53 protein-coding genes and 1 pseudogene (2 of these 54 running past the window's edge) are annotated in these 55,808 nt (G+C 57.8%); 35 read left to right on the plus strand and 19 right to left on the minus strand.

What is annotated here, in order from left to right; genetic code table 11:
• Window positions 1-934, minus strand: the 5' end (the start) of a protein-coding gene (locus tag AAXE93_RS06880; RefSeq protein WP_390129397.1) for a hypothetical protein. Its footprint begins 1,232 nt before the window's first position; only the first 934 of its 2,166 coding nucleotides appear in the window; its start codon is at window positions 932-934; the stop codon falls past the left edge of the window.
• A 172-nt stretch (window positions 935-1,106) separates the two neighbouring features.
• Here AAXE93_RS06880 and AAXE93_RS06885 point away from each other — a divergent pair, with 172 nt between their 5' ends.
• From AAXE93_RS06885 to AAXE93_RS06900, 4 genes are all read left to right on the plus strand, one after another.
• Window positions 1,107-2,693, plus strand: a complete 1,587-nt coding sequence (locus AAXE93_RS06885) for a hypothetical protein (protein ID WP_390129399.1) — start codon at window positions 1,107-1,109, stop codon at window positions 2,691-2,693.
• Window positions 2,693-3,430 carry a peptidylprolyl isomerase gene (locus AAXE93_RS06890; RefSeq protein ID WP_390129402.1) on the plus strand — a complete coding sequence of 246 codons (738 nt, stop codon included), beginning with the start codon at window positions 2,693-2,695 and terminating at the stop codon, window positions 3,428-3,430. The genes AAXE93_RS06885 and AAXE93_RS06890 overlap by 1 nt, the downstream gene beginning before the upstream one ends.
• A 146-nt stretch (window positions 3,431-3,576) precedes the next feature.
• Window positions 3,577-6,411 carry a peptidase domain-containing ABC transporter gene (locus AAXE93_RS06895; RefSeq protein ID WP_390129404.1) on the plus strand — a complete coding sequence of 945 codons (2,835 nt, stop codon included), beginning with the start codon at window positions 3,577-3,579 and terminating at the stop codon, window positions 6,409-6,411.
• Entirely contained in the window at window positions 6,404-7,666 is a 1,263-nt protein-coding gene (locus AAXE93_RS06900) for an HlyD family secretion protein (RefSeq protein ID WP_390129407.1), read from the plus strand. The genes AAXE93_RS06895 and AAXE93_RS06900 overlap by 8 nt, the downstream gene beginning before the upstream one ends.
• On the opposite strand, the gene AAXE93_RS06905 is transcribed toward AAXE93_RS06900, so the two are convergent.
• Entirely contained in the window at window positions 7,663-8,418 is a 756-nt protein-coding gene (locus AAXE93_RS06905; RefSeq protein ID WP_390129410.1) for a glycosyltransferase family 25 protein, read from the minus strand. The two genes, AAXE93_RS06900 and AAXE93_RS06905, sit on opposite strands and share 4 nt — an antisense overlap.
• A 9-nt stretch (window positions 8,419-8,427) precedes the next feature.
• Complete coding sequence (locus AAXE93_RS06910) at window positions 8,428-9,576, minus strand: glycosyltransferase family 4 protein (protein ID WP_390129412.1); 1,149 nt, start codon at window positions 9,574-9,576, stop codon at window positions 8,428-8,430.
• A 34-nt stretch (window positions 9,577-9,610) separates the two neighbouring features.
• On the opposite strand from AAXE93_RS06910, the gene AAXE93_RS06915 reads away from it, so the two are divergent.
• Window positions 9,611-11,203, plus strand: a complete 1,593-nt coding sequence (locus AAXE93_RS06915; RefSeq protein WP_390129414.1) for a hypothetical protein — start codon at window positions 9,611-9,613, stop codon at window positions 11,201-11,203.
• A 41-nt stretch (window positions 11,204-11,244) separates the two neighbouring features.
• The gene (locus AAXE93_RS06920; protein ID WP_390129417.1) at window positions 11,245-12,366 is read left to right on the plus strand and encodes a glycosyltransferase family 9 protein; all 1,122 of its coding nucleotides are present in this window, start codon (window positions 11,245-11,247) and stop codon (window positions 12,364-12,366) included.
• Here the strand turns inward: AAXE93_RS06920 and AAXE93_RS06925 are convergent.
• The 3 genes from AAXE93_RS06925 to AAXE93_RS06935 are packed head-to-tail and all read right to left on the minus strand — an operon-like array spanning window position 12,363 to window position 14,906.
• Window positions 12,363-13,280 (minus strand): DUF5672 family protein, encoded by a 918-nt coding sequence (locus tag AAXE93_RS06925; protein ID WP_390129419.1) that lies wholly within the window; start codon window positions 13,278-13,280, stop codon window positions 12,363-12,365. The two genes, AAXE93_RS06920 and AAXE93_RS06925, sit on opposite strands and share 4 nt — an antisense overlap.
• Window positions 13,280-14,158 carry a hypothetical protein gene (locus AAXE93_RS06930; protein WP_390129422.1) on the minus strand — a complete coding sequence of 293 codons (879 nt, stop codon included), beginning with the start codon at window positions 14,156-14,158 and terminating at the stop codon, window positions 13,280-13,282. The genes AAXE93_RS06925 and AAXE93_RS06930 overlap by 1 nt, the downstream gene beginning before the upstream one ends.
• A gap of 4 nt (window positions 14,159-14,162) precedes the next feature.
• Entirely contained in the window at window positions 14,163-14,906 is a 744-nt protein-coding gene (locus AAXE93_RS06935; RefSeq protein WP_390129424.1) for a sulfotransferase domain-containing protein, read from the minus strand.
• Window positions 14,907-15,025: 119 nt separating this feature from the next.
• Here AAXE93_RS06935 and AAXE93_RS06940 point away from each other — a divergent pair, with 119 nt between their 5' ends.
• The 6 genes from AAXE93_RS06940 to AAXE93_RS06965 all read left to right on the plus strand — a co-directional run bounded on the left by AAXE93_RS06940 (window position 15,026) and on the right by AAXE93_RS06965 (window position 21,559).
• Complete coding sequence (locus AAXE93_RS06940) at window positions 15,026-16,024, plus strand: hypothetical protein (protein ID WP_390129427.1); 999 nt, start codon at window positions 15,026-15,028, stop codon at window positions 16,022-16,024.
• Between the two features lie 98 nt (window positions 16,025-16,122).
• On the plus strand, window positions 16,123-17,433 hold the full coding sequence (locus tag AAXE93_RS06945) for a glycosyltransferase (protein ID WP_390129429.1): 1,311 nt from the start codon (window positions 16,123-16,125) through the stop codon (window positions 17,431-17,433).
• Between the two features lie 159 nt (window positions 17,434-17,592).
• Window positions 17,593-18,753: a glycosyltransferase family 4 protein gene (locus AAXE93_RS06950; RefSeq protein ID WP_390129431.1), complete on the plus strand. Its 1,161-nt coding sequence runs from the start codon at window positions 17,593-17,595 to the stop codon at window positions 18,751-18,753.
• A 199-nt stretch (window positions 18,754-18,952) separates the two neighbouring features.
• Window positions 18,953-19,573, plus strand: coding sequence for an ABC transporter ATP-binding protein (locus AAXE93_RS06955; protein WP_390129777.1), 621 nt, complete (start codon window positions 18,953-18,955; stop codon window positions 19,571-19,573).
• Window positions 19,570-20,391, plus strand: coding sequence for an ABC transporter permease (locus AAXE93_RS06960; RefSeq protein ID WP_390129433.1), 822 nt, complete (start codon window positions 19,570-19,572; stop codon window positions 20,389-20,391). The genes AAXE93_RS06955 and AAXE93_RS06960 overlap by 4 nt, the downstream gene beginning before the upstream one ends.
• 43 nt (window positions 20,392-20,434) lie before the next feature.
• A complete protein-coding gene (locus AAXE93_RS06965; RefSeq protein ID WP_390129435.1) occupies window positions 20,435-21,559 on the plus strand; it encodes a glycosyltransferase in 1,125 nt (374 codons plus the stop codon).
• Here the strand turns inward: AAXE93_RS06965 and AAXE93_RS06970 are convergent.
• Together AAXE93_RS06970 and AAXE93_RS06975 are read right to left on the minus strand one after the other, a co-directional pair.
• Window positions 21,516-23,054, minus strand: coding sequence for a glycosyltransferase (locus AAXE93_RS06970; protein ID WP_390129437.1), 1,539 nt, complete (start codon window positions 23,052-23,054; stop codon window positions 21,516-21,518). The two genes, AAXE93_RS06965 and AAXE93_RS06970, sit on opposite strands and share 44 nt — an antisense overlap.
• A 3-nt stretch (window positions 23,055-23,057) precedes the next feature.
• A complete protein-coding gene (locus AAXE93_RS06975) occupies window positions 23,058-23,981 on the minus strand; it encodes a hypothetical protein (protein ID WP_390129439.1) in 924 nt (307 codons plus the stop codon).
• Window positions 23,982-24,095: 114 nt separating this feature from the next.
• On the opposite strand from AAXE93_RS06975, the gene secA reads away from it, so the two are divergent.
• Window positions 24,096-26,909 (plus strand): preprotein translocase subunit SecA, encoded by a 2,814-nt coding sequence (gene secA / locus AAXE93_RS06980; RefSeq protein WP_390129441.1) that lies wholly within the window; start codon window positions 24,096-24,098, stop codon window positions 26,907-26,909.
• 10 nt (window positions 26,910-26,919) lie between these two features.
• Here secA and cysE read toward each other — a convergent pair whose 3' ends face one another.
• The gene (gene cysE / locus AAXE93_RS06985) at window positions 26,920-27,666 is read right to left on the minus strand and encodes a serine O-acetyltransferase (RefSeq protein WP_390129443.1); all 747 of its coding nucleotides are present in this window, start codon (window positions 27,664-27,666) and stop codon (window positions 26,920-26,922) included.
• Between the two features lie 10 nt (window positions 27,667-27,676).
• Entirely contained in the window at window positions 27,677-28,678 is a 1,002-nt protein-coding gene (locus tag AAXE93_RS06990; protein WP_390129446.1) for a GntR family transcriptional regulator, read from the minus strand.
• A 338-nt stretch (window positions 28,679-29,016) separates the two neighbouring features.
• Here AAXE93_RS06990 and AAXE93_RS06995 point away from each other — a divergent pair.
• Window positions 29,017-29,310 (plus strand): annotated as a pseudogene (locus AAXE93_RS06995) (dienelactone hydrolase family protein); the annotation flags it as partial.
• A 121-nt stretch (window positions 29,311-29,431) separates the two neighbouring features.
• On the opposite strand, the gene infC reads toward AAXE93_RS06995, so the two are convergent.
• Window positions 29,432-30,085, minus strand: coding sequence for a translation initiation factor IF-3 (infC, locus tag AAXE93_RS07000; protein ID WP_390129450.1), 654 nt, complete (start codon window positions 30,083-30,085; stop codon window positions 29,432-29,434).
• A 57-nt stretch (window positions 30,086-30,142) separates the two neighbouring features.
• A complete protein-coding gene (gene miaA, locus AAXE93_RS07005; RefSeq protein WP_390129452.1) occupies window positions 30,143-31,042 on the minus strand; it encodes a tRNA (adenosine(37)-N6)-dimethylallyltransferase MiaA in 900 nt (299 codons plus the stop codon).
• Between the two features lie 152 nt (window positions 31,043-31,194).
• Between miaA and gyrB the strand changes: the two genes are divergently transcribed.
• From gyrB to AAXE93_RS07030, 5 genes are read left to right on the plus strand one after another with little or no spacing between them, the layout of a single operon-like run.
• Window positions 31,195-33,162, plus strand: coding sequence for a DNA topoisomerase (ATP-hydrolyzing) subunit B (gyrB, locus tag AAXE93_RS07010; RefSeq protein ID WP_188021461.1), 1,968 nt, complete (start codon window positions 31,195-31,197; stop codon window positions 33,160-33,162).
• Window positions 33,162-33,467, plus strand: coding sequence for an SH3 domain-containing protein (locus AAXE93_RS07015; protein WP_390129455.1), 306 nt, complete (start codon window positions 33,162-33,164; stop codon window positions 33,465-33,467). Before gyrB ends, AAXE93_RS07015 begins: the two co-directional genes overlap by 1 nt.
• Window positions 33,448-33,828: a CrcB family protein gene (locus AAXE93_RS07020; RefSeq protein ID WP_390129457.1), complete on the plus strand. Its 381-nt coding sequence runs from the start codon at window positions 33,448-33,450 to the stop codon at window positions 33,826-33,828. The genes AAXE93_RS07015 and AAXE93_RS07020 overlap by 20 nt, the downstream gene beginning before the upstream one ends.
• Window positions 33,821-34,195, plus strand: a complete 375-nt coding sequence (locus AAXE93_RS07025) for a CrcB family protein (RefSeq protein ID WP_390129459.1) — start codon at window positions 33,821-33,823, stop codon at window positions 34,193-34,195. The genes AAXE93_RS07020 and AAXE93_RS07025 overlap by 8 nt, the downstream gene beginning before the upstream one ends.
• Before the next feature lie 10 nt (window positions 34,196-34,205).
• On the plus strand, window positions 34,206-35,333 hold the full coding sequence (locus AAXE93_RS07030; RefSeq protein WP_390129461.1) for a glycosyltransferase: 1,128 nt from the start codon (window positions 34,206-34,208) through the stop codon (window positions 35,331-35,333).
• Here the strand turns inward: AAXE93_RS07030 and AAXE93_RS07035 are convergent, their stop codons facing one another.
• Window positions 35,334-35,807, minus strand: coding sequence for a glutathione peroxidase (locus AAXE93_RS07035; protein ID WP_390129464.1), 474 nt, complete (start codon window positions 35,805-35,807; stop codon window positions 35,334-35,336).
• 72 nt (window positions 35,808-35,879) lie between these two features.
• Here AAXE93_RS07035 and mgtE point away from each other — a divergent pair, with 72 nt between their 5' ends.
• A complete protein-coding gene (gene mgtE / locus AAXE93_RS07040; protein ID WP_390129466.1) occupies window positions 35,880-37,340 on the plus strand; it encodes a magnesium transporter in 1,461 nt (486 codons plus the stop codon).
• Window positions 37,341-37,394: 54 nt separating this feature from the next.
• A complete protein-coding gene (locus AAXE93_RS07045) occupies window positions 37,395-38,402 on the plus strand; it encodes an RpoD/SigA family RNA polymerase sigma factor (protein WP_390129468.1) in 1,008 nt (335 codons plus the stop codon).
• Here AAXE93_RS07045 and AAXE93_RS07050 read toward each other — a convergent pair.
• Entirely contained in the window at window positions 38,387-39,250 is an 864-nt protein-coding gene (locus AAXE93_RS07050) for an alpha/beta fold hydrolase (protein ID WP_390129779.1), read from the minus strand. The genes AAXE93_RS07045 and AAXE93_RS07050 overlap by 16 nt on opposite strands.
• 149 nt (window positions 39,251-39,399) lie before the next feature.
• Between AAXE93_RS07050 and mutT the strand changes: the two genes are divergently transcribed.
• Together mutT and AAXE93_RS07060 are read left to right on the plus strand one after the other, a co-directional pair.
• Complete coding sequence (gene mutT, locus AAXE93_RS07055) at window positions 39,400-40,539, plus strand: 8-oxo-dGTP diphosphatase MutT (RefSeq protein WP_390129470.1); 1,140 nt, start codon at window positions 39,400-39,402, stop codon at window positions 40,537-40,539.
• 9 nt (window positions 40,540-40,548) lie between these two features.
• Complete coding sequence (locus AAXE93_RS07060) at window positions 40,549-41,505, plus strand: carbohydrate kinase (RefSeq protein WP_390129472.1); 957 nt, start codon at window positions 40,549-40,551, stop codon at window positions 41,503-41,505.
• On the opposite strand, the gene tsaE is transcribed toward AAXE93_RS07060, so the two are convergent.
• Window positions 41,472-41,963 carry a tRNA (adenosine(37)-N6)-threonylcarbamoyltransferase complex ATPase subunit type 1 TsaE gene (gene tsaE, locus AAXE93_RS07065; RefSeq protein WP_390129781.1) on the minus strand — a complete coding sequence of 164 codons (492 nt, stop codon included), beginning with the start codon at window positions 41,961-41,963 and terminating at the stop codon, window positions 41,472-41,474. The genes AAXE93_RS07060 and tsaE overlap by 34 nt on opposite strands.
• A gap of 30 nt (window positions 41,964-41,993) precedes the next feature.
• On the opposite strand from tsaE, the gene ahcY reads away from it, so the two are divergent.
• Window positions 41,994-43,424, plus strand: coding sequence for an adenosylhomocysteinase (ahcY, locus tag AAXE93_RS07070; RefSeq protein ID WP_390129474.1), 1,431 nt, complete (start codon window positions 41,994-41,996; stop codon window positions 43,422-43,424).
• A gap of 71 nt (window positions 43,425-43,495) precedes the next feature.
• A complete protein-coding gene (locus AAXE93_RS07075) occupies window positions 43,496-44,155 on the plus strand; it encodes a DedA family protein (RefSeq protein WP_390129476.1) in 660 nt (219 codons plus the stop codon).
• Window positions 44,156-44,188: 33 nt separating this feature from the next.
• On the opposite strand, the gene AAXE93_RS07080 is transcribed toward AAXE93_RS07075, so the two are convergent.
• Window positions 44,189-44,566: a single-stranded DNA-binding protein gene (locus AAXE93_RS07080; protein ID WP_114988041.1), complete on the minus strand. Its 378-nt coding sequence runs from the start codon at window positions 44,564-44,566 to the stop codon at window positions 44,189-44,191.
• Window positions 44,567-44,708: 142 nt separating this feature from the next.
• Here AAXE93_RS07080 and AAXE93_RS07085 point away from each other — a divergent pair, with 142 nt between their 5' ends.
• The 7 genes from AAXE93_RS07085 (at window position 44,709) to AAXE93_RS07115 (ending at window position 51,038) form a co-directional block, all read left to right on the plus strand.
• Window positions 44,709-45,761: a rod shape-determining protein gene (locus AAXE93_RS07085; RefSeq protein ID WP_115131659.1), complete on the plus strand. Its 1,053-nt coding sequence runs from the start codon at window positions 44,709-44,711 to the stop codon at window positions 45,759-45,761.
• 4 nt (window positions 45,762-45,765) lie between these two features.
• Entirely contained in the window at window positions 45,766-46,512 is a 747-nt protein-coding gene (gene mreC / locus AAXE93_RS07090; RefSeq protein ID WP_390129479.1) for a rod shape-determining protein MreC, read from the plus strand.
• Between the two features lie 14 nt (window positions 46,513-46,526).
• The gene (locus AAXE93_RS07095; protein WP_390129481.1) at window positions 46,527-47,036 is read left to right on the plus strand and encodes a rod shape-determining protein MreD; all 510 of its coding nucleotides are present in this window, start codon (window positions 46,527-46,529) and stop codon (window positions 47,034-47,036) included.
• Window positions 47,033-48,340, plus strand: a complete 1,308-nt coding sequence (locus AAXE93_RS07100; protein WP_390129483.1) for an ABC transporter substrate-binding protein — start codon at window positions 47,033-47,035, stop codon at window positions 48,338-48,340. The genes AAXE93_RS07095 and AAXE93_RS07100 overlap by 4 nt, the downstream gene beginning before the upstream one ends.
• Before the next feature lie 92 nt (window positions 48,341-48,432).
• Window positions 48,433-49,194, plus strand: coding sequence for a response regulator transcription factor RpaB (gene rpaB / locus AAXE93_RS07105; protein WP_114988045.1), 762 nt, complete (start codon window positions 48,433-48,435; stop codon window positions 49,192-49,194).
• A gap of 44 nt (window positions 49,195-49,238) precedes the next feature.
• Entirely contained in the window at window positions 49,239-50,747 is a 1,509-nt protein-coding gene (lysS, locus tag AAXE93_RS07110) for a lysine--tRNA ligase (RefSeq protein WP_390129486.1), read from the plus strand.
• Between the two features lie 27 nt (window positions 50,748-50,774).
• On the plus strand, window positions 50,775-51,038 hold the full coding sequence (locus tag AAXE93_RS07115; protein ID WP_006851112.1) for a hypothetical protein: 264 nt from the start codon (window positions 50,775-50,777) through the stop codon (window positions 51,036-51,038).
• Between the two features lies 1 nt (window position 51,039).
• Here the strand turns inward: AAXE93_RS07115 and AAXE93_RS07120 are convergent, their stop codons facing one another.
• A complete protein-coding gene (locus AAXE93_RS07120; protein ID WP_390129489.1) occupies window positions 51,040-51,519 on the minus strand; it encodes a hercynine metabolism protein in 480 nt (159 codons plus the stop codon).
• A complete protein-coding gene (locus AAXE93_RS07125; protein WP_114988048.1) occupies window positions 51,516-51,749 on the minus strand; it encodes a hercynine metabolism small protein in 234 nt (77 codons plus the stop codon). Before AAXE93_RS07125 ends, AAXE93_RS07120 begins: the two co-directional genes overlap by 4 nt.
• A 138-nt stretch (window positions 51,750-51,887) precedes the next feature.
• On the opposite strand from AAXE93_RS07125, the gene AAXE93_RS07130 reads away from it, so the two are divergent.
• Complete coding sequence (locus AAXE93_RS07130) at window positions 51,888-53,615, plus strand: serine/threonine protein kinase (protein ID WP_390129492.1); 1,728 nt, start codon at window positions 51,888-51,890, stop codon at window positions 53,613-53,615.
• On the opposite strand, the gene smpB is transcribed toward AAXE93_RS07130, so the two are convergent.
• Window positions 53,609-54,109, minus strand: a complete 501-nt coding sequence (smpB, locus tag AAXE93_RS07135) for an SsrA-binding protein SmpB (protein WP_114988049.1) — start codon at window positions 54,107-54,109, stop codon at window positions 53,609-53,611. The two genes, AAXE93_RS07130 and smpB, sit on opposite strands and share 7 nt — an antisense overlap.
• 50 nt (window positions 54,110-54,159) lie before the next feature.
• Between smpB and ruvB the strand changes: the two genes are divergently transcribed.
• The gene (ruvB, locus tag AAXE93_RS07140; protein WP_390129495.1) at window positions 54,160-55,206 is read left to right on the plus strand and encodes a Holliday junction branch migration DNA helicase RuvB; all 1,047 of its coding nucleotides are present in this window, start codon (window positions 54,160-54,162) and stop codon (window positions 55,204-55,206) included.
• Window positions 55,203-55,808 carry the 5' portion of a tetratricopeptide repeat protein gene (locus AAXE93_RS07145; protein WP_114988051.1) on the plus strand. Its footprint extends 162 nt past the window's final position, so only the first 606 of its 768 coding nucleotides appear in the window; its start codon is at window positions 55,203-55,205; its stop codon lies off the right edge, out of view. Before ruvB ends, AAXE93_RS07145 begins: the two co-directional genes overlap by 4 nt.

Genomic DNA, 55,808 nt, shown 5'->3' on the forward strand with positions numbered 1-55,808 from the left:
TACTTTTCATGGACCTGGTGTCCATTTGCAATGCAGTATTGCAACGTTCAACTGCATCATATCTTGCCATTTCTCCTAGTATTTGCAATAAAGCTTCTTGCACATTCTCGTTGTATGGGTCATAGCAAAGGGCGCGTTGGAGAATCCGGTACGGCGCAACGGTCCAGCGAAGTCCTCGCAATGCAGCAGCCCAATTCAGCCAAAAGTTTGCATTTTGTGGTTTCACCTTACATATATGCTGGTAAATCTTTGTCGCTTCGACTAGTTTATTTTGCTTCATAAGCAGACCGGCATTTGCCTGGGCAATATCGACCTGATGCCTCTGGCTATCGCTTAATTCACTGACTAGAGAATTTGCTTTGTCAAAATCTCCCTTGTCTTTTAGTATTGTTATCCTGTTTGATGTAGCTTCAAGATCGTTTGGGTCGATCTGATTGACTTTCTCAAACGCTTGTAATGATTCATCTAAATTGTTCTTTTTTGCATGTGCAAGCCCAATTCGTATCCAGATTGCTTTGTTGTCAGGCTGATTCTTTAAGCATTGATGCAAGACATTGATGCATTCCTCTAGGCGATTGAGTCGGTTTAATGTGTCTGCATAGCATATGCCTAACTGTATTCCTGCTTGTTTGCCCTTGATCAAGGGTTCTATGTGCTTGATTGATATGTGAGGCTCATTATTGTCATTCCAGCAATTACAGGCATTGACTATGAGTCGTGCATCTTCTTTGAAGTGACTTATCCATTTCTGATAATAAAGTGAGCCCTCCTGCAGTCTTCCTTGGGCGCGGAGTAGTGCTCCCAGGTTGATCGCATCGTCAATGTATGGATCCTTCTTCAGCAGGGTGCGATAATGCTGTTCAGCAACCAGCAGTTCCTGTCTGGCATGGGCTTCCAGGGCTTTTTCTCGAATGACGTCTAGATCGGTTGACACGACAGGTCTCCAGTCTCAGCCAATCTATGGTGGAGAGGCCGGTTGGTACAACATCCTGGAGAGAGTCACTACAGGCTCCCTACCTCCACCTGAAGCATTGTCGATCGCGCTTCATGCTCGACAGGAAGCCTCTGATCCTCGCTGGGCCCTTCCCGTAGCGACTGTTTATTGGATGTCGGAGCGTTACACAGAGGCTTTGGATGTTCTGCTTGAGCCCCATGTGTTTCAAGCTTGTGATTCGCTTTGGGTTTACCACAACCTTGTCGGCATGTCAGCCCGACAAATAGATGGCCAAAAAGATCGAGCTGCGTCTGCCTTCGAACGTTCAATTGCATTAGACCCCAATCGTCCTGATACGCTCTACAACTTCGCCAATTTGCTTAAGGATGATGAACCTGAGCGTGCCATTAATCTTTATCGAAGAAGTTTAGCCATTGAACCAACTGCATCATCAGCTTGGCACAATTATGGGTCAACTTTAACTAATCTATCGCATTATCATGACGCATTAAATTCTCTTCGTACTAGTATTTGCCTTGACCCGTTAGTTGCTGATGTTTGGTGTAATCTTGGGTTAGCATACTTCGGCTTGGAAGATTTTTCATGTGCTGAGAGAGCTTTTCGCTACGCAATTTCTTTAGATGCAAAACATGCGCCAAGTCATACAAATCTTGGCAATGCTTTGATTAGTGTCCTTCAGCCTGAGGAAGCGCTTCGTCATCTTGAAATGGGGGTTGAGTTGGACCAGAGTTCGACTCATTCGCTTTGGAATCTTGCTCTTGCGTATTTATTGTTGGGTAATTATTTAAAGGGTTGGGAGTATTACGAGGTCCGTTTTGAAAATGAAGACTTTGCTCAGGTGAAGATTCCGACTTCTGGGCCGCGAGTTAGGGATTTGGTTGATGTACCAAGCTCAAATGATCTTCCTTTGGTTGTTTGGTCTGAGCAGGGTCTTGGAGATGCAATTCAGTTCAGTCGATATCTTCAATACTTTGATGCTATGGGGGTACCATTTCTGTTTCTAACACGGCCGTCTCTAGTAACTCTTTTTCGAGATTGGTTCAATCTTGGTGACCGAGTTATGGAAATTGGCAGTACTGATCCAGAAAAAGATGAAAGGTCACATGTCGCACTGATGAGCCTCCCCCACCTTTTTAAAACAGAGATTCATACGATCCCAGGAGTTTGCCCATACTTCCAATCTAATAAAGTTGTAAAAGAGGAATTGACTGTCACCTCCCCTCCAGGTGGGATCTCTGTTGGCATTGTCTGGGCTTCTAACCCTGACAACAAACCTATGTACAAAAATAAAAGCCTTCCATTGCATCTATTGATGCCGTTGTTTGAGCGTCTATTGGATTTAGATTTGATTGAATTGCACAGCTTGCAATTTGGTGATGATGCTCAGCAAATTTCTCCATGGAGTGATCGACCCGATGTTTATGAATGGAAAGATAAACTCCAAGATTTTTCTGATACTGCTGTTATTTTGAACCAGTTAGATTTGGTTGTATCTGTTGATACAGCTGTTGCGCATCTTTCTGGTGCCCTTAACAAGCCTACTTGGCTTCTGTTGCCTCACAATGCAGATTTTCGTTGGATGCGCCAGCGCTCTGATTCGCCTTGGTACCCATCAATGCGTCTTTTTCGCCAAGAGATCCATGGCGACTGGCTGTCAGTTGCCGATCAACTTGCGGAAGAATTTGACAAGTTGCTTTTGCTCGATACCAAGGCACTAACTTCAGCGAGGATGTCTTGATGCTCAATATTATGGATTCTTTATTTACTGAGTTTGAGGTCTCTGCACTAGTTCGGCGGATGGAAATTTTCCCTAAGCTAGTGCGACGGCAGCAAGAAGAACTGATTCTAGAAAATGTACCTATTTCTGCTGAGTGGCTCGAGGAGCAGCGTCAAGCTTTTTTGGGAGATGAGATTTTAAGTGACCTTCTTGCAAAGCGTGGTTGGTCTGAAAGTGATCTTGACACTCATTTGCTTCTCCCAGAGGCTTTGCGCCGTTTCTCCAAGCAACGTTTTGGACCGGGCTTGGAAGATACATTTCTTGCTACACAAGGTGGCAGAGATGAGGTGATTTATTCGTTGCTTCGTGTCAGAGATGCTGGTTTAGCACGTGAACTCTGGATTCGTCTTGAGGAAGGTGAAACTACTTTTGCTGAAGCTGCTCATCAACATGGTGTTGGCGAGGAAGCCCAGCGGAAGGGCGTGATTGGGCCCATGCCTATCGGTTGGCTGCAGCCTCAGGTGCTTCAAGAGATCTTGCGCAGTTTGCGTCCCGGTCAGCTTTCTGCTCCTCGACAACTTGGTGAGTGGCATGTTTTGCTCCGCCTCGAGCAACTAAAGCCTGCACGGTTTGATGAGGCCATGCGAGAGCAAATGCAGCAAGAAGCGCTCAACGCATTTCTAGACGAACGAGTAAAACGCATTTTGGCAGGAGAGGCTGACACCCTTCAGCCGATTCATTACGATCCCGAGTTATGAGCGAACAACCTACGGCCACTTTTGAAGGGTTGCTTCGCCGCTTCCCTGCTTTCCGCGATCTGGGTGACGAACGGCTTCGATGGCTTTCGTCCCGTGCGCAACCGTTCCATTGCACGGTTGGCCAAGAGTTGCTTCGGCCTGACCGCATGCCTGAGTACTGTTTTTGCATTGTCGAAGGTCGTGGTCGCCTTCTTCATGACGATCCAGGCTTGCGTCGTCCAGTGACTTTGGCTTACTCACAGCCTGGAGATCTCGTTGGTTGGTCTGGTCTGGTTCGGCGAAGTCCCTGCGAGTGGGTAACAGCCGCAACTCCGCTCAAGTTGATTGGTTTTAAAGCAGAGGATTTCTACGAGTTAGAGAGTAAATCAGAGGCCTTTTGTCGTTGGCTTGATTCGAATAACTCACCCTCCGAGCTGATGGCTGTCTTGGCACCAGCATTGCGTGCTCGGCCTGTGGCCGAGCCAGCGGAGCGAGAAGTCTTACGTCGAATCCTTCCTGGCTTGACGCAAGTCCCAGCCCATCAGATCCGTGAACTACCGAATGATGATGCTGTTTGGCTTTGGAGTTCACAGCCGATTAGTGGCACGCCCGTGCCTATTGGTCAAACCGTTGATCCGGATCGCTTACGCGAGATTCCGTTGGGTGAGCCACTGCGTTTAGTGAGAATCAATCACGACCTTTGGATCCAAGCGCTGGAACCAGATCTTCAGGCGCCTGATGACATCCAGCTCCCTGATGATGGGATTAATGCTGACGATCGCTACGCAGACTTATTGCCCGCTCCTCAGGGTGATCTCCAACTACCTGAATCTGGAAGCAACAGGCGTGAACGCCAGCTCATTGTTGAAGTAACTGGAACCGGTCCCCTAGGTCAAACTATGGCCTGTTTGGAGATGTTGGCCCGCCACTACAACGTGCCATTCCGCCGTGATGTTATTGAGAGGGCTGCGATTGATAATCTTCGTGGTCGCTCTCAAACCAGCCTTGAGTTGATCGGTAGTCTTTCTACCGTTATGGGTTTTACTGGCACCATGGCCGATCTGCCTGAGGGGCAGTTGGGCCGTGCTCCTTTCCCAGCAATTGCTTGGGTGATGGATCAACCCTGCATCATTCACGATATCTCTTCCAAAGGAGTCAAAGCGGTTGTCCCCGAATATGGCCGCGTCATCGTCCCCCTAAGTGAAATGGTGGGCGATCAGGCAGGGGCACGATTACTGTTGCTTCAACCCGGACGCGAATCGCAACAACGCAAACTGGGATTGTCCTGGTTTCTACCGCAGATTCGTAAATATCGACGAAGTTTGATCGAAGTACTGTTGGCATCATTGGTGCTCCAGTTGCTGAATCTTGCTCAGCCGCTGGTGATGCAGCAAATCTTCGATAAAGTCATTGGTCAGCAAAACCTTGATACCCTCTACACCCTTGGATTTATCCTTTTATTGGTGAGTCTTTTTCAGGGCTTAATTGGTGCAGTGCGTACTTATCTATTTGCTGACACGACCAACCGTATTGACATCACACTAGGTGCTGAGGTGATTCAGCATTTGCTTCGGCTCCCACAGCGCTACTTTGACCGACGCCCCGTCGGGGAACTTCAGACTCGCCTGGCTGAGCTCGGCAAAATTCGCGGTTTCCTTACTGGTAGTTTGCTCACACTTGCACTCGATGCAGTATTTTCCGTTATTTATATAGCAGTTATGGTGATTTACAGCGGTGTACTTACTGCTGTCACTCTCGGTGTAATTCCCCTATTTTTGGCGCTTACCTTCTTAGCTTCTCCGGCTATTAAGGCGCAGCTTCGTAAGGCTGCAGAAAAAAATGCCACAAATCAAAGTTTGCTTGTTGAAGCGCTCAGTGGTGTGCAAACGATCAAAGCTCAAAATGCTGAAAATACTGTTCGCTGGCGTTGGCAAAGAAGTTATTCCTCCTTCATGAGCGAGAGCTTTCGAACGCTCTTGATCAGCATTTCGACAGGTACCGCTGGCCAGTTCCTTAGCCAACTCACTGGCCTCCTCACACTTTGGGTTGGAGCATATTTGGTGATTAAAGGGGAGCTCACCATTGGTCAGCTCATTGCCTTCCGCATCATCTCCGGCTATGTAGTTGGCCCGCTGATTAACCTCGCTACTAGCTGGCAAAGCTTCCAGGGTGTTGCTCTTTCCATCGAACGTCTGAGTGATGTTGTTGACGCGAAGGCGGAGGGCTCAGACAACGAGCTTGATCAGCTTCCTCTTCCCCCGGTGGCTGGTGAAGTGACCTTTCAATCTGTGGATTTTCGTTTTGCTGAAGGCTCTCCTTTGGTGGTTCAAAATGTCAGTTTTCAGGTTCCTTCAGGAGCCTTCGTTGGGATCGTTGGCCGAAGCGGAAGTGGCAAAAGCACGATTATGAAATTACTTCCACGTCTTTATGAACCTGAAAAAGGCAGAATTTTGATTGATGGATACGACCTCGCTAAGCTTCAACTTGGATCTGTCCGGCGACAGATAGGCATAGTCCCACAAGATAGTCTTCTGTTTGACGGAAGTATCCGTGACAACATTGCTCTGACAGCTCCTGATGCCACAAGTGCTGACATCGAAGCTGCAGCAAGGGTTGCATGTGCTCATGATTTCATCATGGATTTGCCTCAGGGTTATGCGAGCTATGTAGGTGAGCGCGGTAGCGGTTTGTCTGGAGGCCAGCGTCAGCGCATTGCGATCGCTCGTGCTGTGTTGCAGCGACCCAATTTGTTGATCCTCGACGAAGCCACGAGTGCCCTTGACTACCTTACGGAGCGGCAGGTTTGTTTAAATCTCAAAAAGGCTTTTGAAGGTTCTACAGTATTTTTTATAACACACCGATTGAGTACTATCCGCTCAGCAGATCGCATCTTGATGATGGACTCAGGTTCTTTGGTCGAGGAAGGTACCCACCAGGAGTTAATTCAACAACAAGGACGTTATTTTGCCCTTTACTCCCAGCAGGAGGCTGACCTTGACTAATAACAATCCTAATCAGAAAAGCACTAATCCTCTTCCACCTCAACTTCAGCTTTGGGAGGGTAGTTCTGCCTATGTGGAGCAAGGTCGTCATTGGTCTTCTGCGCTTATATGGCTTTGCTCACTGTTGTTCGGTGGTACCTTGATTTGGGCATTTACAGCTAAAATAGATCAAACAGTTACAGTGCGTGGTCGTCTTGAGCCCTCAGGATCTGTTCGAGAAGTAGATTCTCCTAGTGGTGGAGTAGTAAGGAAAGTCTTTGTCAAAGATGGTGACGTCGTCAAATTAGGTCAATCTCTTTTTGATGTTGAGGCAAAGGGTTTAGCTAGTCGTCGTCAGGCAGTCGAAGCTACCCTTAGACTTTATGAATTACAGTCTCGAGCTCTAAAAAGTATCTTAAGCAGCGACGGCGATCCGTCTCGTTTTGAGCCGTTGCCGGCTGTTCCTATTGTTGATGATCCAATTTTATATGCTCAACTAATCACAGCTCGTCAGCAAAGCCAACAGTTTCGCTCACAACTTGAGCAACTCTCATATCGATTGGCTAGTCGCAAGGAGACACTTAGGCTTAAACAGCGTATCGCCGCTGACTATAAGCCTCTGTTTGAAGGTGGCGGTATGTCTCGTACCCAATACCTAGGACAGCTCAATCAAGTGCAGGAGATTCGGGCTGAGGTTGCAACTTTGCGAGAGGAGAGCTCTCGTTTGATTGGAGCTGTGGCTGCTCAGCTGAACCAAATTGACCGCCAGAGTATACAATTACGTGCTGAGTTAGTTGGTCTAAAGGAAGCTATCAGCTACCGCACCGTGAGGGCGCCAGTCGCTGGAAAAGTATTTGATGTGAAGGTTTCGCCTCAAACTGTTGTTAACGGTGACCAGACTGTGCTCAAGTTAGTTCCTGCCAATCGTCTACAAGCAAAAGTCGAAATCAGTGATAGTGATATCGGTTTTGTGAAGGTGGGTCTGCCTGTGAATGTGTCTGTAGATTCTTTCCCTTCTGGAGAGTTTGGTTATATTAAAGGTACATTATTTAAACTTGGATCTGATGCACTGCCGCCTGATTCACGTTCTTCGCAGTATCGTTTCCCTGCAACTGTTTCCCTGGTTCAGCAGTCTGTAGAGTCTGGTAATCAAAAGCTTAATCTCCAAAGTGGCATGGGTGTTTCAGCTAATATTAAATTGCGCTCGCGTCCAGTTATATCTATAGTCAGCGATCTATTTACTAAGCAGATGGATGGTGTTAAGCGTTTTCGTTAGTGTCTTCTCTCGCTAAAATGATCGGGTGTTTTTTTTGTTAATGAAGTAAGTGGGTCGTTTAGAGCTATGGCCAATGGTGGAATTACGACTTCTGCTCCAAGTTCCCAATAGTGAAGATTGAGCAAGCCATCTATTCCGTGTGTGGTGATCTGAGGTAAGCCACGTCCTAAATTCAATGGTACGGTTTTTAGTTCTTTGATCTTGTTAAGTAATAGAAGCGCCATCTTTGGATGGATCCAGTATCCGGCAAGCCCAAAAGCATTATTTAATCTCCTTTTGTGTATTAAATCCCCACTATTTAATATATTCCGTATCTCTTCTTCGTTTGGGTATGCAGGTTCAAAAAGGCTTATCATCTCTTGCTTAGCGCTGAATTCTGCGCGAAGAACTGAGTCGAGATTCCAGCCTAAAAGTATCAACCCAGAATCCGGACTGACTAGTTTCTTTGTACGAGTTTGCCAGTCATCAGCCAGAATGACGTCGTCTTCAAGTACTACTAATGGTGATTTACTGTTGTAACATATTCTCCAACAAAAAAGATGGCTTAGTCCAATGCCAATTGCGCCTGGACTCCACAGCCTCTGGGCTGAGGACGAGATGATTCTTGGTTTGATATTGCTGTTACTCAACTCGTCTCCGTCAATACCATTTATCCGTCTCAAATCGCAGTTTACTAGTGTTCTTTCATTGCGCTCTAGAAAATTAGCCCAGCGTTCTGGTGTGCGTTTCAGGCTGATCACGGCAACGCGCATATTGCTATCTCAGCCTTTACGGTTTAAAACTTTTTGATATAAATATTCTGTTCTGTCTACTGTACGTTCCCAGTTGAAGCGTTCTAGTACTTTTCGTTTCATTGCTATTGGTCGCTGATGCTGCCGCCCTGCATTCAGTGCACTTAGTACCGCTTTTCTTAAGCTGTTTTCATCTCCAGGATCTGCGTACCAGGCATCTCCTTCCAGGTACTCAAGCTCATGACCGAATGTGCTTCCAACGACTGGTGTGCCACTCAGTGCAGCTTCTAGGCTTACTAAGCCGCAAGTTTCCATCCAACTTGGCAATGCGTGCACTCCTGCTGCGGCATATGCCGACGCAAGCAGATCTTGGGGCATATGATCAATGATCTTCAGGCGCGAGCCACTTATTGATCGGCAGAGCTCGGCGTAGGAAGGCCAATGATGTGAGCTGCCAATCAAAACGATTTGTACGTCTGTATTGCGTAATGCCCAGCAGAGCATTGCCTGATTCTTGCCAGGTTCTATACGCCCCGCCTGCATCACAAAAGGTTCGTGGATTCCTGTGTGTTTTCGAAATAAATTTGGGTCGGCCTTCAAAAACACTGAAGGGTCCACTCCGTAGTGGGCGATTTCGAAACAGTCTCCATCCCATTGAAGGTCGCTTCGCAGTGCTTGGAGTTCCAGCCAGCTGTTCGGTAGCAACCCATCCGCGTCACGGAGCAACTCGCGCAAGCGTTCACGATTCAGCGGCCAGCAGTTTTCACCGTTGCCTTCAGCGTTGACCGGCCCATGCTTCAGCTGCACCACCAGCTCCCGCTTGCGAAGCTGTTCTAGTAGTGGTTGTGCAGCTACATCACCTTGTTGGACCGCTTGGGACAGGATGCCTGTGCTGCCCCTGGAACCCCAGAGGGCGCGGGCGAGTGAGATCCAAATTGGAGACACCACAACGGGCACCCCTGCAGCCCTGCAGCTCGCCATTTGCTGATGAAAGGATCCTTCTACTCGGCAGTTGAAGAGATGCACGAGGTCGAACCCTCGGCAGTCTGGTTGATCGGCATTGACGCCCACCACGTCATGGCCTCTTTCTTGCAGACGTTTACCCGTTTCCCGGATCTGCACCCCATCGCCGCCACCCCATTCGCCCGCAGATCCGTGATTGACCAGGAGGATTCGCATGTCGCACAGTGTTTCACGGACATTTTGGACAAGCATGGCGACGCTCGTCTCACAGGCTTCGTCTCTAGAGGGGGCTGGGCATTGGCTCCAGGCCCTTCACTGCCTTCGTAATCACATTCGCTCCGGACATGTTGTTGACGCGGAGATATGGCATAGGGTCGGCCGTCTGCATCAGCGCCTGTCCAACGTCTCCCAGGCCAATCGTGCCTACATAACTGCTTTGTTGTTGGATCCTCATCGGCCCCGTACCTGCAACAACCTGGCGATTCTTGAGCTGGGTCGTCTCAATGCGGATGATGCAGAGCGCTGGCTCATGCAAGGACTGGCTTGCCAGCCTTTGCAACTCGATGAAGACGAGTTGCTCCAGGCCACTGCCTGCGATCTTCGTTTGTTTCAGCTACAGCCTGACCTTGCACTTCACCATGTCGAGCATCAACTAGGACGGCGTGAGTCCGTAATTGCGCTTGCGAATCGCGCTGTATGCCTGCACAAACTTGCTCGTTTGCCCGAGGCGGTTATTGCCCAAGAACGAGCGATTCGGTTGCATTTGGCACAGCATGCGCCCTCGCTGGTAGATCGTGCGTTTGTTGACTTGGTTGGGCAGCCGTGTGCTGATTTGACGAGCTCGATGCAGCTTCAAACACAGTTATTGAACCTTGCTCTCTATAAGCTCACCCTTGATGCTCAGGATTCTGTTGGGCTTCGTCTATCGCTGGCGGGAACATCGAATGATGAGGATTTTTGGAAGGACCAGCGCCGATGCCAGACCCGCTGGGATGGCAGTTTTTGTGATCAGTTGATCCTTTGGGATGACCAGGGTTTTGGAGATACTTTGCAAAATCTTGGCTGGATTGCCGAAGCGGCCAACCGGGTTGGCAGCTTGAGGATTTGGTTGCGGCCGGCACTGTTGCCATTGGTTAAGGAATGTCTGTTTGTGCCGGCAAATTGCAAGTTGGAGATTTTGCATCCGCAGGCGTCCCCGTGGGGGGAGGGTGCTGCACAGATTGGTTTCTTTTTCCTTCCTATCGTTCTCAGGCAATGGTTACCCCAGACTGAGCCCCGGTCTCCTTATCTGAAATTACCTACTCCCACCAAGCCTCAAGAAGTGCAAGACGAATCGATGGGGCGGCGCATTGGCATGGTCTGGAGCGCTGGGCACCACAAGGCCCCTCAGCCTGAGCGCAGTGCCCGAGTGCGTGATGTGCCAAAGGAAGCCTTTTTTGAACTGGCACAGGTGTGGAGGCAGCAACATCGGGCCACCCTCGTCAGCTTGCAGTTGGAGGGGCATGAGGACCAACCTGTGCAGAGTTTGATTCAATCCGGAGTGCTGGAGCAACCATTGCGCTCGCCGGATTGGCTGCGAACAGCTGAGGTGCTCGCATCTCTCGACTTGCTTGTGAGTGTTGACACCTCGGTGGCCCATCTGGCCGGTGCACTGGGCATTCCTACAGTGCTCCTTGTTAGTGCACCGGCTGATTGGCGCTGGGGTCAAGCTGGGAATCAAACCTTTCTCTATGACGCTGTAACCATCGTGCGTTGTGCAACTCCAGGAGATTGGTCTCAAGCTTTGCAGCAAGCGGACAAGGAGGTAACCAACTGGTTCAGCAAAGAGACTCGCAGCAGTTGATCGGTCAACATGACTTGCCTTACTGACACGTAATGAAGTGCATGCAGCGCTACAGCGGAGAGCATCTGGGATCAGCCCCTCATATTGTTGTGCTTGGCTCCTGCAAGGTGGGCAATTTTGTGGTGAGCACACCGGTGTTGCGCGGTCTGCGTGCCCGCTTCCCCGATGCGGTCATTGGTTTCATCGGCAGCGAGCTCACCGCAGATTTTGAGCGGGCTTTGCCTTCCCTTGATTGGCGCTGCAGTTGGGATGACCCCAGTGCTGGCTCTGGTCTGCGCTTGCAGCAGAGCCTCGCCGAACAGCGCCAACGTCATGGTCCTGTACAGCTCGCGCTCAACCTCGACGGTTTTAACCCCCTGACATGCAGTCTGGTGCCATGGTTGGAGCCTTTGTATGTAGCGGGTGGCAGCCTTAGCGCCAATCGACGCCGCGATCTGCCTTGGGGTAAGCATCCTCGTCAGCGCTTTCTGGGGGATCCCGATTGGGACAGTCCTGCTTTTCAGCAGCGCTATGCCGATGTGTTTAGCAGCAATTACATCGCTGAGCTGTTCTGCCAACTCGCCTGGGTTCAAGACGACGTAGACCCCACAGCTATAGAACTGCCATCCGCCGAGCCGCCATTTGTAGTTCCTGATGTGTTGATTCACTGCACCACTGCACGGGCGGCCAAGGTTTGGCCGTTTAACTACTGGCGTCAGGTGCTGGATGTGGCCGACGCCCATGGTTGGTCGGTAGGGTTGGTTGGAAGTCCGCCGGCGGCACAAAAAGAGGCCTACAACGCCGGAGAGGGCGAAGACAGCCTGCTGAAAAGTACTGAATTAATTGATTTGCGCGGTCAGACCAGTCTGATGCAACTTGCTGGGGCATGTCGTCAGGCCAAGGCGGTGATCAGTGTTGATGCAGGACCTCTCCATATTGCGGCCGCAGTTGGAACGCCTACTTACGCGATTGTTGGCAACGATGGCGATGGTCTAGGAGCCAGTCCTGTGCGTCTATGGATGCCCCGTTGTAGCAATGTCATGCGCAGCGTCAGCGCTGCCTCATGCTCAGCCTGCGCTGAAAATCGATTCCGTAACGATGCTTGTTTAGTTGAAGGTCACCCCTGCATGGCCGCGATTCAGCCATCTCAAGTGATCGAGTGGTTGAAGCTTCAACTCAACTAACCTTGGGCTTCCGCCATGGCCCAGGCTGCCCGCAAGTGTTGGTCAAGATGATCGGCAAGGTCTGCGCTGCTTAGGAATTTCCAGCAGGCATGGCTGCCGATCGCCTGAGGGTTATACGTCGTTTCGCTGGCGAAAGCCTGTGCGATTTCCAGCGGGGGCACGGCGGCTACCTTGGCCACATTGCGGCTGAAGAACACGTCTTCCAATTCTCCGGCTGGGCTTGATGAGCCCCAGCGTTCACAGATCGCCAACATCACATTGCGCCAACGTACTGACAGGCCCCCGTTGCCGTGAAGGTGGGGATATACATCTGGATTGGGAGAGCCATGGATGGGGGTATCGGTTTTGAAGAAGCTGTAGATGCGGCCGTCACCTTTGCGCTTCTCGAAGTATTCGCTGTGTTGCCTGGGTAGAAATGGTGCTCCCAGGTAGGGGAACTGGAAGAAAAAAGGATCGAGCGGTCGGCTAAGCAAGGCGTCGGTCTGAATGATCAGCAAGTGTTCATGGGGCATGTGCCGCCAGAACTCTGGCTTTTTGAGCATTGCGTTCAGGCTCCTCGGTTCTGTCATCTGGACACCTGGCATTAGCTGTGCCAAGTCAAGGACTCTGGCTTGCAGGCTCGGTGCATGACTCTTCAGAAGATCTTCTGCTTGTGCCACGCTATTTGCATCAGTAATCAGCACAAACTCGCTGTCCTTTGGGCACATCAGCCAGGTGTTCAGCACTGTGAACAACCACTGCTCGTTAATACGGTTGTCGATCAGTACCACAGCTCTTTGACATGCCGCCATTGTTTTTACCTTCCCTTCGTGGCAAAGGGGTATCAGGAGGCGATCGAGCACAAAGCGGCAGTGCATCAACCAATGTTCCTTGCGTTGCTCAAGTAGTAGATCTAGTGGCTTGAAGTCGTACATCAGCCAGTGGTGTATGCCTCTGGTGCTTCAAAGCGGTGATTTTTCCAGAGGTTGTCTTGATGGCGCACCATGAGAAAGCGGTAATGCTCTGGGACGGGTTTCATTACCCGCATCACAGGTAGCAACATCCCACTGCCTGCCTGTTCAAGGGGGCCTGAGAGATTCCAGTCGGGTTGCCAATTTTTTTGAACCCAGAAATCTCGAACCGTGAGTGCTTTGCGTCTGCTCAGGAAATAACAGCCGGAGTGTGGGTTGGTGGCTCGGTAAAAGCGGCGATTCCCAAGGGCCCAAGGGATGTTGAGCATTTCGCCGGTATCCCAGAACAGATCGGGTCGGCCTCCATCTGGATCTCCTGAGAGGATCACATCACCTTTGCCTGGAATGTGCTCGCAGCGGTGGGGCAGAAAGGCGTAGTTGCCATCGCTGTAGCGATCTAAATAGAGAATCTTGGCGAAGAATTCTGGATCGCTCAGTAGTAGGTCGTCTTCCATGTAGCCCACTAGGTCGTAGGCCTGTGCCTGCTCCAGCACGTGGCGTGATGCCAAAAGTGGCACCTGGCTGTAGTCGCTAACCCCGGGATCCAACCTTTCCAGGTCAGGATCATCGGGTAGGGAACTCGCCAAACTTGCGCCAGGAGGTGTGAATAGTCGAATCGTTAGCTTTACACCATCGGGGCTTGACAGTTCCCGGTTCACAACCGGTTGGCTCTTGCCCAGCGATGCGTGTATCCAGTGGCGTTGCCGGTGACGGTTGAGATTGCCGATCGTCGCTTTGAGTAGTGCCTCCTGTTTCAGGCTCCGCTTTGTTTCAGTTTGTGATGAGTACAGCGACCCTTCCTTGGGGGCAAACACATGCGGGATTGCAAGCAGCACTTTCATCGCTTCAGCTCCTCAACCAGTCACTGCAATCCCAGCCCAGCAATTGTTCCAGCTGGCCGATCTCTTGCCAGAAGATTTTGCGCAGGCGTTCACGACACGCGGGGGGCATCTCGTGGTTGTAGTCACCTTTGTGGAGTTCGAGCGGAGTGACTGAAGAGCTCGGAGTAACGCGGAGATGATGCCAGATCCTGTCCAGGCAGGTCTGGGGGCTGAGGCGCAGTTGCTCTTGCCGTACCACCAGGACCTGGTCTCGGTCGAAGAAACGCCAGAGCCGCCTTAGCTGGGCGCTGTAAAAGCCACGGTCGATGTAAGAAAAAACCCGATGCTGCAGCGGCAGGGCTTCGCGACAGCGGGCCTCCTCCTGCTCAAGCGCTTGGGCGAAGGGCAGCGGATCGTTTCCCCGCCGGTGCTCCATCGCCCAGTGTGAGTAGGCTCGATCGATCGGATTACGCAGAATCACAATCAGGCGTATCGCAGAGTTGTAGCGCCAGATTCGCTCTGCTGCAGGATCCCAGTAGAGGCTGATCGGCGTTGCCTCTCCCCAAAGCTGATCGTCGTCGGCATCCTGGAAATGGAGATGCAGTGCGTTTAGGTCTGGCTCGGGCCAGGCCTGTGTCTCGTCATCGAAGAAATGGAGCTCTTTTGTTTTGGGCAGGTGAATGCCCGGGTGTTGGCGCAAGTAGGCAGCTAGGGCCGTAGTACCACTTTTTTGGGCACCGCACACAAGAAAGCTCAGCCGTTTGCTCACGATTAGGCCAGGGCTAGGTGGACTGTAAGCACCATGTTGTCCCCGCTTAGACTTGTTAAAGGATGGAATTTCTTGTTTAGGTGTTTGTCACCGGTTGTCATCGCTCCGGCACGTCCCTGTTGGCTTCCTTGATGCATGGTTTGGTGACCGGCGAGGACCCCAGGCAGCGCCTTGGTGATCTGGACCAGAAGTTGGAGAACCCACTGGGATTTTTCGAAAGTAAGCGTTTAGTGGAGACCAATGACGCTCTGCTTCAAGTCCTGGGCTGTCAGTGGGATCGGCCTCCGCTTCTTCCGTCATGTTGGGATTTGCCCCCTCTTCTCGAAGAGCTTCAACGCCACCGAAGCAGGTTATCTGTTTATGCCCTTGAGCGGTGTTGGGTAGATAAAGACCCACGTTTGTGCATTACGTACTCCGCATATCTGCACATTCTTCTGCGTCGTGTCCCCCTTGTTGTCGCCTTGCGCGAACCGTTAGCGGTGGCTGCTTCGCTCCATGCTCGCAATGGCTTTAGCTTGAACCATGGCCTTATTTTGTGGTGGATCTACAATCATCATATTGCCTCGCAGTTGTGTTCAGAGGACTTGTTGCTTCTCTACAGCGATTTGTTGGTTATTGATGACAAGTCTCTGCAGCATTTCCTAGGTCCGTTTCTTGAGCTTCACAAGCATTCAAGGCCATCTAAAGATCAAGCTCGGGCTTTGATCACAGGCTTGATCAGGCCGGAATTGAACCGATCTGAGACTGCTATTAATGATCACAGTCGTGCGCGTATCCATCCTTTGCTTCTTAAAATTTGTAATTGCGCTTACCATGATATCGCACAGTCTAGCGATCAATTAACTGCTTACAAAGAACATTTTGATTATCTGCCGCGGGCAGTCTTAGAGTGCTCTATGCGCGAACAAATTTTGCCAGAATGTGGCTTCAGATTGATCCGTAATCGTCTGCATTCTTTTGAGGATGAGACTCAGAATCTTGCTATCTTATTGGAGCAGAGGGAGCGAGACTGCGCATCATTTCAGCGTCAAATAAGTGACCTGCGAGGTTCTCGAAGTTGGAAAATTACTTCTCCTCTTAGAGCTCTTGTTGACTTCTGCCGGTTCTCGGTTAAGTGATTATACATGTGCGGCAATGTATGCGGTGTTGACATGATGTTCATGCTCAGGCATGTGTCATCGTTTATTGCTCTTAGTTCTGGAGCTCGATCCTAAATATGACCAATCAAAAAGTCTCTTCATCTTTCAGTGATTGGGCTGCAGCGGCAAGAGTTCTTGAGGTCTGGAGAGAAAGGGGGCTGAGTGAGGCGAAATCAATTCTTTCAGATGAGATCACAGCTAATTCTGGAGGATTGTTATTGCAAGAGCTCCATCTTCGTGTGCACCGTGAGCCAGGCCCCAGGCTTCTAATCGATGGATGTTGGTTGAGTCGCCCCTATGGCGGTGTTACTAGGGTCTGGCAGCAGATTCTTTCAACTTGGCAGCTGCCAGGTTTGATCTATGCTGGGGCTCCCGTTGCAATGATTAATCGCAATAATAATCTCACCTTTGCCAGTTCTTTTTCATCCCTCAGGGGGAAAGAGGTTGATCCTCTTAATACTCGTGCAGTGTCTGCATTGTCAGAAGAAAATAATTCCTTAGTGAAGAAGTGGAACGCCGATGTGTTCTGTTCGAGCTGGATCAGCAACTCTGGCTTTTATCGTCCGGCATGTCCTGAACTCGCGTTGGTGCATGACTGTTTGCCGGAACGCATTCGGCCTGACCAACCAGAACTGATGGCTCTAAGACGTCGTTGGTGGCAGCTGGCAGCCACTCATCTTGCCGTGTCGTCGGCCACTGCAGAGGACCTTGCTCATTTGTTGCAGAAGCCGGATCTTCAGCTCTCTTGGTGCCACCTTGCGCCTGCTGAAGCGTTTCATCAGAACATCGATTCCCCTGACTTGCAGTCTCTCTGGTGTCGTCTTCAGCGGGAGGCAGGCTTGCCCGATGAGTTTTTTCTCTTGCCGGCAACCAGTGCTATCGGCAGTTATAAAAATCCCGAGCTCTTGGCGCAGGCTCTCGCGGATCCAGATCTTCTTTCGCTGCCGCTTTTGCTTTGTGGCATTGCAGCAGAACGGCGGGCCCAGGAGCTGGAGATGCACTTTCCTCATCTTCGCGGGCGTGTTTTGGCGGCGGGCTTTAGCGATCCCGAACTTGCTTTGGCATACCGCCATGCTCTTGCGGTTGTGATTCCTAGCCGAATAGAAGGTTTCGGTTTGCCGGCGATCGAGGTGATGGCTGCTGGTGGTTTGTGTCTGGTGGCTGATGCCCGTGGCCTGCGCGAGGCGGGAGCTGAGGCGGCCCTTCGGTTCTCACCGCGCCAGCCTGAGCAGCTCAGGGACCTTTTGAAGCTTGTGGCAGATCCTTTGACGCGAGCATGGTTGCAAAGCCAAGCGCAAACACGCATTAGCTCACGCCTTGCACGTCTTAATCCCGACCTGATTGGTTTGGCCTTGCTTGCCCAGGCGCGACGGGCCGTAGTCCTTTAATTCGGGATTTTTTGGCTCTGTCCTCAACCAAGTAAGAGCTTCACCGATTCTATGGATTGGGTTCGGTTCATCCCCCGTTTCAGCTCCTACTCCGCTGGTGTGCTGGGGCCGGAGTATGAGGGTCTAGTTGAGTTCTAATGCTTCGGGGGCAGTTGTTCGGTGGCTATTCAGCAATTACTTCGGGAGTGGCCACCTGGCTATGGCGGAGTTGAAAGGGTGGCCCATGAGCTAAGTAATTGCTGGGGCGGAGTTACTTACAGCCTGGATGTGCAGAGTCAGGCCTGTTTGCGTCAGGACGCGTTCCCGGTGACTTATCCACGCAAGCGTTTGCCATCGATTGGGGTTGGGGGGCGCTTGCACGTGCCTTTGCTTAGTCGATCACTAATCACTATGTTGGCTTCTTCTGAGCCGCTTCATGGTCATTTGCCCTCTCCGGGGGTTCTGCTGTTGTTAGTCCTGGCACGCTTGTTGAAGCCTCGCCGCATCGTTACTGCCCATTGGCATTGTTTTCTACAAATAACGCCAGGTTTAAGCGGCTATTTGTTTGGGTTGTATCAGTGGATCGCTTTGCGAGTTCTTCCCTACTTGTCAGCAGTAGTCACCACATCACCGGTGATGTCTGCTGAGCTGCAGCGTTGCGGTTGTTCTCCTGCCCAGGTATCGGTTCTCCCCTGCTGCTTGAGCGCAAGTCAAGAACAAGCGGCCATGGCAGTCCCTTTACCTGTGGTGCGTGACGGTGAACCATTGCGTGTTCTGTTCATTGGACGCCTCGACAGCTATAAGCGTCTTGATTGGCTGCTTGAGGCATTAGCTGCCTTGCGATCACCCTGGCGGTTGTCGGTCGTGGGAGATGGACCGAACCGCAGTCGCTTTGAGCATTTGGCTCAGCAGTTGTTCATTAGCCAGCTTCGAGAGGATCCGAAGTTGGTGCAGTTCCATGGGCGGTTGCCTGAGTTGGAAAAACAGGCACAGATTGCCGCATCAGATGTTTTGGTGTTGCCCTCCGACCGCAGCAATGAGGCTTTTGGCATCGTGCAGTTGGAGGCGATGGCGGCCGGCAGGATTGCCCTGGCTTTTGATCAGCCGCGATCGGGGATGGGTTGGGTCGGGCAGCTGTCGGGATTGCCTTGGTCGCAGTCACCCGCAGGGTTGGTGGAAGTGCTTCAGCGGTTGGCGGATCAGCCCCAGATGCGAAACCTGATGGGTCTGAAGTCTCGGGATCGTTACACCACCTTGTTTGCCCGTTCCGTTTGGCTAGACCAGCTATCAAGGTTTGGAGATCGGTTGAAAACAGGTAAGGTCCTCTTCTGCACAGAGTGAAGGGCCTTAGTTGATCAATCAGTCGGATCTCCCCCCTTTGCATGAACGCCCAGTGGTGCTCGAACTCAGGAATGTCTGCTTGGATATTCCTGTCCTTACGACGGAAACTCGTTCTCTCAAAGCATCCCTGATTCGTTCCGTCACTGGAGGCCGCCTAAGTCGCAGCCGAGGAGGTGCAGTGATTACTGCTCTTAACGGGGTGACTTTGAACGTCCATCAGGGGGGAAGAGTGGCCCTGATCGGTCATAACGGTGCTGGAAAATCGTCCTTCCTTCGCCTTGTTTCGGGTATTTACCAGCACACTTCCGGCTACTTCAAAGCCCATACGCCGGTGTTCCCGATGATTCATAAGGGCTTTGTCACGAGCCCGGAGCTCAGTGGCCTTCAGGCAATAAAGGCCCACTACCTATTGGCGCACGGTCATCTCGGTGGCTTCGAGGAGTTCTGCGAAGACGTGATTGATTTTTCTGGTTTAGGTGACTTCATTCATCTGCCTGTGAAGACCTACAGCCAGGGCATGGCAGCGCGTCTTTTATTCGCAGTGCTCACTGGTGGCCGCCACGACTGCCTGGCGATGGATGAGGGGTTTGGCGCAGGCGACACCAGGTTTTACGAGAAAGCCCAGGAGCGCATGACCCGCTTTCTTAGCTCAGCTGGCACTTTGTTGCTGGCCTCCCACTCCGACGAGTTGTTGAGGCGTTTCTGTCGCCGGGGTTTGGTATTCGACAGTGGTCGCCTGGTGTATTCCGGTCCGCTGGACGACGCCCTTGAGTACTACCACCGCAACCATGGTTCCTCTCCTGTGAGGTTGGCGTCATGACTCAAATTTGCTCCCGCCCTGCCGGCATCTCCCGCGCCTCCGTTCGCTCAACTGTCAAAGATGCTTGGCGTATGCGTCGGGCCTGGTGGTTCACCGCTACTTCCCGTACCCGTGCGCGTTTTGCCCGTACGTTTTTTGGCAGTTTTTGGTTAGGACTTTCCAACCTTCTGTCGATTACTGCTCTTGCGCTGGTTTACGGCACAGTGTTCAAAGTGCAAGATTTCAGTACATACGTGGTGTATCTCGGTATTGGTTTGGTTGTATGGAACGGAATTGGTGCGGCGATTGGTTCAGCGCCCAACTTGTTTGAGCACAATCAAACCCATGTTCACAATACCAATCTAAATCCGATCTTTTATGTTCTTGAGGAATGGGCATTCCAGGTGCAGACTTTTTTGCAATCTTTCGCATTGGTTTTGCTCGCATTGAGTTGGTTTCAACATAATTTGCTATTCAATTTGGTGGTACATGGATGGTTGCCTTTGGTGAATTTGTTTTTGTTTTTGTTATGGGCGCCAATGATTGTTTGTCTGATAGGAGCGCGGTATCGCGATTTTTATCAGCTTGTTCCTATAGTTCTTCAGCTGGTATTTCTGCTTTCGCCGATTCTTTATCGCAAAGATAATCTTGGTGCAATGGCTTGGACGGCTAATCTCAATCCTCTTTACCGTATTTTAAGTCCTGTACGACATTCCCTAATGGCAGGGGAGGTGCAGTGGTCTGTCGGTTTTTTATTGATAGCTCTCAATTTATTTGGTTTGTGGGTTGCGTTGAATTGGTTGAATCGAGAACGTCCGCACCTTCCTTTCCTGATCTAACTCTCTCGTCTCTCAAGATCTGTCGCTCCAGGAGTCGATTGTTGTGACTCAGCTGATCAACTTGCTGTCTTGGCAACCCGGTCATTCCGGCTTTGGCAGCTACGTGCAGCGCGTGATTCCGTGTATGCCAGGCATTCGCTTGCAGCTCAATATTCACGGTGAGGCTTCTTTGATCCCGTTCGACCAGTGGACGTCCCAGGCACCGCCGCAAGCACCTGGCCGGCTGATGCGTTTGTTGCAGCGCAACGCAATGGTTCAGCACGGCCAGCGGCTTAAGCGTTTGTTGGATCGCGCTGATCTGCGCCCTGATGTTATCTATTCGCCCTTTTTTGATGCCTTGTTGGGGTTCCCCGAGATCCCCCAGCTGATTACTTGCCATGACCTCACTCCTCTTAGTCATCCCAACAGTCGAAAAGCGTGGCTGAAATATCGCTTCTGGCAGCCACGTCATCTGGCCTGCGCTTCAAGAGTGGTGGCCATCAGTCGGCATGTGGCTAATCAGTTGATTTCTTTCGGAGTGGCGGCTGACCGGGTCGTGGTGGTGCCCAATGGAATTGCGGTTCTACGTCCGCCTGTGCCAGCCCCAGCCAGTGAAAACTTGCTGGTGATTGCCCGCCATGATGCCAATAAGAATCTCGTGGGTCTGCTGAAGGCTCTATCCATCGCCCAGCAGCAGTTGCCTAAGTGGGGTGGCATGCTGCGAGTTGTGGGCCGTGGTACTAGTTCCTCGGCGGAATTGCAGGCTTTGCGTCGTGCGTTGCCTCGCCCTGATGGCCTGGAATTGATCGATGAGCTGGATTCTGGTGATCTTTTAGCCTTGCTCCGCAGCAGTTTGGCTTTGGTCTCTGCGTCTTTGGAAGAGGGCTTTGACTATCCAGTACTAGAGGCGAAGGCGGAAGGTATACCCACCTTGCTGAGTCAGATTCCAGTACACGCTGAATTTCATGCTGCCAGTTCATTGTTTTTCCCAGCTGAAGCAGGTGAGGTGGACTTCGCTAATAGGTTGTCCGAACTACTGACTGATTCCAGGCTTTGGTGGGATCTCAGTGCTGCTGGCCGTCAGCTTGCTTTGTCGTTGTCCTTGACATGTCAGCAGCGTGCTTTAACCGCCCATATGGCTGAAATCAGTTCAGGATCGTCAGCAGATCTTTCTGTAGTTGATTGGTGAATCTGGATTGGAATTGGTAATAACGGCCAATTCTTTCTATGCGGGTTTGCACTGGCTGATCGGCAAAATGTCGATAGGTTCCTGCAATCGCTTGTAGTGCTGCTGCCCATTCGCGGCTGTCGAGCGTGTCGAGACATAAAACATGTTCTGAGAAGTCGTGAAGGCTTTGTATTTCGAGGTGGGATTCGCAGTCGCTCGCCACAGTGGGCATTCCAAGGCAGGCGCCGTCGAGAACGGGGATGCCAAAGCCTTCGACTAATGAAGGGCTAAGTAGTGCCAGTGCATTCAGGTAGAGATCGAGCTTTGAGCTCTCGTCGACGTAACCGGTAAGGATGATGCCTGGTTCATGGGCAACGATCTCTCTCAGAGCATTGCTGTAGTCATCACTTTTTAATTTGCCGGTGACGCAGAGCTTTATTCCTTTCCTACTTAGGTCAGATTCGGCATACGCTTTAGCAAGGAAAAGAAGATTTTTGCGAGCCTCAACAGAGGAGTTGAACAGGTAATACCGAAATGGGATTAGGTTCTTGCTGGATTGAAGTTTTGTTGTGGCCTTGTATGCTGATTTCGCTAAGGCGCCATTTCGGAGTAGGTGACTAACGGGTTGAAGGTCTGCAATTTTTCTTGGGTCTTCTGTTAACCAGGATGGAAAATGCAATGAGGGAGATTGCATGATGACCATCTCCTGGGTGCTGCTCTCTTGATGCTCTCTTTCGGCCGACTTGCTTTTTTGCAAGTTCTGGATGTGGTATTTATACTTCTTAGATGTGGAATCGGAGACGAATATCCTGCGTGCTGGGATGCAAGCCTGCAAGCGGTGGCTGAAATTAAGCGGGTCTTGATTTGCTGCAGCATATTCCAGCGGTATTAAGTCGTGAATAGTTTGCACGAATGTATGCAGATTTTTCGGGTAAATATTGAGCGGGCAGGTGGTTATCAGGGTGTCAAATCCGTGCAGGTCGATGCGAACAGGTCGCTGGCTTGGTAAATGAGCAGCCAGTTGAGAAGCCATGTAAAGCTCGGGGGCGCTGACGATCCCATTGACATATTGAAGGTAATCCAGGCGTTCGATGCGAATGTAAGGATTATCATAAAGATCTTTTACTCGTAACTTGTTGAGTTCATTTGATTTATAGGTTCTTGGGCGCCGAAGAACATTGATAAGAAGGCGCAGGTATGGCTTTAGTTTTATTGCCTTGAGTGCAAGTTTGAATTTGCGTTGTAGTGGATTTGTGATGAGATCTCGTTGGCCTTGAGCCAGGCTGTTGAGAATTCGGGCATTACGAATAAGTTCCTGTGTGCTCTTGGGCAGGTTTCTCAATCCCTTTCCCGAGAGTTTGTCGAAATACTCAGTGAGTAACCACACTTCCGCCCCTGCTTCGTGTAGGCAACGTATTAGTGATTTGCTGTATACGGCAATGCCGCGATGTTCGCTTTGTTCCAAGTCGTAGGCAGTGACTAGGATTTTGCGTCCCTTGAGTGGTTTTGCTGTCATTGATTAATCTCCCCGCTTGGCTTGCTTTAGTTTCTGTTCGAGCTTCAGGCGTGTGAGTTGCAGAGCGTGGGCTTGATTCTCCCAATGCTTCTCATTGCTGCATGATGTTTGTTCCAAAATCGTTGATCGCAGGATATCTGCTTCGATCACGCTCGCTGCCAGCTCAATTCGAAGTTGATCACTACTAGCGGTGTTAAGAAAACGTTCATGTAATCCGCGCATGCGAGTGAGGTCCTCACTATTAGCGCCTTGTCTTTCTTCGTTGGCGCGGGTTGCTTCACCGACGTGTTCGCCGCTGAAACATGGGCAATAAACAACGTTTAACTTGAGTTGTTCTCTTAGGGCTATGCAGAGCTCTACGTCTTCTCCACACACCCGGAACTTGGTGTTGAAACCAATGGCTCGAAAGTGCTCGCGACGAATCAACATTGCCGCGCCGGTTGTTGCTGGAATAGGCCTGGGATCTCCAAGCACAGCAGGGTGCTCAGAACTCACTAGACGATTGAGCTGGTGGTAAGGGTTGTGACGTCGATCGAAGAGTATTCCTGCATGGGTGAGGCATCCCTCTTTGTCGCGTAGGCGGGCACCTACTAATCCAGTGCTGGGGTGATCGTTAATGCAGCTAATGGCTGCGTCGACGCTGTTGACATCTAGAAGTACGTCGTCATTGATCAGGAGCAGCACCTCACCATTGGCCTTGTCGGCCAAGGCGTTCATGTTGCTAGAGAAGTGATATGGTGCTCGGTTGGCCACCAAGAATTCGTAGCCAGATGCGTTTTCAATACGGCTTTCTTCTTCTTCATCGCCATTCCAGGAGCAGAGCACCTCAACCTCTTCGCTGGGGAGATGCAGAGCTTCGTTGAGGGTGCTGAGCATGCTGCTGAGCAGACCAGCTGTACGGGACACCACCAGGACCGAAAGACGCATTGGTGTCCAAAAACAGGCCAGATTTTATCAATGGTGTATGAAAGGTTCGGATCCCCGCAGCCTTACCGCAAAAAGTGCGTCGGTAGGCTGCCCTGAAAGTGATTTGCTGCCTCCATGCTCAAGCTCCTGCTGGGTGATCCCAATGCCCGCAAGCTGAAGCGCTACCAGCCGATCGTTTCCGACATCAACCTGTTGGAAGAGGAAATCGCGCCTCTTTCTGATGAGGAATTACGAGGTAAAACGGCCGTCTTCCAGGAGCGGCTTGTCAACGCCGGCAGCCTGGCCAACCAGCGTCCGATTCTCGATGAGATCTTGCCGGAAGCGTTTGCTGTCGTCCGTGAAGCCGGCAAGCGGGTCCTCGGCATGCGTCATTTCGATGTGCAGCTGATCGGTGGAATGGTGCTGCACGAGGGCCAGATCGCTGAGATGAAAACCGGCGAAGGCAAGACTCTTGTTGCCACTCTGCCCAGCTACCTCAATGCCCTTACAGGCCGCGGCGTGCACGTGGTCACGGTGAATGACTACCTGGCTAGGCGCGATGCCGAATGGATGGGCCAGGTGCATCGCTTTCTGGGGCTTTCCGTGGGCCTGATCCAGCAGGACATGCGGCCGGAGGAACGTCGACGCAACTACAACTGCGACATCACCTACGCCACCAATTCGGAGCTGGGGTTCGACTACCTGCGCGACAACATGGCCGCCGACATCTCGGAGGTGGTGCAGCGGGAGTTTCAGTACTGCGTGATTGATGAGGTTGATTCAATTCTCATCGACGAAGCCCGCACGCCTCTGATCATTTCCGGCCAGGTGGAGCGTCCCCAGGAGAAGTATCAGCAGGCAGCCCAGGTTGCTTTGTCCCTCGAGCGTGCCGCCGAAATTGGCAAGGACGGCATTGATCCAGAAGGCGATTATGAGGTTGATGAGAAGCAGCGCAGCTGCACTCTCACCGATGAGGGCTTTGCCAAGGCGGAGCGGATGCTTGGGGTGCAAGACCTGTTCGACCCCCAGGACCCCTGGGCTCACTACATCACCAATGCTCTTAAGGCCAAGGAGCTATTCGTCAAGGATGTGAACTACATCGTTCGCGATGGCGAGGCGGTAATTGTGGATGAGTTCACCGGTCGGGTGATGCCGGGGCGTCGCTGGAGTGATGGCCAACATCAGGCGATCGAAGCCAAGGAATCCTTGCCAATTCAGGCGGAAACCCAGACCCTCGCTTCGATCACCTATCAGAACTTCTTTCTGCTTTATCCCCGTTTAGCCGGCATGACCGGCACCGCCAAAACAGAAGAGGTGGAATTCGAGAAGACTTACAAGCTTGAAACCACCATCGTGCCCACCAACCGGTCGCGGGCCCGCCAAGATTGGGCAGATCAGGTGTACAAAACCGAAACCGCCAAGTGGCGGGCGGTAGCTAATGAAACCGCCGAGATCCACAAGAAAGGTCGACCGGTGCTCGTTGGCACCACTTCAGTTGAAAAGAGCGAGCTGCTCAGTTCTCTGTTGGCGGAGCAGGAGATCCCCCACAACCTGCTCAACGCGAAGCCTGAGAACGTCGAGCGCGAATCCGAGATCGTTGCTCAGGCCGGTCGTGCTGGAGCTGTGACCATCGCTACCAATATGGCGGGCCGAGGCACCGACATCATTCTTGGCGGCAACAGCGACTACATGGCCCGTTTGAAGTTGCGGGAAGTGTTGCTTGGCCGTCTTGTGAAACCGGAAGACGATCACAAACCCCCGGTGCCTGTTCAGCGCAGTTCGGCGGTCGGCGGTTTTGCTGATGCCGCAGCCCCATCGCTGCCCCGCAGCGGCGAATGCCTTTATCCCTGTCCCCTCACCGACGACACCGATCAGGCCCTCGGCCAGTTAGCCCGTGATCTGGTGAAGGCTTGGGGCGATCGAGCTCTAACGGTGATCGAGCTGGAAGAGCGCATCGCCACCGCAGCTGAAAAGGCCCCCACCGATGATCCACAGATCCAGGCCTTGCGCGAAGCCATTGCTCGGGTGAAGGCGGAGTACGACTCGGTGGTGAAGCAGGACGAAGCCCGTGTGCGTGAGGCCGGCGGTCTTCACGTGATCGGCACCGAAAGGCATGAGTCCCGCCGCGTCGACAACCAACTGCGTGGTCGGGCCGGCCGTCAGGGCGACCCCGGATCCACCAGGTTTTTCCTCTCGCTGGGGGACAACCTGCTGCGCATCTTCGGAGGCGACCGCGTTGCAGGCCTGATGAATGCGTTCCGCGTGGAGGAAGACATGCCGATCGAATCCGGCATGCTCACCCGCTCCTTAGAAGGGGCCCAGAAGAAGGTGGAGACCTACTACTACGACATCCGCAAGCAGGTGTTCGAGTACGACGAGGTGATGAACAACCAGCGCCGGGCGGTGTACTCCGAGCGCCGGAGGGTGCTTGATGGCCGGGCTTTGAAGAAGCAGGTTATCGGTTACGGCGAACGCACAATGGCTGAGATTGTGGAGGCCTATGTGAATCCCGATCTGCCGCCCGAGGAATGGGATCTGGCTCTCCTGGTGGGCAAGGTGAAGGAGTTCATTTATCTGCTCGAAGACCTCACCCCCGAGCAGGTGCAGGGCCTTGGGATGGAGGAACTCAAGGCGTTCCTGCACGAGCAACTGCGCAATGCTTACGACCTCAAGGAGGGACAGATCGAGCAGCAACGACCAGGGCTCATGCGAGAGGCGGAGCGCTTCTTCATTCTTCAGCAGATCGACACACTTTGGCGGGAACATCTCCAGGCAATGGATGCCCTGCGGGAGTCAGTCGGCCTGCGTGGCTACGGCCAGAAGGATCCCCTGATCGAATACAAGAACGAGGGTTACGACATGTTCCTCGAGATGATGACCAACATGCGCCGGAACGTGATCTATTCGATGTTCATGTTCCAGCCCTCGCGCCCTTCATCTGAGGCCTGAGGCGGCAACTTCAGCCGGTCTCCTCGCCCAGGAACTCCAGGATCTCCCGGTCTTTAAGGTTCTGGGCCTCACCGCGACATACCTCCCGCAGCGCCCGGCCTTCCGCCACTTCCCGCAGGCAGCGCTGCAAATTCCCCACGGTGCTCTCCAGCTCATCGATCCGTTCCATCAGGTTGCGGATCACGCTTGCCTCTGCGTCGGGCAAGGCGGAGTGAGCTAGGGGGTTGATCCGTACGCCGCTTTGGTGAACCACCCGTCCAGGGATACCCACCACCGTGCAGTCGCTTTCCACATTGCGTACCACCACGGATCCGGCGCCGATACGGGTGTTGGCGCCGATGGTTATGGCTCCAAGAACTTTCGCACCGGCTCCGACCACAACGTTTTCGGCAAGAGTGGGGTGGCGTTTGCCGTGTTCTTTTCCGGTGCCTCCTAAGGTCACCCCCTGGTAGAGCAGGCAGCGGGGACCGATTTCGGCGGTTTCGCCGATCACCACCCCCATGCCGTGATCGATGAACACGCTGTGGCCAATCCGGGCGCCGGGGTGGATTTCAATGCCGGTGAGGGCGCGACCGATCTGGCTGAGGCACCGGGCGGCCAATTTCAGGGGCAGACGGCAGGTCCAGAGGCGATGACTGATCCGATGCAGGCTGATCGCCTGGAAGCCGGGGTAGCAGCACACAATCTCCAGCCAGCCGCGGGCAGCCGGATCACGCTCGCGAATGATCGCGAAGTCGGCACGGATGTGAGCAAACATCGCAGAATCGTCAGCTGGCGGCCGCTGGGGTCTGCAGGCCAATCTCCTTACGGAGTAAATCGATCGTATCTACGCTTAAGTAGCTCTCTGCGCAATGCACTTGGGGCATGCGCATCAGTTGGGAGCGGTTTTGGCGCAGACTCTGTTCTACCAAGGGAAGGCTGGGCCGATCGCAGAGCACGTGGCTGGAGGCCCGTAGCAGGGCCAGTAAGCGGCTACCCACATCAGGTGTTGCGGTCATCAGCAGTAATTCGTTACCGCGCATCGAGTGGAGAATCACCTCTGCTGCCCGCAGTATCCCGGGGCTGATGCTCACCAGGCCTACGCAGCTGCCGGGGCGCAGCTCCTTGAGCATTGCCAGTTCTTGGCGGAAGTCGTTGAGGTCAACGGCCACGGCGCGAACGCTGTGTTTCTTGGCCAGCTCCTCCACCGGTTGGAGGAAATAGCGGCTGGTCACGACCGTTCCATTGCTGGAATTTTCCAGCACGCTCTCCAGCTCCTCCATTGGCACCACTTCGACCGGCACGTCCAAGCAGGGTTCCAGTTCCTCGGCGATCAGCATCGAGGCACCGATGTCTTCTCTGGGAGTGCTGACTAGCACGCGGGCGCCGCAGCGTAGTCGCCAGTCGATCTCTCGGGTCAGCAGTTCTCGGGTTTGCTGCAGGGTGCAGCCGGCATTGAGTAGGCCATCCACACATCTACGCACTTCGCGGTCGAGGTCGGTTACGCCGCGATTGCGAATGTGCGGTGGCGTTTTGATTTCTCGGGGTTTCTGCTGGTCGCGCACGTAGATGCCGGAGCCGGCCATGGCCTCCACCACGCCGTCGGTTTCTAGTTGGCGGTAAACCTTGCTGATCGTGTTGCGGTGCAATCCGGTTTGCATCGCCAGCTGGCGGGTGCTGGGTAAGCGATGCCCAGGTGGGTAATGCCGCGCCGCGATGGCGAAGCAGATCTGGTTGTAAAGCTGCGTTGACGCCGGAATGTCACTTTCCTGTTGGATATGGAATCGCACGCCGGTGGGACAGGTCGGAATGCGGCCACCATACGGAGCGAATTGCTTGGTGACAATTGGGGGTGTGTCCTGTGGGCCTGTGACAATGTCCAGCTTCCCTCCGCATGGCTGGGTTGAGCTTGCCAATGGCGTTGTGCCACTCCGCTGCTGGTGGGCGCTGCGGCAGGCCAACGCGAACGATATTGCATCGTAATCGTTAGTAAATCGTGTCTGGATCGTGCTGCCTGACGTGTTCGGTGTGAATGCCTGGGTCCGCAGCGTGGCGGATCGCCTGGCCGCCCACGGCCATCCGGCCCTGCCCTTGTTTTCCCGCACGGCGCCTGATTTGGAGTTGGCCTATGAGCCATCCGATCTGGCCCAAGGCCGACGCCACCACCGCAGATCAAATCCTCGGCGATGTCTCCGCAGCGCTCAGCTGGTTGCGGGCGCGATATCCCGAAGCTGCCATCCATTTGGTGGGCTTCTGCTTCGGGGGACATGCCGCCTTTCTGGCGGCCACTTTGCCTGGGGTTGCCCAAGTCTTTGATTTTTACGGTGCCAGTGTCAGCCGGATGCGCCCCGGTGGCGGTGAACCCGCTTTCAGTCTGCTGCCCGAGGACCAGGCGTGGCTCACCTGTGTGTTCGGCACAGCTGACCCCCTGGTCCCCGCCGAGGACCGTGAGGTGATTGGTGATGCCCTGCGCAGAGCTGATCCCACCGGCCAGAGTCTGCGTTGCGTGGAGTGTGCCTGCTGCTTGGTGACGAGCTTTTGGTTTAGCCCTGGGGGCCGGCCACCTTGGCAGCAGTGGGTTTTGGTGGTGCCGGGATGGTGCGCACGGCCTTGTTGGCGGCATGCTCTTTTTCCTCCTTCTTCACCAGCGGCGTCTTCCTGGGGGTGAGGAACATGATCATGTTGCGTCCCTCCCGCTTGGGCGCCTGCTGGATCTCGGCCTTTTCCTCCAGATCCTTGGCCATCCGCCGCAGCAGGGTTTCGGCCAGCGCTGTGTGCTGGATCTCGCGGCCGCGGAAGATTACGGTGCACTTCACTTTGTCGCCGGCCTTGAGGAAGCGCTGGGCCTGACCAATCCGCACGTCGTAGTCGTGCTGATCAATCTTGTAGCGCATCTTGACCTCCTTAACTTCGGTCTGGTGCGACTTCTTCTTGGCCTCCTTGGCCTTCTTTTCCTGCTCGAACTTGAACTTGCCGTAGTCCATGATCCGGCAGACCGGGGGGTCAGCCTTCTCGCTCACCAGGACCAGATCCAGTTCCCGGTCGCGGGCCACATCCAGGGCTTCTTCGCGGCTGATCACTCCCAGCTGAGCGCCGTCTGAGTCGACCACCCGTAACTGGGGGTAGTTGATCCGGTCGTTGATGTTGGGCAGCTCCCGAACCGGGGCACGACGGTCAAAACGGGGACGTGGGGGCATTCAGGCGGTGACGGGGACAGGTGCAGACAACTTCGCTGAATACAACGTCTGCATCTTTCACCATAGATGTTGCTCGATCAGCGTCATGGCATCCGTCAGCATTGTCTCGTCGGCCAGCCAGTGGGGGTTGTGCTGACGCCGGAACCAGGTGCGTTGGCGTTTGGCGAACTGGCGGGTGCGTTGGCAGGTGATCCTCACGGCATCTGCAGTGCTCAGGCTGCCGCCGATCACCTGCAGCGCTTCGCCGTAGCCGATGGTCTGCAGCAGCGGCAGATCGGCGCCGTAGCGCTCGCTCAGGCGCCGGGTCTCGTCCACCAGCCCATCGCGGTAAAGCTGCTCTGTGCGTTGTTGGATGCGCTGGCGCAGGTTGGCGGGATTGAGGCCCAGTTCCAACACCCGCCAGGGCGGAGGTGTGGCTGTGGCCTGCCGGCTCATCTGTTGCCCGGAGGCGTAGAGCACCTCCAGGGCGCGCTGGGTGCGCACGGCATCGGCCGGGGCGATTTTGGCGGCGGCCTCGGGGTCGGCGACCTGCAGCAGCGGATGGCAGATGCCTTGGCCCAGGGCTGTTAGCTGTTGGCGCAGCTGCGGCTGGGGGGGCACCGCCGGAGGCTGAAGGCCACTGGTGAGGGCCTTGAGATAGAGACCACTGCCGCCCACCAGCAACGCCACACCCCGCTGCTCTAGGGCGGCGTCGATGCAAGGGGTTGCGATCGCCTGAAATTCCTGGAGGGTGATCGGCTGATCCGGCCTGCGCAGGTCCAGCAGATGGTGCGGCACTCGCGCCTGTTGCTCCGCCGTCGGCTTGGCGGTGCCCAGATCCATCTCTCTGTAGAGCTGGCGGGAATCCACGTTGATCACCGGCAGATCCAGTCGTTCGGCGATCTCCAGCGCCAGGGCGGTCTTGCCGCTGGCTGTGGGCCCGAGCAGGGTGATCACCAGGGGATGGGAGCTGTTCAAAAGGGTGAGGGGGTGCAGCCCGGCTTGGAATGGGCTCTGAGAGGCCTCTGCAAGCCTCTATAGACAGCCGGTGGTAAATTGACATTGTCAGGTCGAGGTTTAGAGCCGTTGCGCCCGCCCATGACCCGGTTTCCTGGCTCAAGACTTTCTCAATGAGCGACGCTTCCAAGGTCCAGAACGCCTACGGCGCCGAGCAGATTCAGGTGCTGGAGGGGCTTGAGCCCGTCCGCAAGCGCCCGGGCATGTACATCGGCTCCACCGGACCGCGGGGCCTGCACCATCTGGTGTACGAAGTTGTTGATAACTCGGTGGATGAGGCCCTGGCGGGCCATTGCGACCGCATTGTTGTGGTCCTCGGTGAAGACGGCTCCGCCTCAGTGAGCGACAACGGCCGCGGCATCCCCACCGATGTGCACCCCCGCACCGGCAAGAGCGCCTTGGAAACGGTGCTCACCGTGTTGCACGCCGGTGGCAAATTCGGCGCCGGTGGTTACAAGGTGTCCGGCGGTCTGCACGGCGTCGGCGTCTCGGTGGTGAATGCCCTGAGTGAATGGGTGCAGGTGACGGTGCGCCGTCAGGGCCAGGTGCATCGCCAGCGCTTTGAGCGCGGTGCGGCGATTGGAGGGCTGGCTTCAGAGTCGCAGCCGGCGGCGGAGTCCGGCGAGACCGGCACCACCGTCTGCTTCAAGCCCGACATTGAAATCTTCACCGGCGGCATCGTCTTTGACTACGCCACCCTTTCGGCTCGGCTGCGGGAACTGGCCTACCTCAACGGCGGCGTGCGGATCGTTTTCCGTGATGAACGGGAGTCGGCCCGGGATGAGGAGGGCAACCCCCATGAGGAGACCTACTTCTACGAAGGCGGGATCAAGGAATACGTCGCCTACATGAACAAGGAGAAGGACGCCCTTCATCCCGAGATCATTTACGTGAATTCGGAGAAGGATGGCGTTCAGGTGGAGGCCGCTCTGCAGTGGTGCTCCGATGCCTACTCCGACAGCATCCTTGGCTTCGCCAATAACATCCGCACCGTCGATGGCGGCACCCACATTGAGGGCCTGAAGACGGTGTTGACCCGCACCCTCAATGCTTTTGCCAAGAAGCTCGGCAAGCGCAAGGAATCGGATTCCAACCTGGCGGGGGAGAACATCCGCGAAGGCCTGACGGCGGTGCTCTCGGTGAAGGTGCCGGAGCCGGAGTTCGAGGGTCAGACCAAGACCAAGCTCGGCAACACCGAGGTGCGCGGCATTGTCGACAACCTGGTGGGCGAGGCGCTCAGCCAGTTCCTCGAGTTCAACCCCTCCGTGATCGGGTTGATCCTCGAGAAGGCGATCCAGGCCTTCAATGCCGCTGAGGCCGCCCGCCGGGCCCGCGAACTGGTGCGGCGCAAGAGCGTTCTGGAGAGCTCAACCCTGCCCGGAAAACTGGCCGATTGCAGCTCCCGCGACCCCGGCGAATCCGAGATCTACATCGTGGAGGGCGACTCCGCTGGTGGCTCCGCCAAGCAAGGCCGCGACCGTCGCTTCCAGGCGATCCTGCCGCTGCGGGGCAAGATCCTCAACATCGAGAAGACCGACGACGCCAAGATCTACAAGAACACCGAGATCCAGGCGTTGATCACCGCCCTGGGCCTGGGCATCAAGGGCGAGGACTTCGATGTGAAGAACCTCCGCTACCACCGGGTCGTGATCATGACCGACGCCGACGTGGACGGCGCCCACATCCGCACCCTGCTGCTCACCTTCTTCTACCGCTACCAGAAGGAGCTCGTGGAGGGCGGTTACATCTACATCGCCTGTCCGCCGCTTTACAAAGTGGAGCGCGGTAAGAACCACACCTACTGTTACAACGAGGGCGATCTGCAGAAGACCCTGGAGGGCTTCGGCGAGAAGGCCAATTACACGATCCAGCGCTTCAAGGGTCTCGGCGAAATGATGCCCAAGCAGCTCTGGGAAACCACCATGGATCCCACCACGCGCACGATGAAGCGGGTGGAGATCGAAGACGCTCTCGAGGCTGATCGCATCTTCACGATCCTGATGGGCGACAAGGTGGCTCCGCGCCGGGAATTCATCGAGACCCACAGCGCCGAGCTGGACATGGCAGCCCTCGACATTTGATGGTGGCTGTTCTGCGTTGGAGCTGGCTGTTGGGGGTGGCCTTGATGGCTCCCGCGGCCTTGCCTGCCGGTGGTGCTGATCGGCGTCAACCGCAGCCCCGTCGCCGCGCTGCCTCCGGGCCCTTGCATACGGTCACTGACCAACCTCTTCGGCTGAGCCCCCTGGCAGTGGCTCCCCGGCTGAGCACCCTCAAGGCAGGATCCTCCCTGCGGCTGTTGCGGCGCTGGTCCGCCGCCGATGGCCAAGACTGGCTGCACGTCCAAACCCTTTCGGGAGATCAACGCCGTGGCTGGCTCCGCGCCTGAAGTGGTTCTGGTGGGTCTGGGGGCGATCCCCGGGGCCTGGCTGCGCTTGAAAGTGGTCAACCACTTTCAGCCCATGGTGCCCAAGAAGCACTGGGGCACCTTCCTGGTGAACGTGGTGGCTTGTTTCGCCCTGGGCCTGGTGTTGGCGCTCAATGAAACCTGTTCGACCAGCACAGGCATTGCCCTGCTGATGGGGGTGGGCTTTTTTGGCAGCCTCAGCACTTTTTCCACCTTCGCCGTTGAGCTGCTCAACGAGCTGCGGGCCGGCCAGGCGCTGACGGCGCTGGTGTTGGCGCTTGCCTCAATTGGAGCGGGTTTGCTGGCCTCTGCTGTTGGTTACGGACTGGGGACCCATGCCTGAAACCAAACCCAGCCTGCAACTTGAACTGCAGGAGTTGTTGCTTGTTGGTGTTGGTGCTGTGCCCGGAGCCTTGCTGCGCTGGAAGGTGGCTTTGCATCTGGGGGATCAGAACCTGCTGGTGAATGTTCTCGGAGCTGCCCTGTTGGGCTTGTTGGCCGGGCTACCCGCCGCACCACGGCGTCAGTTGCTGCTTGGCATTGGCTTCTGCGGCTCGCTCACCACCTTCAGCAGTTGGATGCTGGCGGCGATGCAGCACCTCAGCGCCGGTGATTGGGCCGCTGCATTGGGCTTGATCGGGCTGACCCTCGGGCTGGGGCTCGGGGCTGCAGGGCTCGGGTTCTGGTGCGGACGCCGCCTCGGCAACTGATCCGTTCTGGATGTTCTTTTACGTCGATCACACGACGCGTTTTGCCCACAACACCGGGATCCAGCGCTGTGTGCGACTGACGGCTCGGGCCTTGCTCGAGCTGGGCATGCCGCTACGGCCGGTCTGCTGGCGGTCTGATCAAGGCTTTGTGCTGGCGACTCCAGCTCAACTTCGACATCTGGAACGTTGGAACGGGCCGCCTGTGGATGCATGGACCCTGGACCTCGACACGGCAATCGAGCCGGCGTGGCTCCTTGTGGTCGAACTCGTTCGAAGCCGTGTCGGGCCGTCCGTTGATGAGTTGACCCGTGCCGCGAGGACGCTTGGGCTCAAGGTGGCGTGGGTGTTTCACGACGCCATACCCATTCGCTTGGCCCATCTGTATGGGGGGCAGAATTCAGTTGCAGCCCGATCCCATGCGGACTACATGCGTGGCCTGGCACGTGCTGATCGGGTTCTGGCCAATTCCCTCACCACGGCGGACCATCTCCGCAGCTTCCTCAAGCAGGAGCAGCTGCCCTTCGCCCATGTCCAAGGGCTGCCCTTGGCGCAAGCCTGTCCAGGGACTCAGCGGGTCCGCCACATGGACCTTCATCAACCGGAGCAACCTCTGCGGCTTCTCTGCGTTGGATCGTTGGAAGCGCGCAAAAACCATCGCACGCTGCTGAAGGCCTTGGCCTGGCTGCTGGCGTTTGAGGAAAAGGCAGTGGATTTGCGAATCGTTGGTTGGGCCAACGACCCTGCAATCGCAGCGTTGGTCGAGCGTGCGATCTCTTTGGGGCTGCCTGTCGGCTGGATCCGTGATGCCGATGATGATCGCCTCAATCAGCTGTATGCCTGGGCCCAGTTCACGGTTTACCCCTCGATCGAGGAGGGGTTCGGCCTGCCCGTCGCCGAGAGCCTCTGGCACGGCCGTGGCTGCCTGTGCAGCGGTGATGGTGCCCTCGGAGAACTGGCCGCAGAGGGTGGATGCCTGACGGTGGACACCCGCAGCTGGCGATCGTTGGCGGAGGCCATGGCTTCCCTGCTGGCCTCTCCTGATCGCGTGGTCGATCTCAACAAAGCTGCTCAGCAGCGACCGCTTCGAACCTGGTCGGATTACGGCCAGCAGTTGCTGGCCGCATTGGAGCTGAGCTGATCAGGCCGCCAGAGCTGCCTCAATCGCCGATGTGAGGTCTTCGGGGGTGACGCCGCTCTTGAAGCGGGCGATCACAGTGCCGTCCTTGCCCACCAGGAACTTCTCGAAGTTCCACTCCACATCACCAGAGGGTTCCATCTGATTGAGGGTGGTGTAGGGCTCGGTGGTGCTGCCTTTGGCGTGCACCTTCTCGAACAGTTCGAAGTCGGCGCCGTAGGTGGTGGAGCAGAAGCTCTTGATCTCCTCCAGCGTGCCGGGCTCTTGGGCGCCGAAGTCGTTGCAAGGGAAACCCAGCACCGCTAGGCCCTTGGCGGCGTAGGCCTCGTTCAGGGCCTGCAGGCCGGCGTACTGCTTGGTGAAGCCACAGCGGCTGGCCACGTTCACGATCAGCAGCACCTTGCCGGCGTAGTCGCCCAGGGATTTGCTGCTGCCGTCAGGGGTGGTGACGGAAACGGCGCTGACGCTGATCGCCATGGTGAAACGGGGATGGAGCGCAGAGGATAACCGGCTGTAACGGCCATACACTGGGCTCCCGGCCGGAGGGGCATGACGGAGGCATCGGGGCTGAGCAGTTCAGGCGTGAGCGTGGAGCCCGAGTTGCTGGCCGAGGCGGTCTCCCATGAGCTCGCCGCGATGCTCCAGGCGGGCAATTACGACGCGGTGAAACTGCTGCTGGAACCGGTTCAGCCGGTGGACATCGCCGAAGCGATCGGTGACTTGCCGGCCAACTTGCAGGCGATTGCCTTTCGCCTGCTCAGCAAGGACGAAGCCATCAGTGTTTACGAATACCTTGACACCGCCACGCAGCAAAGCCTGCTGAGCCTGCTGCGCTCTGGCGAGATGCGGGAGGTGATGGAGGAGATGTCGCCGGATGATCGCGCCCGATTGTTCGAGGAGTTGCCGGCCAAGGTGGTGCGGCAGCTGCTGAGCGAACTCAGCCCGGATGAACGCAAGGTGACCGCTGAGTTGCTGGGCTACCGCCCCGAAACGGCCGGTCGCTTGATGACGACCGAGTACATCGCCTTCAAAGAAAACCAGACCGCCGCAGTGGCGCTGGAGATCGTGCGGCGACGTGCTCGCGACACCGAGACGATTTATTCCTTGTATGTCACGGACGCTGAGCGACGCCTCACCGGCATCCTGTCGCTGCGGGATCTGGTCACGGCAGACCCCCAGGCCCGCATCGGTGATGTGATGACGGAGGAGGTGCTCAGTGTCAGCACCGACACCGATCAGGAGAAGGTGGCCCGCACGATTCAGCGCTACGACTTCCTCGCCGTTCCTGTGGTCGATCTGGAACGGCGCCTCGTGGGCATCGTCACCGTGGATGACGTGATCGACGTGATTGAGCAGGAGGCGACGCGCGATTTGTACGCCGCTGGTGCCGTTCAGGCCGGCGATGTCGACGATTACTTCAGCAGCAACCTGTTTACCGTCGCCCGCCGCCGGGTGGTTTGGCTGGCGGTGCTGGTGCTTGCAAGCTTTTTCACCTCAGAGGTGATCGCTGCCAATGAAGACGTCCTGCAACAGGTGGTCTTGTTGGCGGCTTTCATTCCCTTGCTGGGTGGTACGGGCGGCAACGTGGGGGCCCAGAGTTCCACGGTGGTGATCCGTGGTTTGAGCACCCAGAGCATCTCCAGCCTTGGACCCCTGAGGGCCATTGGCCGCGAAGCCATGGCGGGGGCGTTGTTAGGGGTGTTGATGATGCTTCTGGTGGTTCCCTTCGCCTGGTGGCGCGGGGAGAGCGCTTTGGTGGGCCTCTCTGTGGGGATGAGTCTGCTGGCTATCACGACCCTGGCGGCCACTGCCGGTGCAGCGTTTCCGCTTTTGTTTGACCGCATGGGTCTGGACCCAGCGCTGATGTCCACACCCTTCATCACCACCTGCACGGACGTGGCCGGAACGTTGATTTACCTCAAGACGGCGGGGTGGTTGCTGGGCAACCTGCCGCAGCTGGTTCAGGCCACAGGTATTTCTACCCATTTCTTTGTCTTCGGCGCTTTCTGAGAGCCTGTTTACGTTTCTTAGGAGTACTCTTCACATAACTCAAAGAAGCGCCCCATGGCTCCGGCTGCGACCGCTGCTTCAAAGCCCAAAACCGCTGCAAAGGCTGCAAAAACAGTTTCGGCGGATGTTGATCTCGTCCGCTCATACCTGCGCGACATCGGCCGTGTTCCGCTGTTGACCCATGAGCAGGAGATCACTCTGGGGCGCCAGGTCCAGGAGCTGATGGATTTGGAATCGCTCGAGTCTGAGCTCGAGAGCAAGGCCGGAGAGAAGCCCAGCCGAGACCAGCTAGCCAAGGCTTCTGGGTTGTCGTCAATGCAGCTCAAGCGCAAGCTGCAGCATGGCCGTCGCGCCAAGGAGCGCATGGTGGCGGCCAACCTCCGGCTTGTTGTGAGCGTGGCCAAGAAATACACCAAGAGGAACATGGAGCTCCTGGACCTGATCCAGGAAGGCACCATTGGCTTGGTGCGTGGTGTGGAGAAGTTCGACCCCACCCGTGGTTACAAATTCTCCACCTACGCCTATTGGTGGATTCGTCAGGGCATAACACGGGCCATCGCGGAGAAGAGCCGCACGATCAGGCTGCCCATCCACATCACTGAGATGTTGAACAAGCTCAAGAAGGGCCAGCGGGAGCTGAGCCAGGAGCTAGGCCGCACGCCCACCGTCACCGAGTTGGCTGAATTCGTTGAGCTGCCCGAAGACGACGTCAAGGATCTGATGTGCCGGGCCCGCCAGCCGGTGAGTCTGGAGATGAAAGTTGGCGACGGCGACGACACCGAACTGCTGGAGCTCCTCTCCGGAGATGGTGACCTCCCCAGCGATCAGGTGGAAGAGGATTGCCTTAAAGGAGACCTGCGCAACCTCCTGGGTCAGCTGCCCCATCTGCAGGAGCAGGTGCTGCGGATGCGTTACGGCATGGATGGAGAAGATCCGATGAGCCTCACCGGCATCGGCCGGATTCTGGGCATGAGCCGAGACCGTGTTCGCAACCTGGAGCGGGATGGCCTGGCCGGTCTGCGCCGCGTGAGTGATCAGGTGGAGGCCTACGTCGCCTGCTGAGTTGATCTTGTCTTGATCAGCCGTTGCAGCACCGGGTTCACCTGATCCGGTGCTTCGTCATGGGGGCAGTGGCCTGCGTTCGGAACCACTGAAATAGATCGAACGCAGTTCAGGGTCTGGGCCCAACGCTTGGCCTCTGCAATTGGTTCCCAGGGATCCAGCTCACCCCAGATCAGATCTACGGGAATCGACAGCTTTTCCATCAATTGAGGGGCGAGATGGTCGTCGAACAGGTTGATGAAGCCGCGAAAGGCCTCAGCCGCACCCCGGCGTTGGGTCGGTTGAAACAGCAGATCCACCAGGTCATCGTCGATGTTGGCGCCACTGGGATAGGCCTGCTTCAACACACTGCGGATCACGCCGGGCCGTGCCGCATTGCGGAACAGCGCGGTGCTGAGCCAGCGCTGCCGCACCATCGTCTTGAGCAACGGCCGGATCCAGGCCATCCAGGCGGGTTGGGTGGACAGTTGTTTGTCGTCCATCAAGCGCTGGGCACAGTCGATCAGCACCACGCCCCGGCATCGTTCCCCCAGCAGTTGTGCGGCCCGTAGGGCAACGACCCCACCGATCGAGTTGCCCACCAGCAGCACGGGCCGTTGCACCACTGCATCGCAGAAGTCAGCCACCTGTTGGCCCCAGAGATCAAAGCCGTAATGAACGGCATCCGCTGAAACGGACTCATCCTTCAGGCGAGCCCGGGGCTGATCGCTGCGCCCGAAACCGAGCAGATCGATGGCGTAGGTGGGCAGCAGTTCGGCCAGCACCGGCTGGTTGAAGCGCCAATGGTTGGTGTTGGCCCCGAAGCCATGAATCAGCAGCACGGCCTCTTCGGCATTGGGGTCGCCCATCAGGCTCCAGCCAATGGATCGCTCGTTCCAGCTCCAGAGGTTGTGGCTTGGGATCACGCCTTGGCTTGCTGCGCCCGTGCATCCTGGCGAGAGGAGCACTTGGATGACGGTCGTTGCTCGGGTCCTGTTCTGACGCCAATCGCGAACCCATGGATGCGTTGACCGAGGCCGAAGCTGCTGTTCTATCGACAGCCTTGCTGGCCTGGTGGGAGCGGCATGGCCGCGGCGGCATCCCCTGGAAGCAGTTGCCTGGCGGCGCGCGTCCAGCGCCGGAGCAGGATCTCGATCCCTACGGCATCTGGATCGCCGAGGTGATGCTGCAGCAGACCCAGCTGGCCGTGGCTCTCCCCTACTGGACGCGTTGGATGGCGGCGTTCCCCACAGTGGACGCTTTGGCTGCGGCATCTCTTGAGGAGGTGCGGCTGCAGTGGCAGGGGCTTGGGTATTACTCCCGGGTCCGCCGGCTGCATGAGGCGGCGCAGCTGCTGGTGGGCCACCCGTGGCCGCACAGCTTGGAGGGTTGGATGGCCTTGCCGGGCATCGGTCGCACCACCGCCGGCAGCATCCTTTCCAGTGCGTTTAATGCACCGTTGCCGATCCTGGATGGCAACGTCAAACGGGTGCTGGCGCGATTGATGGCCCATCCGCGCCCACCGGCCCGTGACGACGCCTTGTTCTGGTGCTGGAGCGAGGCCCTGCTCGATCCGGTTCGGCCACGGGACACCAACCAGGCCTTGATGGATCTTGGGGCCACGCTTTGCACCCCCCGCCAGCCGGACTGCCACCGTTGCCCCTGGCAGCTGCACTGCGCTGCTTACGCTGCCGGCGATCCTTGCCGCTGGCCCGTGACCGAAGCCCCCAAGCCCCTGCCCTTCCAGGTGATCGGTGTGGGGGTTGTGCTCAACGCGGCCGGGGAGGTGTTGATTGACCAGCGCCTGGAGGAAGGCCTGCTGGGGGGGATGTGGGAGTTCCCCGGTGGCAAACAGGAGCAGGGCGAAACGATCGAAAATTGCATTGCCCGCGAGTTGAAGGAGGAGCTCGGCATTGCGGTGACGGTGGGCGCTGAACTGATCACTGTGGATCACGCCTACAGCCACAAGAAGCTCCGCTTTGTGGTGCATCTCTGCGACTGGCTCTCGGGAGAGCCGCAGCCTCTTGCCAGTCAGCAGGTCCGTTGGGTACGCCCCGATGATCTGGGGAATTACGCCTTTCCGGCCGCCAATGCGCGGATCATTGAGGCCCTACTTGGCAGCTTGGAAAGCTCTGCCCACCCTGAAGCAAGGTCCTGATGCGGTCGGATGGCGCTTGGTCCCGTCGTTGTCTGTCTCGGTGAAGCGCTGATCGATCGGCTTGGGCCGCCGGGCGGTGATCCGGCGGTGGATCAGCCGGTGGATGATCGTCTGGGCGGTGCGCCCGCGAATGTGGCCTGTGGCCTGGCCCGCCTGGAGACCCCCGTGGCCTTTGCCGGTCGACTGGGGCAGGACGCCATCGGTGAAGCCTTTTCCAGGTTGTTTGCTGAGCGTGGTGTCGACACCTCGCTCCTGCAGCGGGATGCCGAGCGTCCCAGTCGCATCGTGCTGGTGCGCCGTGCGGGGGATGGGGAACGACAGTTTCAGGGCTTTGACGGAGATCAGGGGGCCGGCTTTGCCGACCAGGCCTTGGAGCCGGTTGCCCTACCCCCGGCCCGATGGTTGTTGATTGGCACGCTTCCGTTGGCAGCACCAACGTCGGCTTCGGCTTTGTTGTCGGCCGTGCGCCAGGTCAGCAGCCAAGGCACGGCGATTGCCCTTGATGTGAACTGGCGCCCCACGTTCTGGGATGCCACCGCTGATCCCGCGGCGGGTCCGTCGGCTGCGGCGAAGGCTGCGATTCAACCGCTCCTGGACCAGGCGGCCCTGATCAAGCTGGCGCGGGAGGAAGCCCTCTGGTTGTTCAACAGCGACGATCCCGGCGTGATCCAGCAGGTCTTGCCCCAGCGGCCCGATGTGGTGGTCACCGATGGGGCGGCCCCGGTGCGCTGGCAATTGGGGGCTGATTGCGGTCAGCAGGTCGCCTTTCAGCCCCCCAGTGTCGTCGACACCACCGGTGCCGGTGATGCCTTCACGGCCGGGCTGTTGCACCGCTGGGCCGCCGCGCCCCAGGAGCGCATTCGCTTTGCGGCGGCCTGTGGTGCTCTGGTCTGCGGCGGGGCCGGTGGCATTGATCCCCAGCCCACGCAGGCTCAGGTGGAGGCCTTTCTGGGAGAGGTGAGCTGAGCGAGCCGCCCTTCGTCTTGATGGCGAAGCTCCAGGTGCCAGGCCTCGGCCAGATCGAGCCCCAGCCGTTCCGGCCACTCCACGGCCATCAACGCCCCGGTGGCGCTGGCCTCCTCCTCCTCCTGAAGAAACAGTTCATCGGCAGAGGCCGGTTGCTCCAGGCGATAGAGATCAAGGTGCACCAGCTGTGGTTCCCCCTGGGGGTAGTGCTGGGCCAGGGCAAAAGTGGGGCTGGTGATCGCCTCGCTGATCCCGAGGCCCTCGGCCAGGCCCTGCACCAATGATGTTTTGCCGGCGCCAAGGGGCCCGCTCAACAGCAGGATTGCTCCCGTTGGAAGCTTGCGCGCCAGCAATCGGCCCAGGGCCCGGGTGGTCTCAAGGGTCTCAAGGGCCCAGACATGCCCTGTAGAGTCCGGCTCAAGCGAGCCCGAAGCCTCGGCGTCTCTGCAGAGATTCAACTCCACGATTCATTAGGGAGCACCGAAACCATGGTGGCAGCGCCCACGTCCCCGGCTGAGCTGAAGCTTGGCGTCGATTGCGTCATTGCCGATATCAATCAGGCCGATTTCGGCCGCAAGGAGCTCGACATCGCCGAGACCGAAATGCCCGGTCTGATGGCGCTGCGCGAGAAATACGGCAGCGAGAAGCCTCTCAAGGGCGCCCGCATCGCCGGCTCCCTGCACATGACGATTCAAACCGCGGTTCTGATCGAGACCCTGGTGGAGCTCGGTGCTGAAGTGCGCTGGGCCTCCTGCAACATCTTTTCCACTCAGGATCACGCTGCTGCGGCCATTGCCGCCCAGGGCATCCCCGTGTTCGCCGTCAAAGGCGAGACCCTCGAGGAGTACTGGGACTACACCCACCGCATCCTCGAGTGGGGTGATGGCGGTTCCCCCAACATGATCCTGGACGATGGTGGTGATGCCACCGGTCTGGTGATGCTGGGCAGCAAGGCCGAGCAGGACATCACCGTTCTCGACAACCCCAGCAACGAAGAGGAGACCTTCCTGTTCGCTTCGATCAAGAAAAAGCTGGCCCAGGATCCCAGCTTCTATTCGCGCACCAAGGCCCAGATCCAGGGCGTGACCGAGGAGACCACCACAGGTGTGGCGCGTCTCTACAAGATGCAGAAGAGCGGTGAACTGCCCTTCCCCGCCATCAACGTCAACGACTCGGTCACCAAGAGCAAGTTCGACAACCTCTACGGCTGCCGCGAGTCGCTGGTGGACAGCATCAAGCGTGCCACCGACGTGATGGTGGCGGGCAAGCAGGCCCTGGTGATCGGCTACGGCGACGTGGGCAAGGGTTCCGCCCAGTCCCTGCGCGGCCTCGGTGCCACTGTCTGCATCGCGGAAGTGGATCCGATCTGCGCGCTGCAGGCCGCCATGGAGGGCTACCGCGTTGTCCGTCTTGAGGACGTGGTCGAAGACATGGACATCTTCGTCACCGCCACCGGCAACTACCAGGTGATCCGCAACGAGCACCTGATGAAGATGAAGGACGAGGCCATCGTCTGCAACATCGGCCACTTCGACAACGAGATCGATGTCGCCTCCCTCAAGGAGTACGCGTGGGAGAACATCAAGCCGCAGGTTGACCACATCACCCTGCCCAGCGGCAACAAAATCATCCTGTTGGCGGAAGGTCGCCTTGTGAACCTGGGCTGCGCCACCGGCCACCCCAGCTTTGTGATGAGCAACTCCTTCACCAACCAGGTGCTGGCTCAGATCGAGTTGTTCACCAAGGGCGATGAGTACGCCAAGGAGGTGTATGTGCTGCCCAAGCATCTCGATGAGATGGTGGCTCGCCTTCACCTCGGTCGTATCGGCGCCAAGCTCACCGAGCTCAGCAAGGATCAGGCCGACTACATCAATGTGCCTGTGGAAGGTCCCTACAAGCCCGACCACTACCGCTACTGATCACGATCCTGCGGATCGGAATCTGATTCTCACGGCCCCATGGAAGACTTGCGCGATCAAGCGCAGTCTCCATGGGGCTTTCTGATCTGATCACACAGCTGCCGGAGTTGATCGGCCAGGCGGTGGAGGCGAACCAGTGGCTGGGTTACACCGCGATTTTTGCGGCGATGTTTCTCGAGAATCTGTTCCCGCCGATTCCGTCCGAGCTGATCATGCCCCTTGGGGGCTTTTATGTGCAGCAGGGTCAGCTGGAACTGGTGCCTGTGGTGCTGGCCGGTTTGCTGGGCACGGTGCTCGGTGCCCTGCCCTGGTACGGGATCGGTCGCTTGATCAACGAGGAACGGATCGAAGCCTGGTTGCAACGGCACGGGCGCTGGATTGGCATCAGTGCCGATGAGTTGGCCCGCAGCCGCCGTTGGTTCAGCCGCTATGGCACCGCTCTGGTGTTCTGGGGACGTCTGGTGCCTGGCATTCGCACGCTGATCTCCGTGCCAGCGGGCATCGAAATGATGCCGATGGCGCCGTTCCTCGTCTGGACCACCGCTGGCAGCCTGATCTGGACGGCCCTGCTCACCGTGGCCGGCATGGTTCTCGGAGAGGGCTACAGCAACGTTGAGCTCTGGATTGACCCGGTCTCCAAGGTTGTGAAGGTGTTGCTGGTGGTGTCGGTGCTGGCGGGCGCGATCTGGTTGGTTCTGCGCATCTGGCGCCGGCGCCAGTCGTCCGACTGAGCACCGGCGCGAGGGTTTCCCTGGGGGAGAGGATCAGAAGGGGATGTCCTCGTCGGAAGCCTGGCCGCCAAAGCTGCCGGCGGCCTCCTGGTTGTCCCGTTTGGATCCCAGCAGTTCGAGCCGATCCACACGCACCACGGGCTTGCTGCGCTCTTCGCCGCTGGCACGGTCGGTCCAGCGGTCCAGCTTGAAGCTGCCGATGATCCCGAGCAAGGAGCCCTTCTTCACGTAATCCGCAGCAACCTGGGCCTGCTTGCCCCAGATCTCGAGGTTGAACCAGTCGGGTTCATCGTCGCGGCTGCGACGGTTCACCGCCATGGTGAGGTTGGCCACCATGCTGCCGGACTCGAAGTAACGCACTTCGGGATCGCGGCCGGCACGGCCGACGAGGGTGACGGAATTAACGCCCATAGACAATTCATCTCCTGAATTTGGATTCATGATGCGGCACCGGTTGGGTGACTGCTTTTAAGGAGTTCCACCCAAGCCGCTGGGTGTAACAGGCAACCGCTGAGAACGCCCCTATGATCCGGCGGTCTTGGCTGCGGTGCCTGTGTTCTTTCGTCGTTTCCAGCTGTCGCGCGACATCGGCATCGACCTGGGCACCGCCAACACCCTGATCTACGTCTCCGGCCGGGGCATCGTGCTGCAGGAGCCCTCCGTGGTGGCTCTTGATCTGGAGCGTGGCACCACCATGGCGGTGGGCGATGAAGCCAAGTTGATGCTCGGCCGCACCCCGGGGAACATCCGGGCCGTCCGCCCGTTGCGCGATGGGGTGATTGCCGATTTCGATGCCGCTGAGCAGATGCTCAAAACCTTCATCACCAAGGGCAATGAGGGCCGCGGCATCATGGCCCCTCGGCTCGTGGTCGGCATTCCCAGTGGCGTGACCGGTGTGGAGCGTCGCGCCGTCCGTGAAGCCGGCATGGCTGGGGCGCGCGAGGTTCACCTGATTGATGAGCCGGTGGCAGCGGCCATCGGTGCGGGCCTTCCGGTCACCGAGCCCGTTGGGACGATGATTGTTGATATCGGTGGCGGCACCACTGAGGTGGCGGTGCTGAGCCTCGGTGGAACGGTGCTGAGCGAATCCGTCCGCGTTGCCGGCGATGAGATCAGCGACTCCATCAGCGTCTACCTCAAAAAGGTGCACAACATGGTGGTGGGTGAGCGCACGGCCGAGGAAATCAAGATCCGCATCGGCTCCGCCTTCCCCGACGACGAGTTCGATCAGCAGTCCATGGATGTGCGCGGTCTGCACCTGCTCTCCGGTTTGCCCCGCACCATCAACCTCAAAGCTGGTGATCTGCGCGAAGCCATCGCTGAGCCGCTCAACGTGATTGTGGAAGCGGTGAAACGCACCCTGGAGCGCACACCTCCTGAGCTGGCAGCCGACATCGTGGACCGCGGCATCATGCTGGCGGGTGGTGGTGCGTTAGTCCGCGGCATCAGCGACCTGATCAGCCACGAGACCGGGATCTTTGTTCACATCGCCGAAGACCCCCTGCTCTGCGTGGTGAACGGTTGCGGCCAGGTGCTGGAGGACTGGAAACGCCTGCAGCGGGTGGTCGACACCCCGGAATTCGTCCGCGCCGCGGCAGGCGTCTGAAGCGATGGCCCCGACGCTCCGTCCCGGCAAGAGCCGCTGGCGCGGATTGGGGCAACTCACCCCCTGGCTGCTGTTTGTGGCTGGGCTGTTGATGGTGCGTCTGAGCAAGGGCGCTGGTTTCAGCGATGCCTATGCCCTGCTCAGCCGCCCGTTCTGGCCGGGTTCCGCGCAACGGGAATGGGTGGCGGCCGCGGTGGATCTGGAGGAGCGCTCTCGCCTGCAGCTGCTGGAAGAGGACAATCGGCGCTTGCGCACTCTGCTGGAGCTCAAGCAACAAGGATCAGCGCAAGGCAAAGTTTCCGCTGCCGTGATCTCCCGTTCGTCGCGGGGGTGGTGGCAGCAATTGCAGCTGGGCAAGGGTTCGCTGCAGGGCATCGGTCGCAGCGATGCGGTTCTTGGCCCTGGCGGTTTGGTGGGCCGCATCGACAGTGTCACCCCCGCCACGGCGCGTGTGAAGTTGCTCACCGCCCCGGGCCATGAGATCGGCGTCTGGCTGCCCCGCAGCCGCCGTCATGGGTTGCTGGTGGGCCGCGGCAACAGCCGTCTGTCGCTCCGTTTCATCGACAAGGACCCCAATGTGCGGCCCGGGGATCTTGTCGCCACGTCCCCGGCCAGCACCCTGTTGCCCCCCAACGTGCCGGTGGGGGTGATCCAGTCGGTGGATGAACAGGCTGTTCCTGCACCGGTCGCTGTGGTGCAGTTGATCGCAGCACCGGAGGCGATCGACTGGGTGCAAGTGCAGACCCGTTGAGATGAACCACTGAAATGACGCGTCTGCACCGCCAACCGATCTGTGTGGCCTCAGCCTTGGTGGTGCCGTTCCTCGCCCTGGCGTCGCCGCCTTGGTTGGCCATCGATGGGGTTGGGCCTGCCTGGGCCGTGCTCTGGCTGTTGCCTTGGGCTCTCGTGGATGGTCCGGTGTCGGGGGCGTTGTCGGGTGTGGCGTTGGGGCTGGTGCTGGATGGTCTCAATCTGGGCGGTGTCAGTCAGGTGCCGGCGCTGCTGCTGCTGGGCTGGTGGTGGGGACGGCTGGGGCGGCGTGCAGCGCCGATCCAGCGCAGCCTGAATCTGGGCTTGTTGGCCTGGCTCGGGTCCGTGGGTCTTGGTTTGTCGTTGATCCTTCAGCTCTGGTGGCGTCAAGGCGGAGTGTTGGATCCCCTCACCCAGAGCTGGGGCCTGCAGACCCTCTGGTGCCAGGCCCTGGTGACGGGTTTGCTGGCGCCGGTGTTGGTGTCGTTGCAGTTGCTGCTCTGGCGCAGGAGGGTTCCCTCATGAGGCTGACGCGTCGGGATCTGCTGCTGGGGACAGCGGCGATGGGACTGGCGGCTTGCGGCCCGAGGACCCCACAGACCAGGGCCCTGGAGTTGTGGACCCTGCAATTGGCTCCCAAGTTCAACCCCTATTTCGCCGATGTTCTGGGGGCCTGGGGCGGCCTCCATCCCGATGCGCCCGTGCGCTGGACGGATCTGCCCTGGGGGTCCGTGGAACGCAAGTTGTTGGCGGCGGTGTTTGCGCGCACGGCCCCGGATGTGGTGAACCTCAATCCGCCCTTCGCGGCCAATCTGGCCAGCAAGGGGGGACTGGCTGACTTGACCCCGCTGCTGCCGGCTGCTGCCGCTGGCCGTTATCTGCCCTCGGTGTGGCAGGCCTGCCGTGACCCCGATGCCGGGCAGATCGCTGTGCCCTGGTACCTCACGGTGCGGCTGAGCCTGGTGAACCGGGCGCTGTTGGATCAAGCCGGCATTGCTGCTCCGCCTAGCCGTTGGGAGCAGGTGCCGGCCTTCGCCCGTCGGATCCGCGAGCGCACGGGCCGTTATGGCTTGTTTCTCACCACCGTTCCGGACGACTCGGCCGAGCTCCTGGAAACCCTGGTGCAGATGGGAGTGACCCTGCTGGATTCCCAACGCAGGGCCGCCTTCGACAGCCCTGCGGGGCTCCGGGCCTTTCGTTTCTGGAGTGATCTCTACCGGGAGGGGCTGTTGCCCCGGGAGGTGGTGAGTCAGGGGCAGCGCCGGGCGATTGAGTTGTTCCAGAGCGGTGATCTGGCCCTGGCGGCCACCGGGGCGGAATTCCTGCGCAGCATTCAGACCAATGCGCCCGGGGTGGCCGCGGTGACGGAGCCCCATGCCCCGGTGACCGGTGCCGATGGCACAGCCAATGTGGCTCTGATGACGTTGGCGGTGCCGCGTCAGAGCCAGCGCGCCCAGGAGGCCGTGGATCTTGCGCTGTTCCTGACCCATGCTGATCAACAGGCGCGCTTCGCGGCTGAGGCCCGGGTGCTGCCGTCGTCGTTGGAGGCCTTGGCTCGGGTGCGTGAGGGGTTGGAGCAGGAGGAGCCCGCGACCACCGCGGAGCGTCAGATTCACCAGGCCCGTTTGTTGTCGGCCAGCACGTTGCACCGGGCCAGGGTGTTGGTGCCGGCGCTGCCGGGGATCAAGCGCCTGCAGAAAATCATCTACACCCAGATGCAGCGGGCGATGTTGGCCCAAATCAGCCCTGAGCAGGCCATAACAGCTGCGGCGTCGGAATGGAACCGTTACGCCCGTTCGCGCTGGCCTGAGGCCGCCGGCAATTCTTAAAACAATCGGTAAGCCGGCTGCGCGTCAGGGTGTTTGCGTCGGTGTCCAGGCCCTGACCAGTAAGGTTGCAGCTCGTTAAGGGTTTGATTCGGATGACGGGCGACCTGCCCTCACAACCGAAAGCGACCATTCTTGTCGTTGATGACGAGGCTGCAGTCCGGCGCGTTCTGGTGATGCGCTTACAGCTGTCGGGCTACCGCGTCATCTGTGCTGAGGATGGTGAGCAGGCCCTGGAAATGTTCCATAACGAGTCGCCCGACCTGGTGGTGCTCGATGTGATGTTGCCCAAGCTGGATGGCTTTGCCGTCTGCCGCCGCCTGCGGGCTGAATCCTGCGTGCCGATCATTTTCCTCTCGGCGGTGGAAGCGATCTCGGAGCGGGTGGCTGGCCTGGATCTGGGCGCTGACGACTACCTGCCCAAGCCCTTCAGCCCCAAGGAACTCGAGGCACGCATCGCCACAATTTTGCGCCGGGTGGGTCGGGGCAATGCTGTTGTTGAAAGTCGCGAACTGCCCACTGGTCAGGGCGTTTTGCGGCTTGGCGATCTGGTGGTGGACACCAATCGACGCCAAGTCACCCGGGGTTCGGAGCGCATCAACCTCACCTACACGGAATTCAGCCTGCTTGAGCTGCTGTTCCGCGACCCCGGCCATGTGGTGCCCCGGGCCGAAATTCTGGAGCAGCTCTGGGGTTATCCCCCCCGCCGTGCCGCCGATCTGCGGGTGGTGGATGTCTACGTTGCGCGGTTGCGCGGAAAACTGGAGCCTGACCCTCGCAATCCAGAGCTGATCCTCACGGTGCGAGGCATTGGTTATGCCTCCCAGCGCATGGGCGAGGCCTCCGCTGCCGGTTGATCAACCCGCGGGCGGGCAGGATGGCGCCCGATTGACCTGCTGCTGTGTCTGAGCTGCGCGACACCCGTCTGGACAAGGCCAAGACCTTGGAAGAGTTGGGGCAGGGCCCCTATGCCCTCACCTTCAGTCCCAGCCACCGCATGGCTGAGCTGCAGGAGACCCATGCCGATCTGGCCAAGGGGGAAGAGCGGGACGTCAGCGTTTCCGTGGCGGGACGGGTGATGACTCGCCGGGTGATGGGAAAGCTGGCCTTTTTTACCCTGGCGGATGAGACGGGCTCCATTCAGCTGTTCCTGGAGAAGGCGGGTCTCGAGGCTCAGCAGGAGGGCTGGTTCAAACAGATCACCACGCTGGTGGACAGTGGCGACTGGCTTGGGGTGAGCGGCACCCTGCGTCGCACCGACCGTGGTGAGCTGTCGGTGAAAGTGAGCGACTGGCGCATGCTCACCAAGGCGCTGCAGCCCCTTCCCGACAAGTGGCATGGTCTGGCCGACGTGGAGAAGCGCTACCGCCAGCGCTATCTGGATCTGGTTGTGTCCCCCGACAGCCGTGAGACCTTCCGGCGCCGGGCCCGCCTGGTGAGCGGCATTCGCCGCTGGCTCGACCAGCGTGATTTTCTCGAGATCGAGACCCCCGTGTTGCAGAGCGAACCCGGGGGTGCAGATGCTCGGCCGTTCGAGACCCACCACAACGCTCTCGACCTGCCCCTCACCCTGCGGATTGCGACGGAACTGCACCTGAAGCGCCTGGTGGTGGGTGGCTTTGAGCGGGTCTATGAACTGGGCCGAATCTTCCGTAACGAGGGGGTCAGCACCCGCCACAACCCCGAGTTCACCTCGGTAGAGATCTATCAGGCGTACAGCGATTACCTCGGGATGATGGAGCTCACCGAGCAGATGGTCAGCGCGGTGTGCCAGGAGGTCTGCGGCACGACCACCATCACCTATCAGGGCACCGACATCGATCTGGCTCCGCCGTGGCGGCGCGCCACGATGCACGAGCTCGTGCAGGATGCGACGGGGCTTGATTTCAATAGCTTCAGCAGCCGCGAGGAGGCGGCCGCGGCGATGACCGCCAAAGGCCTGCATGTGCCTGAGTTGGCCGACTCGGTGGGCCGTCTGCTCAACGAAGCCTTTGAGCAAGCGGTGGAGACAACCCTGATTCAGCCCACCTTCGTCACCGATTACCCGGTGGAGATTTCGCCCCTGGCTCGGCCCCATCGCAGCAAGCCCGGCTTGGTGGAACGGTTTGAGTTGTTCATCGTCGGCCGTGAACACGCCAATGCCTTCAGTGAGCTCACCGATCCCGTGGATCAACGTCAGCGCCTGGAGGCTCAGCAGGCGCGCAAGGCGGCGGGTGATTTGGAGGCCCAGGGGTTGGACGAGGATTTCGTTACAGCGCTGGAGGTGGGCATGCCCCCCACAGGAGGTTTGGGGATCGGCATCGACCGTTTGGTGATGCTGCTCACCGACAGCCCTTCGATTCGGGATGTGATCGCTTTCCCGCTGCTGCGGCCGGAGTCTCGCAAGGGAGAACCACCCTCAGTGGAATAATGGGAGGAGTGGCATGGTCCTATCCCCATGAGTGGAGAACGCGTCGGATTTCGCTTCAAGCACGCTGATGCCGTGGTCAAGCGGAATCCCCAGGGCCGTTCCCGCCGGGGATGGGTGATGGAGCCGGTGGAGCAGACCACCAGCCGTGGCACCAAAATGCCTGCATACCGCATCCGCTGGCGCGACAGTGAGCGCCCGGAAATCGTGTTGCAGCACATGCTGATCGCCGATCCGGATCCCACACCTCCGCCCGAGGGTGTCAGCCTGGAGCCCCCCGCGCCAAAGGCCTGATTTAACTCAGCCCAGCGTCGCGGCGCAGCTGTTCAAGCTCCTGTTCCGCTTCAAACAACGCCCAATCCTTCTCCAGTGTTGAAGGACTGGGCGTTCGCTTTTGCTGGTGAAGTTCCTGCAGCTGTCGCTCCACCTCGTTGAAGCGGCGTCCCAGATCGTCCAGGTCGGCCCAGAGGGCGCGGCCCTGGTTCATCAGGCTGGTGAGATGTTGTTCGGCGCGTCCGGCTAGATCGGCCGCGCCGGCTGCCCTGGCACGCTCCACCCGGTCGCGCCAGGCCCGTACGTCCTCGGCCAGCCTCAGCAGCTGTTGGCGTTGCTGCTTCGCTTCGCTTTGCAGTTGCTGATGTTGCCGTTGCAGGGCTGCCGCCCGATCCTTCAGGTGCTGTTCGCTGAACAGGTGCTCCTGGACGGGGTTGTTGCGCAGAAAGGCCGAGAGCCTCGCGTCCAGCTCCCGCTCCAACTGCTCCAGCCAGCTGCTCATGCTTCGCCTGGGGTGGTGATCACCGGTTTTTCGATCTCTTTCTCCAGCGGCTCGATCGCTGCCGTTTTGGAGTTGAGGATCATCTGGGTGAGTTGCGCTGCTTTCACTTCTCCCACTTCACCTTCCAGGTCTCCAAGGCGATCGAAGGCCGCCATGTAGACGGCCTCCAGGTCTTGGATCAGCTGCTCACGCTGCCGTTTGATCGCCTGACGCCGTTCGTCTGATTTCATGCCGCCTGAGCTCCTGGGCTCTGTCTGTTGGATAAGTCTGTGGGTTCAGTTTGCCGGCAAAAGCAGATCCAGAGCGATCTGTTGGTGCGGCTGGGTCCAGCGGCACGGGCCTGATCCATCCCTCGAGGGCCCTAGGGGGTGCAGCGAACCATCGGTACCATCAGCCCATCGATGTGGCTGAATCCCTTGAGCGGTTCCGGCACGGTGCTGGTGGAGCGATATCGCCTGGAGGAACGGCTGAGTGGACCCGATCCGCTGCGTGGTTCCCTCTGGCGTGCGGTGGATGTGATGGCAGGCGATTGCCCTGTAGCGCTACGTCAGCTGAACGGCTTGCCCAGCCAAGAGCCTTTCCGTCAGCGCTGGGACGTTTTGCAGACGATCGGGTCGCATCAGTTGCCTCGCTTTGGTCAGTTGCTTGATCTGGAGGATGGTTTGTGGGCCGTTCGCGACTGGATCGAAGGCAGCAGCCTCGCTTCGCTTCAACAACAACGCGCGCGACGCCAGATGGTTTTCAGCGCTGGCGAAGTGCTTCTGCTGCTGAGGCAGGTCTTACCAGTCTTGGGAGCGCTTCATTCCGATGACCTGGTGCATGGGCACATCAGTCTCCAAAACCTGTGGCGCCGCACCAGTGATGGATTGCCGGTTGTATTCAACGGTGAGCTTGTTCCTGCTGAAGACGCTGCCGGCTGGATGGATGTACGGGATTTGGCCGTTTCAGCCGTGGCCTTGTTGACGGGCCAGCCGTCTAATCCCCCTTCAAGTCTCGAAAGGCTGGGGCTGGATCCCGAGTATCAAGCTGTGCTCGAGCGGTTGCTTACGGAGGATCCGAACCGCCGCTTCCCTGATGCTGCAAGTGCCCAGGAGGCCTTGCAGCAGCTGGCGATGCCTGAACAAACCGGTCCGATCGAGAAGCCAATTGCTGCATCGGGACGCTTCGCTGCGATGGCTCCCTTCTCAACATCTCCGCGTCAGAAGCGAGCGATGGCTCGCGAGCAGGGAGCGGAGGGGCACCTCTGGCCTGTGGTGATCGGCTTGGTCCTGTCGGCCTTGGTGGGTTCCGTCATCGGTTGGTTCCTGCTTCCGCGGATCTCCACTGCAGACAGGACTCCTCGCCCCAGCAGGGATGGGGCTACAGCGGCCGTCAGTCCGCCGCCAGAGGAGTTGGATCAACGCGAGCAGCTGTTCAGCCGCTTACGGGCCCTGCAGGTGGATCGCAGTTGGTTTACTGGACTTGTGGATGCCAGCCTGCTCAGCATGGAGGCGCTGGGGAGTGCGCCGCTCCGTAGGAACTGGACCGAGCTGGCCGAGCAATGGCTGGCTCGGATCGCCTTGCTGCCGCCGGCGATTCGGGCCCAGTTGGGGCGTCTGGGGGCAGGGGACTGGCAGCAGCTGCGTGAGGTGCTGTTGAAACAGGGCGTTCATCCGCGGGTCGTGCAGCAGCTGGTGAGTGCTGGAGCCCAGGATCTGCTGCCGGTCACCATGCGTGGCCGGAAACCCGCCGACCCCTTCCTTCAGCTTTGGATTGCAGCGGCGATTCAGAGCCTTGATGACGTTGAGATCGTGCGGCTCAAAGCGCGCCCGCTTGAACCCGCCATCACGTCGTTGCCTATCCCTGCCGGTGGTGCGCGTTTGGTGCTGGTGGAGGCTCCAGCAGGTGATGCCGTCGCTCTGGGCATCAACGGCACACCGCTGATGCAGATGATGGTTTTCGGCGTCAATGGGCAGGTGGAGGCGGAGCGTGGTCCCCTGCGGGTGACTCGGATTGCTCCGCAAGCGGGCTCGCCCCTGCAGGTGTTGGTCACCAACGAAGGGGTTTCTTCGAGTCTGTTCACCCTGTCCTGTCGGGCGGACCCGCTCGATCAGTAGCGCTCCATCGCTGCTTTTACGTCCTTCTTGGATTGCTTTTCCTTTTCGGCAGCGCGCTTGTCGTGCAACTTGCGGCCTTTGCCTAGGCCGATGGTGAGCTTGATCCAGGACCCCTTGAGGTGAATGTTGAGGGGGATCAGCGTCAGGCCTTTTTGATCCACCAAACCGCGCAGCTTGTCGATCTCACGGCGATGGGCCAGCAGTTTGCGGGTGCGAAGCGGGTCGTGGTTGAAGTAGCTGCTGGCGTGGGTGTGCGGTGAGATGTGCACGTTGTGCAACTGCAGTTCCCCATTGCGGATCAGGCAGAAGCCATCGCGCAGGTTGGCCTTGCCGTTGCGGATCGACTTCACCTCGGTGCCCACCAGCTCGATGCCAGTTTCGAGGGTTTCGAGGATTTCGTATTGGTGCCGTGCCTGCCGGTTGTCCGCCAGCATCCGATTGGCGGCGGCCCTTGCCGCGGCTGCGGCTGCTTTTTTCGCTCCTCCCTTGGCCATGGCTGCGGCTGTGTCTTCCGACCCTATCCAGGTCTGGGTACCCTGCCCGCATGGCGATTGTCTCCTCCAGCTCCGGTCGCAAGCCACCACGCCGCCCTGAAGCGCTGGTGGATCCCCAGCCGGCACCTGAAGAGGTGGTGAGTCGGCCGGAAGACAAGCTTCGGCCCCAGCGCCTGAACGACTACATCGGCCAGACCGAGCTCAAGCAGGTGCTGGGCATTGCGGTGGAAGCGGCGCTTGGCCGCGGCGATGCCCTCGATCATGTGTTGCTCTATGGCCCGCCGGGTTTGGGCAAAACCACCATGGCCATGGTGCTGGCCGAAGAGATGGGGGTGCAGTGCAAGGTCACCAGTGCACCGGCCTTGGAACGCCCGCGCGACATCGTTGGGTTGTTGGTCAACCTGCAGCCTCGTGATCTGCTGTTCATTGACGAGATTCATCGCCTGAGCCGGGTGGCGGAGGAGCTGCTTTATCCGGCGATGGAAGACCGTCGCCTCGATCTCACCGTGGGCAAGGGCAGCACAGCACGAACCCGTTCCCTCGACTTGCCCCCCTTCACCCTTGTGGGCGCCACCACCCGCGCCGGATCGCTGAGCTCCCCGCTGCGGGACCGGTTCGGCCTTATCCAGCGGTTGGAGTTTTACGGCCAGGACGACCTGGAAGCGATCGTCGAGCGCACCGCCGGGCTGATCGGGGTCACCCTCACACCGCAGGCCCGCAGCAGCATTGCCGCCTCCTGCCGCGGTACGCCCAGGATTGCCAACCGCCTGCTGCGCCGGGTGCGGGATGTGGCCAGCGTGCGTGGCGGTAGTGGTGGAGCCATTGATCAGGCCCTGGTGGGAGAGGCCCTGAGCCTGCACCGCGTGGATCATCGGGGCCTCGATGCCAGCGATCGGCGTTTGCTGCAGCTGCTGATCGACCACCATGGTGGTGGCCCGGTGGGCCTGGAGACTTTGGCGGCGGCCCTTGGCGACGATCCCGTCACCCTGGAGACCGTGGTGGAGCCATTTTTGTTGCAACAGGGGTTGCTGATGCGCACCCCCCGCGGCCGAATGGTCACGGATGCGGCCCGCAGTCATCTGGCCGAGGCGGCATGAATAATCGGTTTCTCGTCCTGTTGATGAGTCTGGTGCTGGCCCTGCCGGTGCAGGCCCTCGATCTGCAGGGGCTTTATGAGCAGGCGCTGACGGCAAGCCGTCAGGGGGATTTTGTGGAGGCGTTGCCCCTTTGGGACCGCTTTCTGGAGCAGGCTCCAGAAGATGCAGCAGCGCTGAGCAACCGCGGCAATGTGCGTCTCGCTCTGGGTGATCCTTCCGGGGCCATCGACGATCAGAGCGCCTCGATTGCGCTGGCGCCGGAGGAAAGCGACCCGCATCTGAACCGGGGCACGGCAGAGGAGGCGCTTCAGGACTGGTCCGCGGCGGCGGACGACTATCTCTGGATTCTGGAGCGCGATCCGCAAGATGCCTCAGCCCTGTACAACCTGGCCAATGTGCGCGGTTCGCAAGGGGACTGGCCTGAGGCTCGAGAGCTTTATGGCCAGGCGGCCCTCGCCCGCCCCGGCTTCGCCATGGCCCGCTCTAGCGAGGCCTTGGCGGCCTGGCAAGCGGGAGATCTCGATTGGGCGGAGGCGGAATTGCGCAAACTGATCCGTCGCTATCCCTTGTTCGCCGATGCTCGGGCGGCCCTCAGCGGCCTG

Origin of the sequence: Synechococcus sp. HIMB2401 (assembly GCF_042883245.1) — a bacterium.
GTDB lineage: Bacteria > Cyanobacteriota > Cyanobacteriia > PCC-6307 > Cyanobiaceae > Parasynechococcus.

What these genes read in the sequence shown, in the direction of transcription:
- mgtE (WP_390129466.1), top strand. Translation starts at nt 35,880, where the DNA reads ATGACGGAGGCATCGGGGCTGAGCAGTTCAGGCGTGAGCGTGGAGCCC.
- AAXE93_RS07060 (WP_390129472.1), top strand. Translation starts at nt 40,549, where the DNA reads ATGGCGCTTGGTCCCGTCGTTGTCTGTCTCGGTGAAGCGCTGATCGAT.
- mutT (WP_390129470.1), top strand. Translation starts at nt 39,400, where the DNA reads ATGGATGCGTTGACCGAGGCCGAAGCTGCTGTTCTATCGACAGCCTTG.
- AAXE93_RS07080 (WP_114988041.1), bottom strand. Translation starts at nt 44,566, where the DNA reads ATGGGCGTTAATTCCGTCACCCTCGTCGGCCGTGCCGGCCGCGATCCC.
- AAXE93_RS06910 (WP_390129412.1), bottom strand. Translation starts at nt 9,576, where the DNA reads ATGCGAATCCTCCTGGTCAATCACGGATCTGCGGGCGAATGGGGTGGC.
- AAXE93_RS07115 (WP_006851112.1), top strand. Translation starts at nt 50,775, where the DNA reads ATGAGTGGAGAACGCGTCGGATTTCGCTTCAAGCACGCTGATGCCGTG.
- AAXE93_RS06960 (WP_390129433.1), top strand. Translation starts at nt 19,570, where the DNA reads ATGACTCAAATTTGCTCCCGCCCTGCCGGCATCTCCCGCGCCTCCGTT.
- cysE (WP_390129443.1), bottom strand. Translation starts at nt 27,666, where the DNA reads ATGTTTGCTCACATCCGTGCCGACTTCGCGATCATTCGCGAGCGTGAT.
- mreC (WP_390129479.1), top strand. Translation starts at nt 45,766, where the DNA reads ATGGCCCCGACGCTCCGTCCCGGCAAGAGCCGCTGGCGCGGATTGGGG.
- AAXE93_RS06945 (WP_390129429.1), top strand. Translation starts at nt 16,123, where the DNA reads ATGACCAATCAAAAAGTCTCTTCATCTTTCAGTGATTGGGCTGCAGCG.
- AAXE93_RS06975 (WP_390129439.1), bottom strand. Translation starts at nt 23,981, where the DNA reads ATGCGTCTTTCGGTCCTGGTGGTGTCCCGTACAGCTGGTCTGCTCAGC.
- AAXE93_RS07095 (WP_390129481.1), top strand. Translation starts at nt 46,527, where the DNA reads ATGACGCGTCTGCACCGCCAACCGATCTGTGTGGCCTCAGCCTTGGTG.
- AAXE93_RS06895 (WP_390129404.1), top strand. Translation starts at nt 3,577, where the DNA reads ATGCCTGAGTACTGTTTTTGCATTGTCGAAGGTCGTGGTCGCCTTCTT.
- secA (WP_390129441.1), top strand. Translation starts at nt 24,096, where the DNA reads ATGCTCAAGCTCCTGCTGGGTGATCCCAATGCCCGCAAGCTGAAGCGC.
- ruvB (WP_390129495.1), top strand. Translation starts at nt 54,160, where the DNA reads ATGGCGATTGTCTCCTCCAGCTCCGGTCGCAAGCCACCACGCCGCCCT.
- smpB (WP_114988049.1), bottom strand. Translation starts at nt 54,109, where the DNA reads ATGGCCAAGGGAGGAGCGAAAAAAGCAGCCGCAGCCGCGGCAAGGGCC.
- rpaB (WP_114988045.1), top strand. Translation starts at nt 48,433, where the DNA reads ATGACGGGCGACCTGCCCTCACAACCGAAAGCGACCATTCTTGTCGTT.
- gyrB (WP_188021461.1), top strand. Translation starts at nt 31,195, where the DNA reads ATGAGCGACGCTTCCAAGGTCCAGAACGCCTACGGCGCCGAGCAGATT.
- AAXE93_RS07125 (WP_114988048.1), bottom strand. Translation starts at nt 51,749, where the DNA reads ATGAAATCAGACGAACGGCGTCAGGCGATCAAACGGCAGCGTGAGCAG.
- AAXE93_RS06930 (WP_390129422.1), bottom strand. Translation starts at nt 14,158, where the DNA reads ATGAAAGTGCTGCTTGCAATCCCGCATGTGTTTGCCCCCAAGGAAGGG.
- AAXE93_RS07120 (WP_390129489.1), bottom strand. Translation starts at nt 51,519, where the DNA reads ATGAGCAGCTGGCTGGAGCAGTTGGAGCGGGAGCTGGACGCGAGGCTC.
- AAXE93_RS07075 (WP_390129476.1), top strand. Translation starts at nt 43,496, where the DNA reads ATGGGGCTTTCTGATCTGATCACACAGCTGCCGGAGTTGATCGGCCAG.
- AAXE93_RS07025 (WP_390129459.1), top strand. Translation starts at nt 33,821, where the DNA reads ATGCCTGAAACCAAACCCAGCCTGCAACTTGAACTGCAGGAGTTGTTG.
- ahcY (WP_390129474.1), top strand. Translation starts at nt 41,994, where the DNA reads ATGGTGGCAGCGCCCACGTCCCCGGCTGAGCTGAAGCTTGGCGTCGAT.
- AAXE93_RS06925 (WP_390129419.1), bottom strand. Translation starts at nt 13,280, where the DNA reads ATGTACGACTTCAAGCCACTAGATCTACTACTTGAGCAACGCAAGGAA.
- AAXE93_RS06905 (WP_390129410.1), bottom strand. Translation starts at nt 8,418, where the DNA reads ATGCGCGTTGCCGTGATCAGCCTGAAACGCACACCAGAACGCTGGGCT.
- AAXE93_RS06970 (WP_390129437.1), bottom strand. Translation starts at nt 23,054, where the DNA reads ATGACAGCAAAACCACTCAAGGGACGCAAAATCCTAGTCACTGCCTAC.
- AAXE93_RS06920 (WP_390129417.1), top strand. Translation starts at nt 11,245, where the DNA reads ATGCAGCGCTACAGCGGAGAGCATCTGGGATCAGCCCCTCATATTGTT.
- infC (WP_390129450.1), bottom strand. Translation starts at nt 30,085, where the DNA reads ATGCCCCCACGTCCCCGTTTTGACCGTCGTGCCCCGGTTCGGGAGCTG.
- AAXE93_RS07015 (WP_390129455.1), top strand. Translation starts at nt 33,162, where the DNA reads ATGGTGGCTGTTCTGCGTTGGAGCTGGCTGTTGGGGGTGGCCTTGATG.
- AAXE93_RS06885 (WP_390129399.1), top strand. Translation starts at nt 1,107, where the DNA reads ATGTCGGAGCGTTACACAGAGGCTTTGGATGTTCTGCTTGAGCCCCAT.
- AAXE93_RS07100 (WP_390129483.1), top strand. Translation starts at nt 47,033, where the DNA reads ATGAGGCTGACGCGTCGGGATCTGCTGCTGGGGACAGCGGCGATGGGA.
- AAXE93_RS06915 (WP_390129414.1), top strand. Translation starts at nt 9,611, where the DNA reads ATGGCGACGCTCGTCTCACAGGCTTCGTCTCTAGAGGGGGCTGGGCAT.
- AAXE93_RS07045 (WP_390129468.1), top strand. Translation starts at nt 37,395, where the DNA reads ATGGCTCCGGCTGCGACCGCTGCTTCAAAGCCCAAAACCGCTGCAAAG.
- AAXE93_RS07035 (WP_390129464.1), bottom strand. Translation starts at nt 35,807, where the DNA reads ATGGCGATCAGCGTCAGCGCCGTTTCCGTCACCACCCCTGACGGCAGC.
- AAXE93_RS06890 (WP_390129402.1), top strand. Translation starts at nt 2,693, where the DNA reads ATGCTCAATATTATGGATTCTTTATTTACTGAGTTTGAGGTCTCTGCA.
- AAXE93_RS07050 (WP_390129779.1), bottom strand. Translation starts at nt 39,250, where the DNA reads ATGGGCGACCCCAATGCCGAAGAGGCCGTGCTGCTGATTCATGGCTTC.
- AAXE93_RS07030 (WP_390129461.1), top strand. Translation starts at nt 34,206, where the DNA reads ATGTTCTTTTACGTCGATCACACGACGCGTTTTGCCCACAACACCGGG.